The 56143-nt window shown below is 58.4% G+C and carries 49 protein-coding genes and 8 pseudogenes (1 of these 57 cut by a window edge); 35 read left to right on the top strand and 22 right to left on the bottom strand.

Annotated elements, in window-relative coordinates; genetic code table 11:
- Nucleotides 1-600, top strand: partial view of a glucose 1-dehydrogenase gene (locus QQL28_RS39340; protein WP_284274319.1) — the 3' portion only. 159 nt of this gene lie to the left of the window's left edge; 600 of the gene's 759 nt are visible here — the last part of the coding sequence; its start codon lies off the left edge, out of view; the stop codon is at nucleotides 598-600.
- A 45-nt stretch (nucleotides 601-645) separates the two neighbouring features.
- The gene (locus QQL28_RS39335) at nucleotides 646-2406 is read left to right on the top strand and encodes an oleate hydratase (protein ID WP_284274317.1); all 1761 of its coding nucleotides are present in this window, start codon (nucleotides 646-648) and stop codon (nucleotides 2404-2406) included.
- A gap of 220 nt (nucleotides 2407-2626) precedes the next feature.
- Here QQL28_RS39335 and QQL28_RS39330 read toward each other — a convergent pair.
- Nucleotides 2627-3786: pseudogene (locus tag QQL28_RS39330) on the bottom strand (IS630 family transposase).
- A gap of 46 nt (nucleotides 3787-3832) precedes the next feature.
- Here QQL28_RS39330 and QQL28_RS39325 point away from each other — a divergent pair.
- Nucleotides 3833-4123, top strand: a complete 291-nt coding sequence (locus tag QQL28_RS39325; protein WP_488798574.1) for a LexA family protein — start codon at nucleotides 3833-3835, stop codon at nucleotides 4121-4123.
- 446 nt (nucleotides 4124-4569) lie between these two features.
- On the opposite strand, the gene QQL28_RS39320 is transcribed toward QQL28_RS39325, so the two are convergent.
- From QQL28_RS39320 to QQL28_RS39300, 4 genes and pseudogenes are all read right to left on the bottom strand, one after another.
- On the bottom strand, nucleotides 4570-6132 hold the full coding sequence (locus QQL28_RS39320) for a S10 family peptidase (protein ID WP_284274316.1): 1563 nt from the start codon (nucleotides 6130-6132) through the stop codon (nucleotides 4570-4572).
- A 1688-nt stretch (nucleotides 6133-7820) separates the two neighbouring features.
- Nucleotides 7821-8237 carry a hypothetical protein gene (locus QQL28_RS39310; protein WP_284274314.1) on the bottom strand — a complete coding sequence of 139 codons (417 nt, stop codon included), beginning with the start codon at nucleotides 8235-8237 and terminating at the stop codon, nucleotides 7821-7823.
- A gap of 509 nt (nucleotides 8238-8746) precedes the next feature.
- On the bottom strand, nucleotides 8747-9253 hold the full coding sequence (locus QQL28_RS39305; protein ID WP_284274312.1) for a hypothetical protein: 507 nt from the start codon (nucleotides 9251-9253) through the stop codon (nucleotides 8747-8749).
- 408 nt (nucleotides 9254-9661) lie between these two features.
- Nucleotides 9662-10135 (bottom strand): annotated as a pseudogene (locus QQL28_RS39300) (IS110 family RNA-guided transposase); the annotation flags it as partial.
- Between QQL28_RS39300 and QQL28_RS39295 the strand changes: the two are divergent.
- Nucleotides 10088-10246 carry a hypothetical protein gene (locus tag QQL28_RS39295; protein ID WP_284274345.1) on the top strand — a complete coding sequence of 53 codons (159 nt, stop codon included), beginning with the start codon at nucleotides 10088-10090 and terminating at the stop codon, nucleotides 10244-10246. The pseudogene QQL28_RS39300 and the gene QQL28_RS39295 overlap by 48 nt on opposite strands.
- A gap of 269 nt (nucleotides 10247-10515) precedes the next feature.
- Here QQL28_RS39295 and QQL28_RS39290 read toward each other — a convergent pair.
- From QQL28_RS39290 to QQL28_RS46385, 3 genes and pseudogenes are all read right to left on the bottom strand, one after another.
- A pseudogene (locus tag QQL28_RS39290) lies at nucleotides 10516-11265 on the bottom strand (IS110 family RNA-guided transposase); the annotation flags it as partial.
- A 115-nt stretch (nucleotides 11266-11380) separates the two neighbouring features.
- Nucleotides 11381-12274: a DMT family transporter gene (locus QQL28_RS39285; protein WP_284274308.1), complete on the bottom strand. Its 894-nt coding sequence runs from the start codon at nucleotides 12272-12274 to the stop codon at nucleotides 11381-11383.
- 151 nt (nucleotides 12275-12425) lie between these two features.
- A pseudogene (locus QQL28_RS46385) lies at nucleotides 12426-12752 on the bottom strand (IS66 family transposase); the annotation flags it as partial.
- Between the two features lie 231 nt (nucleotides 12753-12983).
- Here QQL28_RS46385 and QQL28_RS39275 point away from each other — a divergent pair.
- Both QQL28_RS39275 and QQL28_RS39270 read left to right on the top strand, forming a co-directional pair.
- A complete protein-coding gene (locus QQL28_RS39275; protein WP_284274304.1) occupies nucleotides 12984-13337 on the top strand; it encodes a hypothetical protein in 354 nt (117 codons plus the stop codon).
- 658 nt (nucleotides 13338-13995) lie between these two features.
- The gene (locus tag QQL28_RS39270) at nucleotides 13996-14490 is read left to right on the top strand and encodes a VOC family protein (protein WP_284274302.1); all 495 of its coding nucleotides are present in this window, start codon (nucleotides 13996-13998) and stop codon (nucleotides 14488-14490) included.
- A 519-nt stretch (nucleotides 14491-15009) separates the two neighbouring features.
- Here QQL28_RS39270 and QQL28_RS39265 read toward each other — a convergent pair.
- Nucleotides 15010-15414: a hypothetical protein gene (locus tag QQL28_RS39265; protein ID WP_284274300.1), complete on the bottom strand. Its 405-nt coding sequence runs from the start codon at nucleotides 15412-15414 to the stop codon at nucleotides 15010-15012.
- Nucleotides 15415-15447: 33 nt separating this feature from the next.
- Nucleotides 15448-15669: a hypothetical protein gene (locus QQL28_RS39260; protein ID WP_284274298.1), complete on the bottom strand. Its 222-nt coding sequence runs from the start codon at nucleotides 15667-15669 to the stop codon at nucleotides 15448-15450.
- Between the two features lie 1209 nt (nucleotides 15670-16878).
- Here QQL28_RS39260 and QQL28_RS39255 point away from each other — a divergent pair.
- The 3 genes from QQL28_RS39255 to QQL28_RS39245 all read left to right on the top strand — a co-directional run bounded on the left by QQL28_RS39255 (nucleotide 16879) and on the right by QQL28_RS39245 (nucleotide 18723).
- Nucleotides 16879-17133 carry a hypothetical protein gene (locus QQL28_RS39255; protein WP_284274297.1) on the top strand — a complete coding sequence of 85 codons (255 nt, stop codon included), beginning with the start codon at nucleotides 16879-16881 and terminating at the stop codon, nucleotides 17131-17133.
- A gap of 1 nt (nucleotide 17134) precedes the next feature.
- Nucleotides 17135-18382, top strand: a complete 1248-nt coding sequence (locus tag QQL28_RS39250) for a sedoheptulose 7-phosphate cyclase (RefSeq protein ID WP_284274295.1) — start codon at nucleotides 17135-17137, stop codon at nucleotides 18380-18382.
- Between the two features lie 182 nt (nucleotides 18383-18564).
- A complete protein-coding gene (locus QQL28_RS39245) occupies nucleotides 18565-18723 on the top strand; it encodes a hypothetical protein (RefSeq protein WP_284274343.1) in 159 nt (52 codons plus the stop codon).
- A gap of 743 nt (nucleotides 18724-19466) precedes the next feature.
- Here the strand turns inward: QQL28_RS39245 and QQL28_RS39240 are convergent.
- Nucleotides 19467-19655, bottom strand: coding sequence for a hypothetical protein (locus tag QQL28_RS39240; RefSeq protein ID WP_284274293.1), 189 nt, complete (start codon nucleotides 19653-19655; stop codon nucleotides 19467-19469).
- A gap of 226 nt (nucleotides 19656-19881) precedes the next feature.
- On the opposite strand from QQL28_RS39240, the gene QQL28_RS39235 reads away from it, so the two are divergent.
- Together QQL28_RS39235 and QQL28_RS39230 are read left to right on the top strand one after the other, a co-directional pair.
- Entirely contained in the window at nucleotides 19882-20151 is a 270-nt protein-coding gene (locus QQL28_RS39235; protein WP_284274292.1) for a hypothetical protein, read from the top strand.
- A 36-nt stretch (nucleotides 20152-20187) separates the two neighbouring features.
- Complete coding sequence (locus tag QQL28_RS39230) at nucleotides 20188-20592, top strand: hypothetical protein (protein ID WP_348522554.1); 405 nt, start codon at nucleotides 20188-20190, stop codon at nucleotides 20590-20592.
- Nucleotides 20593-20801: 209 nt separating this feature from the next.
- On the opposite strand, the gene QQL28_RS39225 is transcribed toward QQL28_RS39230, so the two are convergent.
- A complete protein-coding gene (locus QQL28_RS39225; RefSeq protein ID WP_284274289.1) occupies nucleotides 20802-21053 on the bottom strand; it encodes a hypothetical protein in 252 nt (83 codons plus the stop codon).
- Between the two features lie 418 nt (nucleotides 21054-21471).
- On the opposite strand from QQL28_RS39225, the gene QQL28_RS39220 reads away from it, so the two are divergent.
- Nucleotides 21472-21753 carry a hypothetical protein gene (locus QQL28_RS39220; protein ID WP_284274287.1) on the top strand — a complete coding sequence of 94 codons (282 nt, stop codon included), beginning with the start codon at nucleotides 21472-21474 and terminating at the stop codon, nucleotides 21751-21753.
- 39 nt (nucleotides 21754-21792) lie between these two features.
- On the opposite strand, the gene QQL28_RS39215 is transcribed toward QQL28_RS39220, so the two are convergent.
- Nucleotides 21793-22614 (bottom strand): nodulate formation efficiency C protein, encoded by an 822-nt coding sequence (locus tag QQL28_RS39215; RefSeq protein WP_284274285.1) that lies wholly within the window; start codon nucleotides 22612-22614, stop codon nucleotides 21793-21795.
- A gap of 557 nt (nucleotides 22615-23171) precedes the next feature.
- Between QQL28_RS39215 and QQL28_RS39210 the strand changes: the two are divergent.
- Nucleotides 23172-23261: pseudogene (locus tag QQL28_RS39210) on the top strand (HNH endonuclease); the annotation flags it as partial.
- 866 nt (nucleotides 23262-24127) lie between these two features.
- Here QQL28_RS39210 and QQL28_RS39205 read toward each other — a convergent pair.
- Nucleotides 24128-24298 (bottom strand): hypothetical protein, encoded by a 171-nt coding sequence (locus tag QQL28_RS39205; RefSeq protein ID WP_284274341.1) that lies wholly within the window; start codon nucleotides 24296-24298, stop codon nucleotides 24128-24130.
- Here QQL28_RS39205 and QQL28_RS39200 point away from each other — a divergent pair.
- The 3 genes and pseudogenes from QQL28_RS39200 (at nucleotide 24245) to QQL28_RS39190 (ending at nucleotide 28598) form a co-directional block, all read left to right on the top strand.
- Nucleotides 24245-25262 (top strand): annotated as a pseudogene (locus QQL28_RS39200) (patatin-like phospholipase family protein). The gene QQL28_RS39205 and the pseudogene QQL28_RS39200 sit on opposite strands and share 54 nt — an antisense overlap.
- Before the next feature lie 3 nt (nucleotides 25263-25265).
- Complete coding sequence (locus tag QQL28_RS39195) at nucleotides 25266-26720, top strand: GntP family permease (protein ID WP_284274334.1); 1455 nt, start codon at nucleotides 25266-25268, stop codon at nucleotides 26718-26720.
- Between the two features lie 1110 nt (nucleotides 26721-27830).
- Nucleotides 27831-28598 (top strand): outer membrane protein, encoded by a 768-nt coding sequence (locus QQL28_RS39190; protein WP_284274283.1) that lies wholly within the window; start codon nucleotides 27831-27833, stop codon nucleotides 28596-28598.
- 321 nt (nucleotides 28599-28919) lie between these two features.
- Here the strand turns inward: QQL28_RS39190 and QQL28_RS39185 are convergent, their stop codons facing one another.
- The 3 genes from QQL28_RS39185 to QQL28_RS39175 all read right to left on the bottom strand — a co-directional run bounded on the left by QQL28_RS39185 (nucleotide 28920) and on the right by QQL28_RS39175 (nucleotide 31041).
- Nucleotides 28920-29555 (bottom strand): response regulator transcription factor, encoded by a 636-nt coding sequence (locus QQL28_RS39185; protein WP_284274281.1) that lies wholly within the window; start codon nucleotides 29553-29555, stop codon nucleotides 28920-28922.
- Between the two features lie 151 nt (nucleotides 29556-29706).
- Nucleotides 29707-30336, bottom strand: coding sequence for a response regulator (locus QQL28_RS39180; protein ID WP_284274279.1), 630 nt, complete (start codon nucleotides 30334-30336; stop codon nucleotides 29707-29709).
- A 96-nt stretch (nucleotides 30337-30432) separates the two neighbouring features.
- Nucleotides 30433-31041: a sensor histidine kinase gene (locus QQL28_RS39175; protein ID WP_284274277.1), complete on the bottom strand. Its 609-nt coding sequence runs from the start codon at nucleotides 31039-31041 to the stop codon at nucleotides 30433-30435.
- 461 nt (nucleotides 31042-31502) lie between these two features.
- On the opposite strand from QQL28_RS39175, the gene QQL28_RS39170 reads away from it, so the two are divergent.
- A complete protein-coding gene (locus QQL28_RS39170; RefSeq protein ID WP_284274275.1) occupies nucleotides 31503-31709 on the top strand; it encodes a hypothetical protein in 207 nt (68 codons plus the stop codon).
- A 475-nt stretch (nucleotides 31710-32184) separates the two neighbouring features.
- Here the strand turns inward: QQL28_RS39170 and QQL28_RS39165 are convergent, their stop codons facing one another.
- Nucleotides 32185-32880 carry a nodulation protein NolW gene (locus QQL28_RS39165; RefSeq protein WP_284274273.1) on the bottom strand — a complete coding sequence of 232 codons (696 nt, stop codon included), beginning with the start codon at nucleotides 32878-32880 and terminating at the stop codon, nucleotides 32185-32187.
- A gap of 190 nt (nucleotides 32881-33070) precedes the next feature.
- Between QQL28_RS39165 and QQL28_RS39160 the strand changes: the two genes are divergently transcribed.
- The 11 genes from QQL28_RS39160 to QQL28_RS39110 all read left to right on the top strand — a co-directional run bounded on the left by QQL28_RS39160 (nucleotide 33071) and on the right by QQL28_RS39110 (nucleotide 41497).
- Nucleotides 33071-33586 carry a nodulation protein NolB gene (locus tag QQL28_RS39160; protein WP_284274271.1) on the top strand — a complete coding sequence of 172 codons (516 nt, stop codon included), beginning with the start codon at nucleotides 33071-33073 and terminating at the stop codon, nucleotides 33584-33586.
- A 9-nt stretch (nucleotides 33587-33595) separates the two neighbouring features.
- On the top strand, nucleotides 33596-34462 hold the full coding sequence (sctJ, locus tag QQL28_RS39155; protein WP_284274270.1) for a type III secretion system inner membrane ring lipoprotein SctJ: 867 nt from the start codon (nucleotides 33596-33598) through the stop codon (nucleotides 34460-34462).
- A 181-nt stretch (nucleotides 34463-34643) separates the two neighbouring features.
- The gene (locus tag QQL28_RS39150; protein ID WP_348522553.1) at nucleotides 34644-35093 is read left to right on the top strand and encodes a nodulation protein NolU; all 450 of its coding nucleotides are present in this window, start codon (nucleotides 34644-34646) and stop codon (nucleotides 35091-35093) included.
- 5 nt (nucleotides 35094-35098) lie between these two features.
- Complete coding sequence (gene sctL / locus QQL28_RS39145) at nucleotides 35099-35722, top strand: type III secretion system stator protein SctL (RefSeq protein ID WP_284274266.1); 624 nt, start codon at nucleotides 35099-35101, stop codon at nucleotides 35720-35722.
- Nucleotides 35719-37077, top strand: coding sequence for a type III secretion system ATPase SctN (sctN, locus tag QQL28_RS39140; protein WP_284274264.1), 1359 nt, complete (start codon nucleotides 35719-35721; stop codon nucleotides 37075-37077). Before sctL ends, sctN begins: the two co-directional genes overlap by 4 nt.
- Nucleotides 37053-37592: an efflux RND transporter periplasmic adaptor subunit gene (locus QQL28_RS39135; protein ID WP_284274261.1), complete on the top strand. Its 540-nt coding sequence runs from the start codon at nucleotides 37053-37055 to the stop codon at nucleotides 37590-37592. The genes sctN and QQL28_RS39135 overlap by 25 nt, the downstream gene beginning before the upstream one ends.
- Nucleotides 37582-38694, top strand: coding sequence for a type III secretion system cytoplasmic ring protein SctQ (gene sctQ / locus QQL28_RS39130; protein ID WP_284274259.1), 1113 nt, complete (start codon nucleotides 37582-37584; stop codon nucleotides 38692-38694). Before QQL28_RS39135 ends, sctQ begins: the two co-directional genes overlap by 11 nt.
- Nucleotides 38687-39352 carry a type III secretion system export apparatus subunit SctR gene (sctR, locus tag QQL28_RS39125; RefSeq protein ID WP_284274257.1) on the top strand — a complete coding sequence of 222 codons (666 nt, stop codon included), beginning with the start codon at nucleotides 38687-38689 and terminating at the stop codon, nucleotides 39350-39352. The genes sctQ and sctR overlap by 8 nt, the downstream gene beginning before the upstream one ends.
- Before the next feature lie 2 nt (nucleotides 39353-39354).
- Nucleotides 39355-39630, top strand: coding sequence for an EscS/YscS/HrcS family type III secretion system export apparatus protein (locus QQL28_RS39120; protein ID WP_258768918.1), 276 nt, complete (start codon nucleotides 39355-39357; stop codon nucleotides 39628-39630).
- 11 nt (nucleotides 39631-39641) lie between these two features.
- Nucleotides 39642-40463 carry a type III secretion system export apparatus subunit SctT gene (sctT, locus tag QQL28_RS39115; protein ID WP_284274253.1) on the top strand — a complete coding sequence of 274 codons (822 nt, stop codon included), beginning with the start codon at nucleotides 39642-39644 and terminating at the stop codon, nucleotides 40461-40463.
- On the top strand, nucleotides 40460-41497 hold the full coding sequence (locus QQL28_RS39110) for an EscU/YscU/HrcU family type III secretion system export apparatus switch protein (protein ID WP_284274251.1): 1038 nt from the start codon (nucleotides 40460-40462) through the stop codon (nucleotides 41495-41497). Before sctT ends, QQL28_RS39110 begins: the two co-directional genes overlap by 4 nt.
- Before the next feature lie 42 nt (nucleotides 41498-41539).
- Here the strand turns inward: QQL28_RS39110 and QQL28_RS39105 are convergent, their stop codons facing one another.
- The 4 genes from QQL28_RS39105 to QQL28_RS39090 all read right to left on the bottom strand — a co-directional run bounded on the left by QQL28_RS39105 (nucleotide 41540) and on the right by QQL28_RS39090 (nucleotide 48163).
- The gene (locus tag QQL28_RS39105) at nucleotides 41540-42205 is read right to left on the bottom strand and encodes a CpaD family pilus assembly lipoprotein (protein WP_284274249.1); all 666 of its coding nucleotides are present in this window, start codon (nucleotides 42203-42205) and stop codon (nucleotides 41540-41542) included.
- Nucleotides 42206-42215: 10 nt separating this feature from the next.
- The gene (locus QQL28_RS39100) at nucleotides 42216-43682 is read right to left on the bottom strand and encodes a type II and III secretion system protein family protein (protein WP_431309719.1); all 1467 of its coding nucleotides are present in this window, start codon (nucleotides 43680-43682) and stop codon (nucleotides 42216-42218) included.
- Between the two features lie 28 nt (nucleotides 43683-43710).
- Nucleotides 43711-44400: a response regulator gene (locus QQL28_RS39095; RefSeq protein ID WP_284274248.1), complete on the bottom strand. Its 690-nt coding sequence runs from the start codon at nucleotides 44398-44400 to the stop codon at nucleotides 43711-43713.
- Nucleotides 44401-47596: 3196 nt separating this feature from the next.
- On the bottom strand, nucleotides 47597-48163 hold the full coding sequence (locus QQL28_RS39090) for a peroxiredoxin (protein WP_284274332.1): 567 nt from the start codon (nucleotides 48161-48163) through the stop codon (nucleotides 47597-47599).
- A 1019-nt stretch (nucleotides 48164-49182) separates the two neighbouring features.
- Between QQL28_RS39090 and QQL28_RS39085 the strand changes: the two genes are divergently transcribed.
- The 7 genes and pseudogenes from QQL28_RS39085 to QQL28_RS39055 form a co-directional block, all read left to right on the top strand.
- Nucleotides 49183-50667 carry a coproporphyrinogen-III oxidase family protein gene (locus QQL28_RS39085; protein ID WP_284274247.1) on the top strand — a complete coding sequence of 495 codons (1485 nt, stop codon included), beginning with the start codon at nucleotides 49183-49185 and terminating at the stop codon, nucleotides 50665-50667.
- A gap of 9 nt (nucleotides 50668-50676) precedes the next feature.
- Nucleotides 50677-51867, top strand: a complete 1191-nt coding sequence (locus QQL28_RS39080; RefSeq protein ID WP_284274246.1) for a hypothetical protein — start codon at nucleotides 50677-50679, stop codon at nucleotides 51865-51867.
- A gap of 31 nt (nucleotides 51868-51898) precedes the next feature.
- A complete protein-coding gene (locus QQL28_RS39075) occupies nucleotides 51899-52453 on the top strand; it encodes a GNAT family N-acetyltransferase (protein ID WP_284274245.1) in 555 nt (184 codons plus the stop codon).
- A gap of 142 nt (nucleotides 52454-52595) precedes the next feature.
- Nucleotides 52596-52820 (top strand): hypothetical protein, encoded by a 225-nt coding sequence (locus QQL28_RS46380; protein ID WP_431309718.1) that lies wholly within the window; start codon nucleotides 52596-52598, stop codon nucleotides 52818-52820.
- 991 nt (nucleotides 52821-53811) lie between these two features.
- The gene (locus tag QQL28_RS39065) at nucleotides 53812-54399 is read left to right on the top strand and encodes a hypothetical protein (RefSeq protein WP_284274244.1); all 588 of its coding nucleotides are present in this window, start codon (nucleotides 53812-53814) and stop codon (nucleotides 54397-54399) included.
- Between the two features lie 183 nt (nucleotides 54400-54582).
- Nucleotides 54583-54964, top strand: a pseudogene (locus QQL28_RS39060) (IS6 family transposase); the annotation flags it as partial.
- A gap of 689 nt (nucleotides 54965-55653) precedes the next feature.
- Nucleotides 55654-56143: pseudogene (locus QQL28_RS39055) on the top strand (anthranilate synthase component I); the annotation flags it as partial.

Below are 56143 nucleotides of genomic sequence, written 5' to 3'. Positions count from 1 at the left end.
GCGATCTATGTCCGTCAAGACGTCGCTCAGCCAGAGGAATGGTGCCAGGCGATCGCGGCTGCGGAGAGCAAGTTCGGCGCGCTGCACGGTCTCGTCAACAATGCAGGCATAGCCAGCATGGCTCCCATCGAGCGGTTCCCGCTGGACCAGTGGGAGAAGACCCTGGCTGTCAATCTCACCGGCGTATTCTTGGGAATGCAGACTGCCCTACCTGCCATGCGCCGCGCGGGCGGAGGCTCGATCGTCAACATCTCGTCGGTCGAGGGGCTGAGGGGTAGTCCCGGGCTTCACGCTTATGTTGCTTCCAAGTTCGGCGTGCGGGGCATTACGAAATCCGCCGCCTTGGAGGCCGCCGCGTCCGGCGTTCGCATAAACTCTATCCATCCGGGCCTCATCAATACTCGGATGACAGAGAACTTCGATTTTTCCAGTTTTCCAATTCCGCTCGGGCGGCCAGCCGAGCCGCAGGAGGTGTCACAGGCAGTCTTGTTCCTGCTCAGCGACGAGTCCTCCTATCTCACCGGCTCCGAAATCGTCGTCGATGGCGGTCTGACGATCGGCGTCCCACAAAAGTGTCAGGCGGTCGAAAACATCTTCTGACTATCAGCAGACGGATTGTCACAACAAACGAGATGGAATGGCGCGATGTATTACAGCAGTGGAAATTACGAAGCTTTTGCTCGGCCCCGCAAACCCGCCGGCGTGGATAGCAAGACGGCTTGGTTCGTTGGTTCGGGGTTGGCTGCGCTCTCCGGCGCGGCCTTCTTGATCCGCGACGGGCAAATGCGTGGCGACCGTATCAACATCCTCGAACGACAGAAGGTTCCGGGGGGCGCGTTGGACGGTAGTCAGGATCCGGAAAGGGGATTCGTGATTCGAGGTGGTAGAGAGATGGAGGATCATTTCGAGTGCCTCTGGGATCTGTTTCGCTCGATCCCATCGCTCGAACTTGAAGGCGCCAGCGTGCTCGACGAGTTTTACTGGCTGAACAAGGATGATCCGAACTACACACTACAGCGGGCGACGGTGAACCAAGGGCAGGACGCCCATACCGATGGCCTCTTCACTCTGACCGAAGAGGCCCAGAAAGAGCTGATTGCCCTTTTTCTTGCCACTCGTAAGCAGATGGAGACCAAGCGCATCGACGAAGTGTTCGGGAGGGATTTCTTCAACAGCAATTTCTGGCTCTATTGGCGGACCATGTTCGCCTTTGAAGAATGGCATTCGGCCCTTGAGATGAAGCTTTATCTGCATCGATTCATCCACCATATCGGCGGCCTGCCGGATTTCAGCACTCTGAAGTTTACCAAGTACAATCAGTATGAATCGCTTGTTCTGCCGTTATGCAAATGGCTGCAGGAGCAGGGCGTCAACTTTCGCTACGGAGTCGAAGTCACCGATATCGATTTCGATATAAAGCGCGGACGTAAGCAAGCCACAACCATCCGCTGGCTGGAGGATGGCATTGAGGGCAGCCTCGTTGTTGGCGCCGACGACCTAGTTTTCATGACGATCGGGTCGCTGACCGAAAACTCGGACATGGGGGACCATCACACGGCCGCCAGGCTCAACGAAGGACCGGCGCCCGCCTGGGATCTGTGGCGGCGTATTGCGGCCAAGGATGCCGCCTTTGGACGCCCAAATGTCTTTTGCGGCAATATCTCTGCAAGCAAATGGGAATCGGCGACGATCACGACCCTGGATGGACGCATTCCGCCATACATCCACAAGATCGCCAAACGCGATCCGTTCAGCGGCAAGGTTGTCACAGGAGGCATCGTTACGGTGAAAGATTCGAGCTGGTTGCTCAGTTGGACCACAAACCGCCAGCCGCATTTCAAGCACCAGCCCAGCGATCAAGTCGTCGTCTGGGTCTATTCACTATTCGTCGATAGAGCCGGCGACTACGTGAGGAAACCGATGCAAGATTGTACCGGCGAGGAAATCACGCAAGAATGGATTTATCACCTCGGTGTGCCGGTCGCGAGCATACCGGAGCTCGCCGCTGGGGCCGCCAAGGCGGTGCCGGTGATGATGCCCTACGTCACGTCCTTCTTCATGCCGCGGCAGGCGGGCGACCGGCCAGATGTTGTGCCGAAAGAGGCGGTTAATTTCGCCTTCATCGGCCAGTTCGCGGAGTCGGGTGAACGGGATTGTATCTTCACGACGGAATACTCCGTTCGGACGGCGATGGAAGCCGTTTATATCCTCCTCAAGATTGAACGTGGCGTGCCCGAGGTATTCAACTCGACCTATGATATTCGCAAGTTGCTTGCAGCGATGGGTAGACTGCGTGACGGCACTGAAATTGAGATCCCGGGACCTGCGTTCCTGCGCAAACTTATTCTGAAAAAGATCAAGGCTACTGAGCTTGGCGAACTCATCAACAAATATCACCTGAGTTGACGACTGAGGCGGGGACGCTGCGGGCAACCGTTCGCTCGGATAGAGAAGCGCTGTCCTGGGCCGGTGACGGCTCGGACTCGCCAAGGCGCGGATCAAAAACACCCGCGCCGATCTCTCGAGGCAACCTTTAGGCGTCCTCTCGAGTTTCCGTGCTCTTTCGGCGTGGTGTATTCTCGCCATGCGCATCCGATTAACCTCTTGCGATAGGGTGAGAGCGAAACTAGTACCTCGGCACAAAGAGTTTGACTTTTGTTTTCGTTGGCTTCACGGGGATCTTTGGATAGGCGCGGCGCAGTTTGGCCCGCGCGTTCTCGGTTGTGAACATCCAATTGATGCGAGCGCGCTCGGCATTGCGGCGTTTTTCCCAGGCTGCGGTCTCGCGGACGAGATGGGCATAGCTGTCGATGCGCCGATCGAGGCACTGCTGTGAGAGGACGCCGATTTCGATCTCGACCATGTTGAGCCAACTGGCGTGTTTTGGCGTGTGGTGGAACTCCAGGCGCCGCAGCACGCGGCGGGCCTCGTCGGGCGGGAAAGGCGTGATAGAGCGCGCCCCTCTTATGAGTGGACAGATTGTCGAGAACCACGCGGATGCGATCGGCCTTGGGATAGTGCACGTCGACGAGTTCGCGCATGCATTCTGCAAAAGTCCTTTGCGGTGCGTTGCTCCGTCACCTTCACCTTGCGCCAGGGCCTGTTCACGTCGATGAGCACGAACAGATTTCCCGTGCCATTGCGTCGGTACTCGTAATCATAATGCTCGATCCGGCCCGGCTTGGCGGGGATCGGCTGGCGGACCTCGCCGATGAGCTGGACCGGGCTCTCGTCGAAGCAGACCGCCGGCTGCCGCGGATCGGCCGCTTCGGCGTACAGATCGAGTACTTCCTCCCTGTGCGCGACATACTCTGCGTCGACCTTTGGGATGCACCACATGCTTTTGCGCCACGGCTTGATATGGTTCTCGGCCAGGCGCCGCCGCACCGTCTCTCGCGACAGATTCTCGTGAGAGGTCAATCTGACCATCTCGTCGGCCAGAAGCTCCAGCGTCCAGCCTGCGCGGCCGGTCGGCGGGCTCGCGCAGGCGGTGGCGACCAGCAGCGCCTCTTCTTTCTCCGTGAGCTTGCGTTCCGCCCCGCAACGAGGCCCTTCGCTCAAGGCCGCAGGCAGATTGCCTTCGACGAAGTGCCGCCGGGTCCGATACACCGTCGAGCCGCCGACACCCACGTGCGCGGCAATGTCGTCGTCGCTCATCCCTGCATCCGCCGCCAGCAGGATCTGCGCGCGCTTAAGCTTACGCACCGCCTGCGTGCCTCCCTGCAGCAGCAACCCGAGTTCCGCCCGCTCATCCCGGGTCAGCTTGACGTGATATCGTACATTCATCGCAGCCTCCGTCGTGGAGGCAGAGGTGAATCGACTGATGAATCAAATGTCTGGCAGAGCCGCGCCCCGCTTCACCGCCAAGCAGGGCCAATATCTGGCGTTCATCGACGCCTATATCCGCCTCAACCGGCAGCCGCCGGCTGAACGCGACATTCAACGGTTTTTCGGCGTCACGCCGCCGACCGTGCACCAGATGAGTCTCGCCCTTGAGCGCAACGGTCTCATCCGCAGAACGCCAGGCGCCTCACGCAGCATCCAGGTCCTCGTATCGCCCGAAGACCTCCCCGTCTTGCAAGCCCCGGATCAAACCGTCGAAACCTCTGTGCCGAGGCACTAGCTAATTGGCTTGTAATGGTTGTTTTTTGACCGATGCACGGGCTCATTCCGGCCTTCGAATTCCGCTCGCTTGCAGATTGCCTGCCAGCCGCCATGTCCTCAACGGACCAACGCTAGTCTCGCGCTCAATGATTGTTGTCTTCACCGGTAAGCGCGAGGGCGAGAATGCGGACCTGCTCATGCAGGACCTTTCGCCCGCGCATGATTCGTGCGCCTGAGATCAGTACGGATGGTTTTCACCCCGAGCCCATCGTCCTTACTTGTCGGCGCTGCCATCACAACGATCATGGAGGCGATACCACAATTGAGAATGCCTGATCTCCGGCGTGCCCCCTCGCTAGGATTGCTCGCTCACGAGAGCCTAGGATTTCATCTGCGTCTCGCTGAGAAATTATAGCTATGCGAGTGCGAACGCGAGCCCGCTTGTGACCGAGTTCGCCATCCGCGTTACTTCATTATCGCTTCGACCTCTGCACGAAACGCTTGGCGCGAGGCGTCTCGTGAATAGAACATGTGGCCGCCCGGAAAGACTACAAGTTTGACGCGGGGTGCCGAGGCAAATGGCGGCAATTGGTCGAGCACGATCTGTGATCCGAGATAGGGCGTGACGAGGTCAAACAGGCCGTGCCCGACCAGCAATTTCATCTTCGGGTCCGTTGCGAGGATATGGCGTAGCTCAGATAGCGACTCCGGAGGCCTGCGGCCGAAATCCCAAGCCTGCACGACCGTGCCGTTGGCCAGCTCATAGGAGCCGTCTGGCCGCCAGTTTAGCTTGCGCGCAAGGAGATCGACAGTGGCGCTGGTTAGAGGTGCCAACAGGGTATCGCTCGAGGGATCGCCGGAAAGGTGGAAATCGGAGTCCGGATAGGGATCAAGGCCACGCACCGAGGCGTCATAGTTACCGATTAACTTGCCATTCTTACGATCGAACTCACGGCGAAACTCGGCGAGATCGAATCTGCCCGCGAGCCTGCGACTCACCGCCTGGTCGATGCCGGTCAGCGCCGCAGTCTTATCGGCCAGACGCATGGTCGCTTCCTTGTCCGCCTGGCCTTTGATGAGGTCGACCAGAAACTCGCCGCGTGCATAAGCTTCCACGTCAGCGAGATCGGATCGCTTTACCGAATTCTTGACCGAACTCTTGGCTTCACGCAGCGTCGCGACATAGCTTGGCAGCCTTGCAACGTATTGCAGAAGGCTCGTGCTAGCGTACTGGCTGTAGTCGAACGCCGGCGAGACCATGATTAGGCCCTTGACGCCTATGCCCTGTCGCATCTGCAGCTGGCGGACAAGCTTTGGTCCACGAATGCCGCCATAGCTTTCACCCGCGAGATATTTCGGCGACAACAGCCGGTCATGCTTTTCAAGCCAGCGGCGGACTACCAGCGCGAGCGCGTTGACGTCGCCGTCAAGGGAATAGAGCCGCTTGCGCACATCCTCGCCGGTCGCCACGAAACGGCTATAGCCGGTGCCAACGGGGTCGATAAACACAAGATCGGTGAAATCGAGCCAAGTCTCCGCGTTTGGCATCACCTCCGGAAATGTCGATGGCGTCACCTCGTCAGCATTGATCGGCAGCCGCCAGGGTCCGGCATTGCCAAGCTGTAGCCAGGCCGATGATGAGCCCGGTCCGCCGTTGAAGAAGAATGTTACCGGGCGCGTGCTGCGATTGGTGCCGTCAAGCTGATACGAGGTATAGACGATGTCGGCCTGCGGCTCGCCCTTGTCGTCAAACAGGCGGATAGAGCCGGCGGTCGCGACGAAAGAGAGCGTCCGCCCAGGGAGCTCAAGCGTTTGCCCAGTGCTAGAGTCCGGCGGCAGGCGATGCTGCTCGGCCGCTGACGGCGTACTCGGCGCTTGGCCGGCGCGTTCGCCGGAGCCGCCCTTCTGGCCGGCCGGCGTCGTGGCCTCTGGGCGCGGCGGCGGATCGTCGGCCTGCGCGCTCCCCGTCACTCCGCAGGCAAACAGGATCAGCGCTAGAGAGGTGCGGCGCAGCGCGGTCAACTGCATCAAGTTTCTCCTATCCGGGCCCGCACTTTCGGTGCGCGAGGCATGTCTGTGAAAAAGGATCTACTCACTAGCTCATGCCGGGGAACAACAGACCTACCAGATACAGTAGTCGTCACCGTCGCCGGCCTACCATCGCGACAATTGCCGATTTGGGGCATTGCAGTGCGTCCGCCCGATGGATCCACGTTTGAAGTGCAACGGTTGCGAAGAATGCCTCTGCGGCCGTCGCGAAGTTCGGACATTTGCGTGGGGTGTGTTGAGGCGTTGGTCTTCCGCCTTGAGGCTGGCTGGTGTGATCGCCGGAAACGTACTAAAGCGCAGGAGCACTACCCGCTTCCAGTTCGCCCGCTCCTGGCAGCGCTAACCGCGCAACAGGAGCGCATCTATGCTGCCGCCCTACAGCCCGACCTCAATCCGATCGAGCAGGGCTTCGTCAAGCTCAAACACCTGATGCGAGCCGCGCAGACACGCGATGTCGACCAACGTGGCGCAAGGTCGGCGAACTCCTCGATATCTTCTCCAAAGAGGAATGTGCCAACTATCTCAAAAATTCAGGCTATGTTTCCGAATAAAAACCTCACGCCTAGAACACTTTTGTCCCGCCAAGCAGACGCTCACGGAGAGGTAACCTCAGCTACAAATCGCGGAAGTCCCGAGTAGCCCACCACCAGCCGACGACAACTGCAAGGAGAAGGGCCGAGGCAATTCCCAAGGTTACTAATTCCAACGCGCTTATGGAGCCAATGTCCATTGTGTTGCTCTCGCCGCTTCATGCAAGCCCAACCCGAGCGTGTCTGCTAAGCCCATCTCTCTTGAACAGTTAAAGATTCGATCGCGATCTTCCAAAGGTTCAAAAGCAACGATGAGGTTCTTGGTATCGAATCCGATTTACAGGTCATCTATCGCGGCTCCGCTGCCAATGCGGCCCGAAAAGATAACCTATGTGCGGCCGCACACCGCTGATGGAGCTTCGGATCATATCCCTTTGCTCTATGCCCGCTAACGGAAACGCGAATCCTACCGAATCCACCGTCGTTCATATACGCCGAAAACGTCGCGCCCGCTGCTTGTAAGCAAATGCTACTGCCAGCAGAGGCAGCTCGAATCTGCTGTTCCATTGCGCCTCACCGAAGATCGGTGGGAGCCGACAGGGGACAAGGTTCGCTCCCTAACATCGCCGTCCCGCCTCATCGGAGATGCCGCCGCAACCGAAGCAGGCGGCGTGCCGGACCACGAAGAATTGATTGATGCTCGCACGAACTTCGGTACATGCGTCGCCTTTCGACATTGGCCCGAAGCCGACAATCTTCGCGAGCTACCAGGCCGCCTGTGGCGGTACGAGCGTTTCACTCTCGCTGAGCGCCACCGGAAGGCCTTGACGATGCTCGACCTGTGAAACTCATCGACGGCACGTACTAACGGCCTAGCTAGCCCCATTGAGATCTGGGTACCTAAGTCGACCGGCTTGAACTCACCCAGCAATAATCCCGAGATTTCGCTGTGGGCGTGCTCATGGCGCACAGCCAGGATGAGGCCCTCATTGGGTGCGGTATTGGTTCCCAGCTGAGCTGCAAAGGCGAGGGCGAGGGGGATGACTTCAACCGTCAGCGAACACGCTCGTGAACTGGCGCTGATCGCGGGGAGGTGACCCCAGCGTACCCACAGGAAGACCGTACTCGAAACGACCTTCAGGCCCTACGCGTCTCGGCGGCGGTCCAGCTTGTAAGAGCCTCGTGGGTTAGGTAAGTCGCAGTCAAGGCGTTCCAGGATTTCAAGACATGGTTCCAGCACTCCTTTCGAGCGGGCAGAAGATCTAACATCCTTTGCGCTTTGCGCGCAGCCGCGAACTTCCGGTCGCGCTTAGCCTCGTTCAAATTTTTACGCATCAGGTCTTCGGTTCGCTTCCATCCGTCGTCCGACATTCTATCCTCGACAAACCAATCGAAGTGCATTTGGAAGGTCAAAGCACGCCCTCCGGGTGATACCAAGTCCGGCTCGTTTAACCATCGATGAAGGAATTCGAGCCGGCCCGATTCGCCGAGCGAGAGAACGTCATCATCACCGAACATCAAGAAGGTCGCGAAGCCCGCGATCTCGAGCTGCATGTCCAGATCCTGTGACTCCAACCAACGGGTGATTGCTACGAGTGGAGACAAAGCTTTGGCTCTCCTTCCTTGCAGTCGTGATTGCGCGACTGGTGCAGGGTGGGCTTGAAAGCAATTCGGCCTAGAGAACACCGCGCTGGTCAACCACCAGAATTTGCAGGGTGACTGAAAGTCAATTTGATCCGGGGAGCCGTCCTACGAAATGGGCGTGTAGCACTCAACATGCCCTCATTCGCTCGCCAGACAGCCAAAAGCGCCGCTATATCCGCTTCAGAGCTAATGCTGCCGCTCCTCAGCTCATTCGGCATGTGCCGCATAATCGCTGCGGCGTCCCTGTGAGGCAAAGCACAAAGGGCGCGACGCAATCTTGAGAGCTATGCCGTTTTGTCCGCGGAACGACAGTTAGAAAATGTTTCATCAAGAACGTGGCTGAACAGCTAGGAGCGGGGTAGCTTTGCCGTACGCCATGTCCCCGATGCCCAAGTCGCTTAACAAATCCGCTGCCCCGCTCAATCATTGTCAGCGTCGCCCATTTGCGAGGTGACCCATTTCCTGAGAGCGCTAGGTGTTAGACTTCCGTCGGCCAATTCTCTCCAAGACTGCCTGACTTCGATCCATCTACTTTTTCGAGCGGGCATATCGTCAAGGAGTCTCTGTGCAGTTGGAGCAAAACGGGCAGCATCTGAATGAGGGTTACCTTTAGTCTCTTCGAGAGCTTCACGAAATAGTTCTTCGGATTGCTTCCACCAAACCTCCGTGAACCTGAACTCCGCGAAATACTCAAAACAAGCTCGGAACGTCAAAGCACGCCCGACGACCGCATAGGTAGGCAATCCCACCTCGCTTAGCCATTGCCGGATAAACTCACCTTGCTCTTCGTTGTCGAGTGCGAGAAAGTCCGCATCGTCGAAGTCCAAAAGCAAGGCTATGCCGGCAGTGATCTCGCCTTGTATTTGTGCGTGCTGCTTTTCGAACCAGTCGCTGATTGTCTGCAGCGGCGTCATCGGTTCAGTCACATCGACCTCTGTGCCAAATACGGATCCGTCCGGACGGAACGGCTTTGCCCAGGGAGTATGGGCGCCTATCATACCCAGTCGGCGAATGGTGTTTCGCCAAATCGGAGGCAGCGCGGACGTGACTCGGCCCCCGCCCGGTGAGTAGAGCGAAAGCTGTCCCTACCACGCCCGCGCTGCCGGTGAAGCTAGTAGCGACGTGACTCGGCGCTTTTTGCGTACGACAAGCGCTGTCCCTACCACGCGCCGCTAACTTGAGCGGCCAGCCTTACCGCCTGAGCTAGTAAAGCTGACTAGCGCACCCTGGTGTCGGCCCAAGGGTGCCGACAAGTTGTACCCGTGGAGAGTTCCGCAGGCACCTACCAGGACTGGTTGGGGATCGGACGTGTGAAATCCGTAGCCCGGACTGCCTGGCGACTCGGACCGCAGAGAATGCAGGCCTTGCCGCACGGCGATGCCCCGCTCCAGCAGGAACGCACGGATCTGATTGATGACGCCGGTACGCTGACCGACCAATCGATTGCGGACGCGGTGCAGCGCCTGAAGGTCGAGCTGATCGGCGGTCTTGGTCGCGACGAACTTCATGGCCGGGCGTTGGACAGCCTCGGCGATGACTTTCGCATCCCGGAAGTCATTCTTCTGTCCCTTCGAATAGGGGCGCACTTATTTCGCCGGCATCAGGCGGGCGTCGTGGCTAAGCCTTTGGAGCCTGCGACTGAGATGATGCGCGCCGACCCAGGCCTCCATCCCGATCAAGCACGGCGGCAGGTTGGCGAGCCGCGTTTCCACCTGGCCGCGTGACCAATTCTGCCGCAGCACGATGGCACCGCGGGGATCATGACCCACGAGGTGGAACGAGTTCTTGCCGATATCGATGCCGATCACGGCAATCGCTGCCTTGAGTTTCTGGGACATGGCATGCTCCTTGTCTTGAGCGCCCCTTGCCAGCTTCGCGTGCTGGCAGGGCCGGAGCACGGCCGGACCATTCCATTCTGATGTCCCCAGTCAAGCACACAGCGCACGGTTTCTCATCTCCACGAGGACTCATCGTGAAGTTCTTGTGCTGATGGATCGTGCAGAGGAGAAGGCGGGACTCAAAGACGTCGGTGAACAGGCTCTGATGCGCGGGTTGGATACCGCATTTCCGTTTTTTCGTCTGGGGCTGTCCCTGGTCTAGCGTCGGGCGTCGATCGGATGATCGGCCACATAATGGATTTCAGGATTTCCCCTGCCGTGGTCCCACCTTCACCTCTGCACGATTAATGTCTGCACTGCTCCCTGATCTTGATTGCAACAAAGGGGGCTGTAATGAGATCAATCCCACGCACCGCCTGCAGGGCCGACACAACCGCGGCGAGCGACCACTCGGGTACTACCTCGCGGATGGCATCTTCCAAACGCTCCATCCGTTCACTTTCCTGGCGTATCCCCTCCAGTAACTCTTCGAATACGATGCGCTGCTCGCGATGCTCGAGCTTCTGCGACATGAGCCATCTCATGTGGGCTGGTCCCCACGTTGTCTTGCCCGGATAGATGCGTCCCAGCCGCAGCATCAATGACGAGATCTGTTGACGCTTGCCCTGGAGGTCTTTCTTCACTGCCTGACGGGCGCGCGAGAGATCGCGCATAGCCTCATGGCGCTCGTCCGGCACCCACACCGCCGTGAGCTCGTCCGCGCGCAACAGCTTGGCGAGGCTTACCGCATCGCGCCGGTTCGTCTTCACTCGATCGCCGGCCTTCTTCGGAACGAGCGAGGGGGCCACCACCAGGCAGTCATGGCCAAGGCTCTTGAGCAGTCTGTAGAGACCATATCCTGTTGGCCCTGCTTCGTAGCAAAACGTCAACCGACAGCATTTCGCTGCAAGCTTTGCCACCAGCTTTCGGATCGCTGCCTCCGTGGCAGGAAACTCCCCGAGATATCGTACCTCGCCGCCACGGCCGCCATCGGCAATGGCTATAGCATTGCGCGATTTTGACGTATCGATTCCGACAAAGACCTCGGTATGATGACCCACGACTCGCCCTCCTTGTTTGAGGCTCTGCCCGGTCCATCCGGGCAACCCTCGTCGCAACATCGAGGGTGAGTCGCCTCATTTTGTGGGGGGACATACAGTCTAGGCGACATCCCAATCATAGCGCATCCGATAATTCGACCTCACGGCCTTTGCGCTGGTCGAGTAGGACGATGGCGATGCCGCTGGTGACGATCAGGGCGATCCCAGTAAAGGCCAAAACGTTCGGCAATTGCCCCCAGATCATCAGGCCAGACATGACACCCCAAAGCGCGAAGCTGGAAAAAAAGGGCGCGATTGTCGCGGTCCGGCCAAGCCGATAAGCGAGGAGAAGTCCGACATGCCCTAGGGCGAGGAACGGTCCGGCTAGACCCAGAAAGACGAGATGGCGAGCAGTGGGCGATACCCAGGTCTCCAAGCCCAGCGTCATCGCTCCCGCCACAATCATCACCATGAGCATGGTCGCAAAGATCACGACTGTCACCGGAATACGAGTGGGTACGCCACGCCCGATTAGATCACGCGCTGCGATGAACAGCGCCGCTCCAAACGCGAGCAGAGCCGCAGGCGCGACCCCATTGGCGCCGGGCTGAGCCACCATCAGAGCACCCGCGAACCCGACAAGCGCCAGAGCAACGCGCGTCGGGCCGATCTTCTCGCGAAGGAGAAGGGCCGCGCCAAGAATCAGGATCAACGGTGCCGTCTGAAGGATGGCGATCACATCAGCAATCGGCATTCGAGCTAGTGCCACAACGTAGCAGAGGGTACTGAGCGTCTCTCCGGCCGCCCGCAGCAGCGCTCGGAAGTCGAGGGCTCCGGAGACAACGGCCCATTCCCCGCGCAGCACGACCAGGACCGCACAGGCGAGGCTTGCCGCTATGCCGCGCAGAAAGAGCACCTCGAAGGGTGGAAGATCCTCGGTGACCAGCTTCATGAAGCTGTCGCCCACCACGAAGACGGCGGTCGCGGCGAGCATTGCGGTTATGCCGCTCAGATCGGAGGTCCTGCGCATCGCATCGGTCTAGGCTAATTTGGGTTCTTCCGGCGCAGCCCTGGAAGCCACCTCCGACAAGTGCCTTCGAGACCTTTAGTTAAAGGCTGTGTAGGCCAAAGTATACCTGTGCGAGTCCTCAAGCGCCTACTAAAGTTAGTGGTTCATCACCGGTGTTCTCGAAGCGATACGCCACCATCGGCGGACCACTGCTTCCAAAGGTTCGGTCGGCATAGGCCCCGTAAGTAGGCCTTCTTCGTCGATCCGGAGCCGGGAGCCAGGGTGGCAAGGTGGTTTCGTCGGCAAAGATCCGATCCGCCTTCTTGACCTCGCTGAAGATGTGGTCGGCCATGATCTGCAGCTCGAAGCCGAGCTTGGCGATCGCGTCACGCTGCTCAGCTGATCGGCACCGACCAATCCTGGTAGGTGCTTGCAGTGCTTCTCCGCGATACAAGTAGGCAGCACCCCGTGGATTACGCACCACCGCCAGCCTGGCGAGCGAGGTGGTCAGCTTTGCTATGCAGGGATAAGGCTGGCCATCGAAGTTTGCGGCGCGTGGCAGGGACAGCGCTTAATTAAAGAGGCAATACGCAAGCGCCGAGCTATTGCCGCCAACTTCGCTGGCAGCGCGGGCGCGTGGCAGGGACAGGCGTCGGTTCTGACGGCCGGCGCCGAGTTGCGCACGCGCTGCCTCCAGTCCGCGCGTGCGCCACATAGCGGAGCAACTACGATGCCGCAATTTATTGCGTCCTACGATCTAAAAGTGGCCAAGCCAGACCCACACGATAACTTTCTTACAAATGCTATGGAGCACGGCTGGTATCCTTGGATTTTGGACGATGACGACACTCTGTTTACTCTTCCGAACACCACGCTGGAGGGGTCGTTTGTCGATCAAATGCAAGCGCTCGCAGCTCTCAACGCAGCAAGGGCGCAGACGGAAAAAGAGCTCGGGATCAGGATCACAATGGAAAAATGGATCGTCGCCCAATACGTCGTCGATCCAGCCTTCGACTCCAACGAGAAAGAGAAAGCTCGAAACAGCCCAGGCGACACCTCGCTCTCGATACAAGCCGGCGATTGAAGCCGCCGCCGTTCCAGCGGTCCCGGATAAGGCAAGCGGCCAAGGCGCGACAGTTGGTGTCCGCCGTCACAGCAACAGGCTCAAAGCGCACGATGGCCGCGCCCTTTTCGTTGGTGAGAGCGAGAAACCCACCCTGAACAACGTAGTGACTTCTGCCAATTTGCCCGGATCAGTCGCGCTCCGACCTCTCGCGCTCACCTGGAGCCATTGCACAGCCCGCACCGGCGGAGGGGTAGAAGATGCCGTCAGCGGCAAGCTGGGCGAGGAACCCACATCGGGAGGGCTGAAGTCGACGCGATCGGCCGGCCGCCGGGGCTTCACCGGTCGCCTTCGCGCTGGCGCCTTGGAGATATCCAGCCAGTTCAATGCAGAATCTCCTAGAGCACCATGTTATCGACGGCGGACATCTTCATGGCCGCCTGATCGCGGGCATTGAACTCGGAGAGCGCCTCATCGAACGTCCAGCCGAAATGGTCTGCGATATGCCGCACAAGCTGATGCTCCTTCCTCGATCGCAGCTTCGATCGCGTTCTTCAGTTCAGGATTGCTTCCGATTGCCTACTACCTCTACAAACGGAAGGCACAGTTGGACTTCCTCACACACGCCCGCCACGTCAGATGAGCCTACAGTGCAGACGGAAACGTGAGAGGAATCTCGATGACGACAGCGCTTCCGCGTCCACTTAATCACATCGGTATCGGTGTTCCAGATATCGAGGCTGCAATCCGGTGGTACGAGGAAGTGCTGGGCTATTGCGTTTTTGCTGGGCCGGTCGAACTCTCGCTGGAGACAGACTCGCACGGTCAATTGCGTGACGTTCTCGGACCGCCGTTCAGGCGATTAAAGATTGCTCATCTTTCGAGCGGATCCGGCTGCGGCATTGAACTGTTTGAATCCATTCATCCTCCACACCAGCGGCGCGAGGAGGACGTGGAGTTCTACAGGAGTGGTACCTTCCATTTTTGTGTTACTGACCCCGACATTGAGGGTCTTGTTGCCAAGATCACCGCGACGGGCGGTCGCCAGCTTTCGCAAATTTGGGACGACCGACCGCCGCTCGGCGTGTTTCGCATGGCCTACTGCCAGGACCCTTGGGGTACCCTGATCGAGGTGCATACGCACAGCTACGAAATCGTTCAAGGCTGGCGCTAAGGCAGTCAGCGTTCGTCAGATAGACCCCCTAGTTAGAGGAGACAACTTACATGGTGGGAGCAGCTTCCATCGTTGGAGCCACGGGCATGATCGGCGGCAATCTGGCGAACGAACTGCTCGCAGATGGTTGGACGGTTTATCGCCATTCGCCCGCCCCGAAAGGACGCTGCCAACGGCATGAAGCCGTCGCAGCTGATCTTCCCACTGCCGACAGCGGTCTTCCGCCCAGCCGATTGGCGTCCGAACCCCACGCCGTTTCACATTAGTGGTCGAGCGCCGGCGGCGCGCAAAGTGTCGCAAGGGGGAGTTGGCAGCCAAGCGCTTTTGAGTCCACTGTGATCACGCCAATGCCGCAAGACCATCACATGCTGCACACGATCAGGTGATGATTGCTATCCGGTCGGATCGTTGGGCGATCTACCTGTCCAAAGGATCCGGGAAGAATCCGGCAGGCTACGGCTCGCGAGGGCTTCCTTGCCTGTTTGGAGCTGGCGTTCTTACGAGATGCCGCCCGCGCGGTCAGCCGAGAGGTCGGGTTGACCTGAAATGAAAACCGCTCGGAGTGAACCGCCTGGCCACGGCACGCACGTCACGTTCGCCTGTTTCGAGCGCGATCTTCTGGGCGAGCATGACGTCTCCGATCGGCAGAGCGCCGGCCGGCGAGAAACATAACCCCTCCCTCAGGCGGCCTCTTTCGTCGATCTCGCACACGTTCACCGAGGCCCCCGCGTGGATCCTGTAGCGCTGTCCGCTGTCACTTCCGACGACCTCGAAGTAGCCCTTTTGGACGAACTGCTCCCGCTGCGCCGGCGACAGCCATTGCTGCAAGAGGCGCAGCGACCGGCCCTCCGGCGTCCGCTCGGCGCCGTGCCTGATGATAAGGGCCCGCATCGCGCGCATCCGCGAGCGGCCGCCCGGCGGCATCAATCGGAAGCCAAACATGGCACGAACGCCGACTTAGCCGCCGACCAGCCTGGGGAAGAAAACGGTTTCTTCCGCGTTTGGGTCGAACGATCGGATCTGCGAGACCTGACCTGGATCGGTCCGGACCGCTGCGGTGAAACCGATATTCGTCAGCTCGTAGAACCGCTGCTTCGCCTTCGCCAGTTCTTGTGCGTCGTCGGCGTTGAAAGGATGACGGTTGTCGCCGGTGTGGTCCATCACGATCTGGATTGCCATAAACGCCCTCCTCGGATTGCTGATAGCCATAGGACCTCGATCCAGTATCCGGCCAAAGTCGGGGATTTTCAAGGGATGAGCATTCCATCGCAGTTGCCGATGGTCTGCTGATCGCAGGCCGGGACGCGCGCATGCATCGTAAACAGCGGCAGCACGGAAATGGAAGAAGGGGTGCGCTTTCCCACTTGAGAACGAGCGCACATTCACGGACGGCATTGGGCTTAGTCTGCGCCGCACAAATATCACTTCACAGCCAGTGGCGGTGGTGATCCCTTCAGCCGTCGCGCGCCCCTTCGTTTCATCTCGACCACATATCACAATGCCCCTCGCTCAGCGATGGGTTTCGCGATGGCGACTCCCAGTCCTTTTGTTCCACCCGTTGTGATCTTTTCATGCATCTAAGTCTTCAGTTCCTCTGTGCGTCGATCGAAGCCGATGTCCCACCGGGCGCTTCGGTGTTCACTGCAAGCACAATTCTGTTGTACCACAATGATGCAGGCGACTAGCGTGCCGCGGATCTTATAGCGGAAGCTGATGATGACATTGCGAGCGCAGCAAGTACCGTGCCAACGCTTCAATTGCGGTTTTGTGCGAGAGGAGCATTGAAGTCTGTTCCGGCTCTTGTGCAAGTCATTGAGGTCGTTCTTCGGCGACTATACTCCGCTATCGCGAGATCCGTGCAGCTCGTCGACACCAGTCGACAACACACGCTCAGGTCATTGAGTACCATCCCTCTCTGCATCGCGAATGGGTAACCCCAGACAGATCAGGTGCAACAGACGCTCGGAGCGAAGCTGTGTTCCGTCCGCATCCACCATCAGAATATTGCACCTAAGACAGAGCTATAGGGCCTGATCGTCACATTCCGCTGTCAACACCTTATCTATGACGGCCCGACCATTCGCTGCTCCTACCAATACAGGGAGGTGCGGACGCTCCCTAGAGGTGATCTTCTGACGTCGGTTCTATGCAACGCCTTACACAGAGCCCCCGATTATTCCGTGGAGAAGCCGCATGCTAACGTAATATTGAGATGGGTTGAGTCTAACTGCGTCTCTATCAATGGATAGCTTACCGACCAGGCTCCGATCGACGCGACGGCAGCAAACCGCGGCGGTTGACGTGTTAGAGAAGGCACGGAGAGTGAAGCAACGACTCCATCGTCTCCAATCCTTCTTTGCCGTAAGAGCCATCGAGGGAATGCGCGGAATGTCGGATGTTGCCCCGATCTATGCGGGGATGGAGTGCGTTCAGTACGCCGGTTACCTGACGCTGCGACTTCTCAGGATCGCAGCTGTTTGGCCGAAAGAAGGCGCTGGCCGATTTGTGCCGATCAGCATCCGCACGCCTTCGATCGCAGACTGTCCGGGTCAGGTTACATGTAAAGACAACGTTCGACACCAATCTCCTCTCGATGACTTTCAAGAAAACACGTCAGATTTGAACGACGCCCAGGACATTTGACATGAAAGCCACGCAGAGCGTTTCGTCAACTAACCCCTTTTCTGTCGCGGCACAGGAATCTGAGTTGTCGCTGGAAGCGAGCCGCTCTAGCCGCTATGCGGTCGAGATTATCGACGATATTTGCTCAGCCTCCTTTGAGCGATGGATCCACGCTCATCTGAACGGCCATCGCGTCCTCGTCGTTATGACACCGACCGTCTATCGCCTGTATTCAGAACGATTAAGCGCCTGTTGGTCGGCGCTAGACGTCGAGCCACGTTTGTTCGTGCTGGCCTGTACAGAAACAACAAAAACCATTGACGCAGTCATGGATGTTTGCCGTCAGGCCAGTATGGCAGATATCGATCGTCGCGGGATCCTTGTCTCAGTCGGTGGTGGCGTGTGTTCCGACATCGTTAGCCTCGCCGCGTCTCTTCTGCGCCGGGGTGTATCTCATGTTCGGATTCCGACAACCTTGATCGGGCAGGTGGACGCAGGAATCGGGCTTAAAGGCGGCGTCAATCTTGGCGCCCTCAAGAGCTACATTGGTTGCTTTTATCCGCCGAAAGCGGTCGCTGTTATTCCGACCTTTCTTCAAACACTCGGCGAAGATGGCATCCTGCAGGGTATCGCCGAAATCGTAAAGCTCGCTAGCGTCTGTGATAAGGAGTTGTTCGAAGATGTTGAGGCCGCGATAGCCACTCTGACGCGATCGCGATTTCAGGAACCGCAACGTGTAGCCAGGACGGTTATCGCGCGGTCTATTTCGGGGATGCTTGCTCAACTTGGTGAAAACCCGTTTGAGACCTCGACCTTGGAGCGCGCGGTAGATTTTGGTCACACCTTAAGCCATCCATTGGAAGCAGCGACCAATTATCGACTTCATCACGGCTTCGCGGTCGCAATTGATGTGGCGTTCAGTGCCATTCTGGCATCTCGGTTGTCGCTGATTTCAGAGCAGGACGCACTGCGCATTGTGCGCCTGCTAGTTAACGCGGGTTTGCCGATCTATCATGGAAGATTGGACGGATCTCTGGTTGAGCACGCGTTTGACGCTGCAATGGCCCATAGAGGCGGTGCTATCAATCTAGTGGTGCCCACAAGTATTGGTCAGCATACCTTTATAAGGCACACTAACCATCTATCGATGACTCTCATCAGAGACACTATTGGATGGCTGGAAAACGAATCTCGGCGCAAGGGAGGGAGCTGTCAGTGGACGGCGGATTCTGTTAAAAAGGCTGCTATTGCGGCGCAGAGCGATCAATGAGTTAATTTGTCTAATTGCGGGACTGAAGATCATGATAGGACATAGGCATGTCGAATAGGCTGCGTTGCTCTATAAGTTCTCGCTCAAAAGGGATATCCCTGCTGCCCGTGCGCCCTAGACTTAACCCCGTTGGGAAGTCGCTGTTGCCCATATGAGGACCAGAGCATGAAGCGCGGGCCTTTTTGCGGAAGAAGCAGATCATCGCGAGTTTAAAGGAGGATCAGTTCGGCGTGTCGGTTGCCGATCTGTGCCGTAAGCGCGGCGTCAGCGACGCCAGTACCGACAAACCGAAGGCCGATGCCTATAGTAAGGCTGCGGCGCGCAGAGAACAGGGCGCGTGAGCGCGTCATCCAATTGCTCGAAGCGGAGGAACTTCTCGACGTCGACGCCGAGACGCTCCGCATCGATGATCGGCTTGGCGTTGCCAAAGCCGTAGAGTGTCAAGCACGGCTTGCCGAGGCGGCCCAACGGTCTTACGATCCTGTCCGACCCGCGCCCGGTCCATCGACTTGCTCGAGCGTGCCGCACGCATACTCAGCTTTGAGCGTCGCTGGGCTAAGCTCACAATGTGTTTGAGAGTACTTCACAAGCCTGCTTGAGCGAGAGCCTTGATTCAGGAAGGTCGATTGCGTGCCTAACATCAGACGATCAGGTGAAGTTAGCGGCGACGTGACTCGGCGCTCCGGGGGGCCCACACGCGATGGGGAGCGCTGTCCCTACCACGCGCCACTAGCTTCAAACTGAATTGTACGCAGGTTAGCTGTCGAGAAGCTGACGAGCCTCACCCCCGCCTTACGCGACAAGCGGCCTGTGTGGGCGCTTGCGATCCGATATCGCGAGCGGCTCGTGCGGCGGCCTCCGGCGTCTGCCCGCTCTGCACCAGCCGAACAATGCACTCTCGACCTCGCGGCGTAAGCCGGGCATTCTGATGGATGTCCATTCGGTTTCTCTCGCGGGTTGCTAAAGTTGCGACACCTTCAGCTTCCCCGACCGGGACCGAATGGATGAAACATTTATGTCGACAAGCGCCGCACAGTGGCTAGCGGTCAATCAACGTCGGACGAATGCCTTCGAACCACCAATCTCATTCGGTCGCGCTTACTCCGGCGCGGTCGATGACCCAGGCCACCATGTGGCCCTTGGCCCGCTCGGCCTGCACGTGCCGGAGGGCCTCAGAGTAGGTCAGTAAGGGCTCCTGCGCCGGATAGACAACGCGGTCGGTCGGCGTGACGAAGTGGTGGCAACACACGCGGTAGTCTTTAGCCTCGAACATCGAAATCCTCCTCTCGCCTCTGGTTGCGCTGCCATACGCTCACGCGTTCAAGTCCTGCTTATCACAGAGAATGCGGCCGCTTAGAGGCCGCGTGCTTCTATAAATGCGCTCCCAATGGCGATTTAGGCTCCGCGCGTCAAGACCGTTCGACCCACCATTTCCCGTAGCTGGGGAAGCGGCCCTTCGTGTGCATGATGATGCCCCCGGATCGAGGAAAGTGCTGCCAATGCCGAAGCACAATTTGAAGCGGATTGCCCTGCAAGTCCCTCTGGACAATACCGACACCGTGATCACGGTCGATGCTGACGAACTGAGGGTCGAGTACCTCAAGGGCGGCTACGAAGGGCGAACGAACTTCGTGTCTGAGATCCCCGCCGACTGGACCGATCAGGACTTGGCCAAAATCATCTGGCTTCCGATTGCGCCGCGAGCGACCCGCAATCGGCAATTCCGCGCTCGAGGCTCCTTGCTAAGCGAGATGATCCCGGTTGCATGACTATGCGATGCGCTGGGTTATCACGGTTCGACTTCCATGCTGGCTGAACGGCTTTCCCAGCGCCAGATCCCGCTACGAGAACTCGACGGCAGGCACCTCAAGTTAAAACTTGGAGCGGTGGAGGGGGAGACGACCGCCCGATCGTCTGGCGAACGGATCCTGATGCGCCTGCAATTCCATCGTGCCGTCGATGACATGGAGATATGGAGCGCAAATGGCGACGGCTATTCGTTCGTGATCAGTTTTGAGACTCCCACCGGTGCCGGCTTTCGCGGAAGGCTCGGCTACGTCGCGTCATGGCGCGCGTTTGACCAGCGCCGTTGCGCGATCAGGGTTCTCGGCTCGCCCTTCCAAAGCCTCGCTGAAGCCGAGCACGCGTGCAATATCATGCTGAAATATCTCAACGATCAAACGGATTGCGTGCGCCCCTGGAAAACTTGAAGCACGCGCTAAAATGCAGCAGCCGTTCGCGTGTCGACCAGTATATCCGTGGCGACCGACTAAACCAGGCTTCGGTCAATGTGCAATTCTAGAGCGTCAATACCGACCAAGATTTGATCCCAACCCTATTCCGCGTGATCAATCCCTGTAGCCCGATTACGTGGGTCGCTGCTACCCAACATTGTGAAAGTATTGCTCATTCTCCGATCTTAAATCGCCGCGCGCGCCGATTCAAACGCTCCGAGGAGACCGGCCAGCGCGATCACGGCGACAACACCCAGAAGCTCGGTGACGTGCCGACCAGGACGAGATCCAGATAGCTCTGCTGCGGGCCATCCCTCAGATTGAAAGCAGGCTTGCCACCGCGCCGTTGTGCGCAGGACGTCGAGCGTGCCCAAGCCGATCACCGCGACGCGATGCATGAGAGTGGGGTCGATGCGCATCCGCGACTCGATGACCATACAGGTGGCTCAGCGCGTCGAGCGCGATCGTCAAGCCGCCGGAGGCTGAGCCAGTCAGTGCGACAAGAATGTTCGTGGTGAGAGCGAGCGAAACCAGGGCCGCCTTCGATCGCCAGCACCCGGTCTCGCATTGTTTCGAAGGCCGGCAGCGCGGCAATGACCGCTTCAAATTGGAACGAGGCTCGCGACATCAAACGCCGGCTAAACGGACGCATTGGCTCCCGCGTCCATGGTCTGCCGCAGCGCCGTCAGCCGCGCGCGGTTGAAGAGGATGGCGGTCGTAATCGCCGCGCTGAGTGCACCCGCCACTGATCACACACGGTCTCGGCCGAAAGCGACGTGTTGCCCCAGCGTGCTTTCCTAAGAAAGAGAAAACAAGCCGCGGCAGCACAAGGAGTGACATCGCGAGGCGACGACCATGATCAGCGGCAGAATGGTGCTGAAGATAGGGGCGGGAGCTTCGATTTGGTGGCCATGCCGGAACGCGGCCGAATCCAATCTGCGGGCCGTCGCTTCCGCCCGGCGAAGCCACCACAATCCAATGCTGATCATGAAGATCGAGGCGACGACACCCAGCCCGCGCGCCGCAAACGGCATCGTGCCCAAAAATGGCATCGGCATTGCGTTCTGTATCGATTGCGTCTCTCTGCGCATGCGATGGCACCCATCAGCCTATCGCGAGTCTATTCGTCTTCGCTAATCATGATTGGGCCCCGCACCGCGAGTTTGCTTTCTGCGTTCATCTTGCCAACGCTTTCCGAGCCGCCTCGAGCGCTTCCTGATCTTTCGGGTCTGCAAGATCAAACCAGGAGCCCGGGGCATAGGTATCGATACGCTTTGCCAAGAACGATTGCGGCTCCCAATCTTGGCCTTCGCGCTTCTCGAAAATGATGACGTCGCGGGTAAAATAACTTGGCCCTGAAACGTTGCAGTCGACCGAAAGCTCCACGCGCCACAGGCTGCCCTTCGCGGCAGGTTGATCGTCTAGCTTCGGCAAGTAGTGCACTCCAACAGGATCGCCGATACTGCAACGGCCACGCCGCAGAAGATCGCCCAGCTTGCCTTGCGCTGTCGTCACGAAGTTGAAATTAGTGGGATCATGTAAAAAGCGGCGGTTCACGCCCTTTTCGTTGTTTGCTTTTTCGTCAGCAATAAGCGAGAGTGCGAACGCCCGCCAGCCTAGTTCAATCGGTTTTGCATCCGGCGTCACAACCGTCACTGTGCCATCGGGTGCCACCTCCCAGGTGATCGTATTGTCGTCCTCTGTTTTATCAGCCCGGTGTTTGGCCCATGAAAAGACAACCGGCTCACCTGTGTCGGTCTTTCGGCCAAGCTCCCATCCCCTGGGAACGAAGTGGGCTACCGTCGAGACTTTGGCGAAGATTTGCTCCGCTGTATCACCATCCTGCGCCCGCCAAGTTGATTTAACTTTGTCGATCACGGCGCTGTCATCGGCACGAACGTCATCGTTGCTGCCGGCCAGCCTACCCGCCAAAACGAGCCATAGACCAAAGCAGAGGACGAGACCGAGACCGAACCAAAGCACGCGCCTTTCAGTCATTTTCTCTTACCCCACGCAGTCAGTCATTTTCTCTTACCCCACGCAGCTGGATCGTTACATGGGCGGATCGTATCCTCCAAGAGACCCTCGGGGTACCTACCAGGAAAAGGCACCTACCAGGATTGGTTGGCCAGAAGAACCTCGCAACCCTGACTCTGCATTTGTAACGTGTGAAGACGATGCTCTTCCTGCCGAGCCCCGGCTATCATTCGTTTGAATCTGCACAACTACAGCGAAATTTGCGGCGACGTGATTCGGCGCGCGCGCATTCGCACGAAGCAAGCGACGACCAGCGCTCAACATGCGGGGCTCCTCCCGTGGAAGGGTACGGGGTATGCCGGGAGCGCATGCTTTGTGCCAGGTAATAGGCCGACAAGTCACTCGTGTTGACGTCCGGCATCCCGACTTGCTCCGGTCTGATATTTTCACGGAGATGCGAAATCCCTGACATCTGTCTGGAGACAATATAGTTCTTCTTAAGCAAAATAGTTCTTCCTGCACAATAATGTTCTTTCGGGCCAGTTTAGGTTGGGTCCGCATTGAGGGAGCAGGCACCGGTGCACCGTAACGGCTGGCTGCTACTGCCCGATTATCTCGACGACAGTTGGCTCGACTACTTGTACTGGGACAGCGCACTTGATCCGTGATCCTGTTGTGCTGCTTCTTGTTGTTGTCTTCTGCTGCTGTCGTGGGACTCATAGGAGTGTCAAAGGACCCATTCAGAGTGTCACGTTTTTCGGCCTTCGCCGGGCTGAATTTGACAACCTAAGATCATTGAGAACACGGAATCCTGCGGAAATTGCCGGAATTTTCGCGATTTCGGCTTGAATGGCTCCATCATAATCTTCTCCGTGCCAAAACGGAGACACCAATGACGGCCGGCGGCCTATTTCGGCGAGAAAATCGCTAAGCCTATTCCGTTCGGTGTCTGCGTGGAGACGCCGCACGGTTGTGTGTTGACGACGCACGCCGGAGTTGACAACCCGCCGTACACGGCGTTGAAACTCGCTTATTCCCAGCTCGTAATTACCGAGATGCAACAATTTTCGTCGACCACCAACGTTAGTAGTTGATCCGATCAAAGACGCAGGTCACTGACTAGTCGATGAACCTCACATTGATCAAGCCTCGCCTGCGGGTGTTCGGAATGGAGCATCAACCACAATCCGTTATTGGCAGCGGCCCCTCTCATCGTCGGCAACGCCGACGATCCCACGGGTTTCTGCGACTCTGGTCTAGAGAGATCAAGGGTGCCAGAGAGAATGGCTCCCTAATATGGGGCGAGCTCGAAGAGCCGTCCTGTGAGAGGCCATTGCCGCGGGGAGAGGAAGCGGGCCCGCTCCCAAAGATGGCCCCCGATCGTCGGGCAACTACCTGGTCAAGAACGGATATTCGTTGCTATTACGCATGCAGGTATCACGCTTGCACCATATGTAGCGCCACTGCTCGCCGGGACAATTGCAAGGGGCGGATCATGTGAGGTGCTTGGCGCCTTTCGACCCGCGCGCTTCAATCAGCCGATAGATCGAAACAGACCGCCAAGATTCCAGTAGTTCCTGCTCACCGTCGATTTTTCGGAGCCGACGATATTTCTGGTCCAACTCTGGCTAACTTCGAGAGCGTGAACGCCATGGACCGAGATGCCGTATTGATCGATCTTGCGCTGCAGGGCGGGGGCTCGCATGGCGCGTTCGCTTGGGGCGTCCTTGACCGTCTCCTCGAAGAGAGGTGGCTTGAGATCGCAGCGATCTCGGGACCTCCGCAGGCGCTATGAATGCCGCAGTTCTGGCCGACGGATGGGCGGCGGGCGGAGCTCAAGGTGCCCGTGAGGCGCTCGACCGATACTGGCGACGCGTAGCGCGCGCCGCGGCGTTTAGTCCCCTGCAGCGCTCGCCACTCGACAGGTTGTTGGGCCGTTGGACGCTCGACACATCGCCCGCCTACGTCTTTACGGACCTGATGTCACGCCTGCTCTCGCCCTATAATCTCAATCCGCTCGGCTATAATCCGCTGAGCAAAATTCTGACGGAGAGCGTCGATTTCGAGCGCCTTGTCCGTTCGCCGATCAAATTGTTCATAACCGCAACGCGGGTACGAACCGGCCGTGGACGCATCTTTCGCAACGCGGAGATCACTGCCGACGTTCTGCTCGCCTCGGCTTGCCTCCCCACCATGTTCCCGGCGATCGAGATCGACGGTGAGCCCTATTGGACGGTGGCTTCGCCGGCAACCCGACCATTACGCCGCTCGTTCGCGAAAGCGACGCGCACGATACCATCCTGGTGCAGATCAATCCGACGGAGCGGCTTGACGCGCCGCGCTCGGCACCAGACATTCTCAATCGGCTCAACGAAATTTCCTTCAACTCGCCGCTCATGAAGGAATTACGCATGATCGCGCTGTTGCGCCAGGCGGTCGATCCAGGACATGGCGAGGGGGCGCGTTGGGCGCGGATGCGCACCCACCGGATCGAGAGCGACATGCTGGCTCAGCTCGGTGCGTCGTCCAAGCTCAATGCGGAATGGAAGTTCGTGTCGATGCTGCGAGAGGAAGGACGGCGCGCGGCGAGTGAATTCCTCGAGAATCACGGAGCAAGTCTGGGCGAGCGCTCCACCGCCGACCTCGATGTCTTGCTGGGCGAGTGCTGAATGATGGGATTCCTTGGCATTCTCGTAGGACTCGGCCTGCTTGTTCTGTTCGCTTTCCGCGGCTGGAGTGTTCTGTTGCTGGCGCCGACCGCCGCGCTGGTTGCGGCGCTGTTCGGTGGAGAGCCGCTGTTGGCCAACTGGACGCAGGTCTTTATGGCCAGCGCCGCCGGATTCCTGGCGCAGTTTTTTCCGATTTTCCTGCTCGGCGCTGTCTTCGGCAAGTTAATGGACGATAGCGGCGCAGTCTCGGCCGTGGCCGTCTTCATCGCCCGATGCCTGGGCAAGCACCGCGTAATGACGGCGGTCGTGCTGGCGGGCGCGCTGGTCACCTATGGTGGCGTGAGCTTATTCGTGGCGTTTTTTGTCATCGTCCCCATGGCGCAATCGCTGTTCCGTGCGGCGTCGATCCCCCGCCGCTTGATACCTGCGGCGATCGTTCTGGGTACATCGACTTTCACCATGTCGGCCATGCCCGGGACACCATCCATACAGAATGCGATCCCAATGCCGTTTTTCGGCACGACGCCGTTCGCAGCGCCCGGGCTCGGTATCATTGCATCCATCATCATGCTGGGCATAGGATTGTGGTGGCTTCAAAGGGCAGAGGCAGCGGCAAGGCGGGCCGGCGAGGGATTTGGTGAGGCGCCGCACGACGCGGCTGAACACGCCGCGGTCGATGAACTATTGCGCGAACGCGCCACAACGGCTCGCGAATTCGATCCCGCCGAGATTCGGCATGGACAGCTTAGCAAGGGCCCGGCGCCAGCCCTCAATGCCATCCTGCCGTTGATCGTCGTCGTTGCCGTCAATCTCGTGATGTCGCTCGTCGTGCTGCCGCGGCTTGATCTCGCGTTCCTGGGGGAGGAACGCTGGGGCGGCACATCGATTTCGAAGGTGGCCGGTGTGTGGTCGGTAACGGTCGCGCTCGCTGCGGCGATCGCGACAGCCATCCTGTGCAATCATAGGCGGCTGCCGGCGTTGCGGCAGACCATGGACGCCGGCGCCAACGCATCGGTCCTGCCGGTGCTGAGTGTCGCAAGCCTCGTCGGCTTTGGTGCGGTGATCGCCTCTCTGCCCTCCTTCGCGACGGTGCGAGACTGGGTGCTTTCGATTGGAGGCGGTCCGCTGGTGTCGCTCGCTGTTGCCACCAATATACTAGCCGCTTTGACTGGTTCAGCCTCCGGCGGCCTGACCATCGCGCTCGATGCGCTCGCTCAGACCTATATGGAAATCGCTTCGCGAACAGGCGTGGACCCTGCTCTCATGCATCGCGTTGCGGTGATTGGCTCGGGCTCGCTCGACCTCCTGCCGCATAATGGGGCGGTGGTGAGCCTGCTCTCGATCTGCGGATTGTCCCACCGCGAGAGTTATATGGGAATCGTCATGGTCGGCGTCGTCAGTTCGCTCTTGGCGCTGGCTGCCGTGATCGTTCTCAGCGGCGTCTTGGGATCGTTTTGAATGGGCTCGCATCGATGACCTGGCCGCCCCGCCAGATGAGTGCTGCTTCAAGACCTACAATTCGAGGATCCAGCCGCGCGGAACGGCTGCACGTCTGTCGGCCGATTTGAGGGCCTCGGCGTTCGCCTGCGGCGCATGGCCGAGAAGGCGCCTTGGACGTAGGCCTCCTGTACCACCGCGGCGAGCGTCTCGGCCTGTCACGATCGAAATCCTGCCAAGTCGGGTCCAAATGTTTGAGCAAGCTAGCCCAAGCGCTTAGGCGGGCTTGCTTTTGGTCCCGCAGGAGAATCATGAATGACCGCGCCGGGGCCGTAGAGGGAATGATCCGCGGGGGACTTCATAATGCCGGATACCGGCCAAAGTAGATCCCTCCAAACCTCACGCACCGCCGGCACTCCCAAAAGTCTCTGAACGGCGCTGGCGGAGTTCGAACGGCCGGAGCAAAGGGCCTACTCGATTAACTATCTCCGACCGAGAACTCGGACAGAATTGCGCGAGTTTGAGGCTGGTCGCGAAATTTGCAATGCAAGTTTTGAGGCACTTGTGGCTGGTGTACCTCAGCCTCATTTGGGCGAACGTGCAGCACCTCATTCTAAGGAGACGGATTGGTAGTCGCCACGTTGAAGCGGTGTCAAGCTGAGCTACTTGGCGCTATTACCCGCCTCTGGAGGCTTGAAGGAGCAACTCCGCCCGATAGCGGGCCTCCGGTCTCTCGCTAACTGCATAGGGCGATAAACACGATCGGTATGCGCGCGATTGCTAGGCCGCCTTTTTTTCAGCACGTCGCTTGCAATAATGGATATCAGCCCGCCTCGGAGAGAGCTTCGAAGCTTTGAAGCGAGCATTTTCGCGCAAAGAAGCTACGCCTTCGGGAAGTGCATTGCACTCGGCAACGGTATCCAATCAGCCCTTTTGGCCACTTAATCGGCAGTCGGCAGACAGCATCGCTACCGGCCAGCAGCTATCGGCTCGGGATGCACTTTCGTCCTTCGACACGATCTCTCAGGGAAGGTCCAGTCAACTACCAACGTTAGCACTTGATGGAGGCGATGGACGCATGGCACTCGTGCGCGACAAAGCCGTTAGGGAATTCGAAACTAGGTAAAAAGAATGAGAAAAGTTCTGCTGGGCATGGTCGTCATTGCTCTGACCGCTCCTGCCACTGCCGCTGATCTGGCCCCACGGCCCTACACCAAAGCGCCCCCTGCAGTCATTCCGATCTACGATTGGGCTGGCTTCTACGTCGGCCTCAATGGCGGCGGCGGCTCGGCCCATCAGTGCTGGGACGTGGTCAATGCCGGCGGTGTCGTCATCGCTCCGCCCCTCGCAATGGGGTGCCAGAACGCGACCGGAGGGACGGTCGGCGGTCAGATCGGCTACCGCTGGCAGATAGCGAACTCGGTGTTCGGCCTGGAGGCGCAGGGCAACTGGGCTAATTTCAAGGGCTCCAACGCGAATCTCGCTTTCGCAGGCGTCCAAGACGAAACCAAACTCGATGCATTCGGCCTGATGACGGGCCAAGTTGGCTACGCTTGGAATAATGTGCTTGTCTATGTAAAAGGCGGCGCTGCGGTTGTCCGGGACAAATACCGTGTCTACGATTTTGCGACCGGGCTCACCCTCAACAACGGTAGCGAAACCCGCTGGGGCGGAGCGGTCGGTGCGGGCCTTGAATTTGGCTTCGCTTCGAACTGGTCTGTCGGCGTGGAGTACGATCACTTGTTCCTGGGCCATCGGGACGTGGACTTCTTTTCAACCGGAATAGTGGGTGTTCCGGTTGGAGCTTTTGCAGGAACGGCCCGTATTGGTCAGGACGTCGACATCGGTATGGTCCGCGTGAACTATCGCTGGGGTGCCCCTGTTGCCGCGACATATTGATCTGCAAGAACAGATGCTGGAGCTGCGTGTATCGCCCTCCATCTCGCTTGACTTGGTGAATGGCGGGGAGATTGCCAATGGCCCGCGCTCGGGCGCACCCTCGAGCTCGCCGCCGCTGTAGTTGCAATTGCCTTCTGCTGGGTCTGCTTGGCGGGGAAGACCTCATCATGGCGCGCCCGAGCGAGGATCCGTCTCTCGCGAGCGACCTTGGGCCCACACGCGAAGAGACGACCTCGACAGCAAGCTGGCGATCTGTCGAGGCTGCTGATCGCGCTGGCAGAGGCACCATCACCGAGATGCGGCCTCTCCGCAGGTCGCCCTTCACGGCGCCACCAGTCGCTTGCGAATTGCATAGCGAACCAGCTCAGCCGTCGACGACGTCCCGAGCTTGCGCATCGCCGATGCGCGATGTGTCTCGACCGTCTTCATGCTCAGCTTCAGGATGGTGCTGATGGACCTGTTGGTATGTCCTTCGGCAATGAGCTGAACCACGCTCTGCTCGCGTGACGTCAGCAGCATGCCCGACTTGTTCTGCTTGTTGAGCTGGTAGTCGTGGAGCAGTTTCTCCAGCAGCAGGCTGGTGAAGTAAGGCCTGCCGTCGAGCAGCGCCTCGATGGCGGAAATCAGGTGGTTCCTGGCATCCGACTTGAACAGGAACCCGCGGACTCCCGCCAGGATGGCTTCGGTCAGCAGCTCCTCATTCTCGTGCATCGTCAGGATCAGCACCTCCGTGCGCACATGCAGCGCCTTCAGACGACGGCTGACCTCCAGTCCGTTCATGAGCGGCATCGAATAGTCGACGATCACGACATCGGGCCGCGTCTCCAACGCCAATGCGACCGCCTGCTCGCCATTGGTCGCCTCTCCGCTGACGATCCAGTTGGAGCGGGTTTCGACGATCGCCCGCAGCCCGGAGCGCACGACTTCATGATCATCCGCAATCACGATGCGCTTCACGACGTCGTTCCCGTATGCGGGCCCATCGGGCGATCGATGGAGGCGACCGGCAGGAAGATCGAGCGATCATACCGGTCGCAGTCCAGCGGGTTATCCCACAAAACCCTGAAATCCCTCGGCGATTGTACTCAAGGGCCTCATATCTCGGGCCTCATACCTCGATCAACCCGGCCCGCACCGCGTAGCGGACCAGTCCGGCCGTCGAATTCACGTCGAGCTTGCGCATCGCAGCGGCCCGGTGCGCCTCCGTCGTCTTGACGCTGAGGTCCAGGATGGAGCTGATGCCCTTGTTGCTGTACCCCTCCGCAACCAGCTTGACGACGAGTTGCTCCCGCGGGGTGAGCGCCTGCCGGCTGTCCATGCCGCGGCTCAGCCCGCGATCCAGTTCGTTCTGACAGCTCCTGGTACAGAACGGCTTGTGCGCCAGAAGCGCCTCGACCGCCGCCAGCAGCAGCTTTTTGGCGTCGGATTTCAGCAGGAAGGCGCGCGCCCCTGCCTGGAACGCCTCCTGCGCGAGCAGGCTGGAATTGTGCACCGTGAAGATCAGCACCTCGGTCTGGAGCGGGTATTCCCTGATCCGCCGTGCGACTTCCACCCCGGTCATACGCGGCATGGAAAAATCGACGATGGCGACGTGGGGCTGGTTGGCGATTGCAGCGGCAACGGCCTTGCTGCCGTCATTGGCTTCAGCGACCACCTCCCAATCCGCCCGTTGTTCAAGCACGGCGCGCAGGCCCGATCGCACTGCCTCGTGATCGTCCGCGATCAGAAACCATTTCATGGCAGAGCACTCCAAGTTCCTAGACACGGTGGCAGCCCGAAACGCCAAGCGCGACAGGGCGACGTTCCCCTGCCACCGGTGATCAGTCTTTTTCTCTCACGATGTGCTTGGGCGGGCTCTTACGGCTGTCGTGGCCTTCCTGTTGCGTTTGTTCTCGACGACATCGCGCGGGAACACCGCCAGCACTGTGGTGCCGGCATGTCGCGCCGCCACGTCGGAGTGGATATGAAGCGTGCCTCCGATCTGCTGCAATCTGGCCCGCATGGCCGGGATCCCAACGCCCATCACGGCTTTCGTGCCGGATTTCGCGCGATCAGTCGGAAAGCCCCGCCCGTTGTCGCTGACCGTCAATTGAAAATGGCGGCCGCTCGAGGCGACGGCGATCTTCACCTCCGTCGCCTTCGCATGACGGAAGACGTTCGTGAGGGCCTCCTGGATGACCCGGAGCAACGCATGCTGCTTGTCACGCGACAAGCGATCGATATCCGACGACATCCTGGTCGTGACGTGCAGGGATGTCCGCGCGGCAAATCCCCGCGAATAACGTTCGATCGTTGCTTTCAGACCGTCAACCGTCAGATTCTGCGGGTGCAGCAGATAAGCAAACGCCCGGATCTCCTGCAGCGCTTCGTCGATCGAGGCGTCGATCTCGCCACATAACCGCGCAGCACTGGCCTGGTCGTTTAGGCAGGTGCGCAGGCGCATCGAAGGAGATTCAGTTGGCTGACGAGGTCTGCAAATCCAAATCGCATCATCCGGTCAATCGTACTTTTCAAGCGACGCTACAATATGACCTTACGTCCGCCTCAAGCCAGAGTTGCCTACCAATCTTGTGAGTCTCGGCGGTTCGTACCAGTGTACGATTTAGTTCGCAAAAGTCGCCGCCTGACAGAGGTTGCGGACACCTGCAATCGCCAACTCGGTGACGCACGGCTTTTTTCCAGTCTTCTGGCACGGCGATTGTTACGGACATACGACGAAAAGATAGCGGACGGACGCCCATGGACGCGCGCACCGATCTTCAGGTGCTTTGACTGCGACATGGTAGATCCTCTCAATCCACCTAGCTTGGATTGAGAGTAATTCTTTGAGGCCGCTGAGCAAAATAACGCAGGGCGTCATCCGAGGTGGCTCCGGCGCGCCCATAGACATCAGGTTATCCGACCATGCTGACAGCCGACGAATGCCGTGATTTCTCAAGTCACTATAAGGCTCTGGCAGGAGCAGGTGACATTTCGCCAAAGCGATTGAGCACTCTGATTAGCATCTCGAACAGCTTTGCAGAGTTGGCCAAGAAGCTTGAGCTACTTACAGACATCGTCAGAGAAGAAGATCGCAAGGTTCTGCCGTTTTTTAGGCATGATGGCGGCTAGGAACGGCAGGTCGGACCTATTGCCGCAACGTACTGGTCTTCAGCGGGGACTCACATAAGAGAGCCTCTAATGTCCCGAGTCACTAGTTCGCAATCACAGAGCGTTGCTATGCCAAGGATGGAGGCAAACAGCGACCTTGTGTCCAATGGCGGTCCAACTTGCCCCCTGAGCGATGCGAGCGGGCCGAACTGACGTCGCTGACGATGCGGTGGAAGACCGGCGCAGGCGTGGGCTCTGAGAGCCCGGATCGTTCTGACCCGAGCGCAAGGTGGTCAGAAGCGGAAGTGGCGGCGGCGTTTTATGGAGCAGCGTGTGGCCGGGCTGCACGACGAGCCGCGTTCCGGCGCGCCACGCACGATTGACGTTGCCAGCATCGAAGCCGTGATTGTGAGGACGTTGGAGAGTTGCCCTGAGCCACTCATTGACGTCCTCTCCTTATGGAGCGCGCTGTAGGAATTTGACAACTAGGTCTTAATCATCTCTGGCCTAGCGCATGCGCGGGCATGACGCCGTCCTGGCGCGGGGTGTCGAAAGAATAGGGACCTTCCGGTCTTCCATCCCGAATGATCATCTCCGAGGAACCGCGAAATAACATCAGCACAGAGTCCCGCGGCGGCGCCTCGACAGCGCGTGGTCGCGCTTGCGCCTGCGCCACCAGCCCATTGAGCGTCTCATCCACGAGCGCGATGAAGCGTGGTGGACCGGACGCCAACACCAGGCCATTTCCGGGCGCCGGTCTCATGATATAGCGCTCGTCGGAGATGCTGAGCGCATCAAGGGCCGCCGTGAACGCCTCGAAGCTGACCGGGCCCAGTAGAAGCAGACGAGTTTGCGCTTCCTTTGCGGCAGACACGTAAAGCACGAGTCCATCGTAGTACCACTGAAGATTGTACAGGTTCGTCAGATGGTCGAGGAATTCGCGCGGTGCCAGATCCGGCAAGCGCCCGCGAATCCGTCCCTTCACCTCGCCGCTGATGCTGACTCTGATATTGAGGTTGTTGCCGAATTCTTGCAGCGCGGAAGGAAGCTCCTGATCCACAACTAAATAGTGATAAGGCGTCGAGGGCAGCGACAGGGAAGCGCCGAGCGCCATCTGTGTTCCGGTCGTAATGAAAACACCGACACACAGAACGGCGTTCAAAACGCACAGGATCATGGATCGGATGAGCATTCACGCTTTCTTTGACTTAGCCAACGGGAGTGAAGTCACGCCAACTTGGAGACCAAACGTGATCTTTAGATGACGCTGGACGGGGCGAACTCGTCAGCTTGTCGTCAGCTCGCCTCTCTAGGACAGTTGGGCTGTTAATGGGTCTTGAACGGCCGGTCTCATCACGTCTCGAAGAGAGCAAGGTTTCTCCATGATGGTGTTAGGCGCTGCGCCGATTTCACCCACTCTGACCGAAGGTCTGTCCAAGACCTGCACGCCAACAGCGGTCGGCGAGCAGGTCCAGTTCCAGCAGAGCCTTTTGCAGGTGGCTTCGTCTCAAGACGTTACGCCTCCAGTGACAGAAGTAGCGCCTGTTGCCCCGACATCAGAAGTTTGGCGAACAACAACACAGGCCAGTCCCCTGGGCGAGCGCATCCTCCAAAATCTTTCCTCGCTGTATCGGGTCAATGCAGTTCCTCACGTCGCGGCCGGCGGTGGGGCCGCTCTTCCGAAGGCTGCGGAGCCTGGGCCGGCGTCGCAGCCCCTTTTGCGGCAACCGGGCGCGGCGGAAACACGTCTGTCGAGCGCCCCTCACAGCGTAGATAACTTCGAGGCGATGATGACGAATCTGAAGGATGTTTCTGACAGCGTCATCCAGGTTACGCTGATTTCGAACGGCATTGGCAGTATCAGTTCATCACTGAACAAACTAATATCGGCGGGCTGAGTGGGGCGAATGATTGGTTCAATCCGTCGCGAAAGCGGCCATGGTCGCCCATTTAACAAGTGGTTTCGCGGCCTGGCTCTGCTGCCGCTCCTTCTCCCCCTTATTGGTTGCAAAGCTGATCTCTACACCAAGGTGCAGGAGCGTGAGGCGAATGAGATGCTTGCGGTGCTCCTTAAGAATGGGGTCGATTCGGTTCGTGTTGCGGCCAAGGATGGGACCAGCACGATCCAGGTCGAGCAGAATCAGATTGCCTTTTCGATCGACCTGCTGAATGCCGAAGGCCTGCCGCGCCACTCCTTCAAGAGTCTCGGCGAAGTGTTCAACGCGGCGGGCCTGATTGCTTCGCCGACTGAGGAGCGCGCCCGTTACGTCTATGCCCTGAGCGAGGAATTGTCGCGCACGATCAGCGATATCGACGGCGTCCTGTCAGCGCGCGTCCATGTTGTTCTGCCGAAGAACGACCTGTTGCGACGGGACGCTACGCCATCTTCGGCGTCGGTTTTCATCCGGCATGACTCCAAGGCCGATCTCTCAATCCTGCTGCCGCAGATTAAGATGCTCGTTGCCAACAGCATCGAGGGCTTATCCTACGACAAGGTGGCTGTGGTGTTTGTGTCGGTCGAGCGGCCTGCACTCGAGCAGCGGCCCGCGCCGGCGGCTGCATTCACCCAAGCGCCTGGATTGATTTCAACGCCCTTGCTTGCAGTTGGAACGGGTCTCGGCGGGTCGGTATTCGGCGTGCTGTCCTACGTCTTGCTGAGCGCTCGTATACGTCAGCGAAGGCAATCGTCTCCCAAAGTAGCCGCGGTTGGCGGACGTTCGGCGGCGTCCGCTATCGAGGTCGTTCGCAAAGCGATTAACCCTAATGCGACCTAGGGTAGCGTTCGACATGGAGCCATCGAAGTCGTCCGCCGAGCGGCGTCGTCTACCGCTATCGGTAAGTGCTCGCGGGCTCGCTGCCTCGATTCATCCGACCCGTCTTGCCGCACGTCTTGACGCGAACCTATCGGCTGCGACGCTGGTGCAGCTGCAGAAGAGCCCCAGGCTGCAGATAAGGATGGCAGAGTTGCTGCTTGACAATGAAATGGACTTGAACGGAGGGGTCTCGGGCCCGGACCTTCTGCTCGGGCATGATCCGCAACGGGCCGCTCTGCTCGCCGGCAGTATTTGGCATGCCCGTTCGCTGATAAAGCTGATCTCAAAGCAGGATGTCGCCGTGCTGATCGGGCGTGTCGGTGCCGAAGTGCAGGCTTTCGGTATCCGACATGCATCGCACGCGGTTTCAACCAGTGTCATTGCCGATCCACAACAACTCGCGCAAGAGATTGATGACGATGGGCATGCCTGTCTCGGCGCCTGGCTCGACGAAGGGTCAGCGCTTGATCGCAGCCGCGTGCTTCTACGCTTAGCAGTCGGAACTGCCGCCGACCATCCAGCAAACGAACATCGCGAAGCCGCAGGCCGATTATTTTCCTTGGTTTTGGCCCATTTGGCGACGGAAGGCTAAGTGCTATGACAGCCGACGAATCCGCGCCGCCCTTAGCTCCGCACATGCGCCCGCTTGGCCCGCTCATAGAAGCGAGGGATCTCGAAATCTGGCAGAAAGCCGTCGAGGCGCGAGCCGCAGCAGAGCGGCATCTGCAGCGCGTTCGCGGTTGGGCGCGCAGAGCCTATCAGCTGGAGCGAGCGCGCGGCCGTACCGAGGGGGTGACGGCGGGCGCCGAGGAAATGGCGCAACTGGTCGCGCAGGCGACCTCGGAAGTGGCACGGAGAAACGCCACTCTAGAGGAGGAGTTGCCGCAGCTCGTGATGGAGATCGTAACCGATCTGCTCGGCGCCTTCGACCCGGGCGAGATGTTGGTGAGAACGGTTCGTCACGCGATCCTGCGAAAATATGGTGGGGCGGAACTTTCTCTTCATGTGTCGCCCATGAATGCCGATACGCTTGCACGCGAATTTGCAGCGTGCGACGGACGGGAGGGCCGGCCGGCTGTCCGAATTGTTCCGGATCCGGCGCTCGCCCCGCACGAATGCGTATTGCGGAGCGAGTTCGGCAATGTCGATCTCGGACTTGCCGCACAGCTCCGCGCGCTGCGTCTTGGACTTGGGTTACCTCCTCAGGCAGGCGAACTGTGACAGCGCGGGGAGCAAACCATAGCAGTCCCCATGGCGAGGGGAGTGCGCACGTGGCGCTATCGCGTCTGCGATCGATAGCAAGGCATGTCGACACGCGTCCCGTACGCGGACGGATCACGCGCGCGATCGGCACGCTCCTCCATGCAGTCTTGCCGGATGCTCGCGTCGGAGAGCTTTGTGTCGTGCAGGATCCGCGCACCGGCTTCTCGCTTGAGGCCGAGGTGATAGGTCTATTGCCGGATGGCGTGTTGCTGACGCCGATCGGTGACTTGCTGGGCGTGTCCAGCCGCGCAGAAGTCGTCGCGACCGGACGAATGCATGAAGTGCCGGTCGGGCCCGATCTGCTTGGCCGGGTGATCGACAGCTTCGGCCGTCCTCTCGATGGCAAGGGCGCAGTCAAGGCCACAGAAACTCGCCCCCTGCGCGGCCAAGCTCCAAATCCAATGACGAGACGCATCATCGAGCGGCCCTTGCCACTCGGTGTCCGTGTCTTGGACGGTCTTCTGACATGCGGCGAGGGCCAGCGCATCGGCATATATGGAGAGCCTGGTTGCGGCAAGTCGACCTTATTGGCACAGATCGTAAAGGGCGCGATCGCCGACGTGACCGTGGTTGCTCTGATAGGTGAGCGTGGACGAGAAGTGCGTGAATTCATCGAGCGGCATCTAGGGGAGGCAGCCCTTCGCCGTACGGTCGTCGTCGTCGAGACCTCCGATCGCTCGGCGATGGAACGGGCGCAATGTGCCTATATGGCAACCGCGCTCGCCGAATATTTTCGCGAACAAGGCCTGCGCGTCGTTCTGATGATGGATTCACTGACGCGTTTTAGCCGCGCGATGCGCGAAATCGGGCTTGCTGCGGGTGAGCCACCGACCCGGCGGGGCTTTCCTCCCTCTGTCTTTGCCATGCTGCCGGGCTTGCTGGAGCGTGCGGGCATGGATGAGCACGGCTCAATTACAGCCTTCTATACCGTGCTTGTAGAAGGTGAGGGTACGGGCGATCCAATCGCCGAGGAAACGCGCGGCATTCTCGATGGCCATATCGTTCTCTCACCTTCTATCGCGGCGCGAGCGCATTTCCCCGCTATCGATGTGCTGTCGAGCCGCAGCCGCGTCATGGATGCCGTCGTGTCGGCGCCGCACCGCAAGGCAGCTTCCTTCTTCCGCGATCTGCTCTCACGCCACGCAGAGGCCGAGTTTTTGGTCAAGGTCGGCGAATACAAGCAAGGCAGCGATCCGCTGACGGACCGGGCTATCGCCTCTATCGATGACCTGCGCAAGTTCTTGCGCCAGGGCGAAAACGATGCGTCCAGTTTCGAGGAAACCGTCACATGGATGTGCCGTCTGACCGCATGAGTTGCATTCACGCTTCGAGATTGCGGCACGTAAAGGAAATACGTGAGCGCGGTGCTCGAACTGAGTTGTCCAATATGGAGGCTAGATGCCGCATCGAGGCCTTGGCCGCGGAGCGCGCCGGGCGAGAACTTGCAATTGCAGAAGAACGTCGCGCGCAGGCGCAGGCGGAGGTTTACGAGCAGCTGACATCGCTCGGTACCGTGTCCGTCGTTGAACTCGATCGTCGCGAGCTCATTCTTGAGAGGCTCGCAACTGAGGTCACGTCGAAACGTCAGACGCTTGAGGACGCGCGTAGCGCTCAAAAGCAGGCCGAGACAGCGGCCTCCGAAGGGCGGGCGCACTGGGCCAAATGTTCCGCGGCAACTGACAAATGGCGGCAAATCGAGACCGATGTCCATCGGGCGGCCGACACCCATGCAGAGGTTACAGCCGAGATAGAGGCCGATGATGAGGTCTCGCTTCGTTACGGGCGGGCTTTGCCCCACAAAGTGGCAGACGGTTCTGATGAGCGCTAGTTCTTTTGCGTCGCAAACGTGCTGTCTTGTAGACCCGCCTGCTGCAAATCCTGCGGACGAATACGCGACCTACGAGCCGTCACTCATTCTGACCCATGCGTTTGTCGCGTGGCTCAATAGCATCGCCACCCCCCGCACGCCTTTGCAGACGAGCCTTGGCGATAAGCTGCTATCGGTGCGATTGGAACGACTCGTCTGGCAGGTTGAACCTTCGGCGATATCGATGCTCGACTGCGTTTGGGGCGTCGGAGATGAAACGATCGTTTTGTCGATACCCCATGCACTTGCCGAGGCGTTAATCTCGGCAGTACAGAGCGGCCTAACGTTGCCTTCCGAGCCAAGTCGTTCGCTCGTTCTCGAACTTGCACTCGAACCGTTGCTGGCACCTCTGGAGAATCAGATTCAGCAGCGGCTGCAACTTCTCCGTGTTGGAAAGGCGGAGACGATCGGGCCTTACATCGAATTCGGCATCATCTACGGTCCGGTCAGGACCAAAGGTCGCCTGTTTCTTTTCTCGCCTCTTGATGGACCGATACCGCCGGCGTTCCACGCTTTAGGCGAGCTCTTCGGCCAATTGCCGCGCGAAACGCGCAAGCTTTCCAAAGAGCTTCCCATCATCGTTGCAGGAGAACTGGGTGCGCTCCGCGCTACGGCCTCGCTGCTTCGCAAAACGAGTGCAGGCGACGCACTATTGCCAGACGTAATGCCATTTGCCCGTGGTGAGATCACTCTCACTGCGGGCCGGTTATGGACCGTGGCAGATGTCGCCGGCAACCGCCTGATCCTACGGAGACCATTTCGGTTGGTGCCGCGACCTCTGGAGTACGCACATATGACAACACCGCCCCGACCGCAGCATCCGCCCTCGGAAGCTGACCTCGACGACATCGAGGTCACCCTTGTCTTCGAATGCGGCCGCTGGCCGATCACGCTGGGAGCATTGAGGGGCATCGGCGAAGGACATGTGTTCGAACTTGGCCGGCCGGTCGACGGCCCGGTCGATATCCTTGCAAACGGCCGACGGATCGGCAGTGGCGACATCGTACGTATTGGGGACGAGCTCGGCATCAGGCTTCGTGGCAGGTTAGCCGGCCATGACTGACGTTCAACCGGCAATCCTGGCGCTTCTTGCGGTCACGGCCGGGCTCGGCTTATTGCTGTTTGCGGTTGTCACGACCACGGCGTTCATAAAGGTGTCTGTCGTTCTTTTCCTCGTCCGCAATGCTCTTGGGACCCAGTCGATACCGCCGAACATCGTTTTATACGGCGCTGCATTGATCCTCACCGCCTTCACCAGCGCCCCGGTCTTTGAACAGAGCTACAATCGAGTAGCCGATCTGCAGCTCCGCTATCAAACGCTCGAGGATTGGGTAAGCGCTGCGAAAGAAGGGCAGGAGCCGCTGCGAGGCTATCTCAAGAAGTTCACCAATGAAGATCAGCGAGGCTTTTTCCTGTCCTCGACCGAACGTGTCTGGCCAGAGGAGATGCGCGGCAAAGCCACAGCTGATGATTTTGTCATTCTCGTCCCGTCTTTTCTTATCTCAGAACTCAAGCGCGCCTTCGAAATTGGGTTTTTGCTCTATCTGCCTTTTATCACGATCGATCTGATCGTAACGACAATCCTGATGGCAATGGGCATGTCAATGGTCTCTCCGACGGTGATATCCGTGCCTTTCAAGCTCTTTCTATTCGTGGCGATCGATGGCTGGTCGCGTCTCATGCACGGGCTGGTGCTGAGCTACACAACACCGGGAGGTTGAGCATGGACGACACAACTATTCTCGCTCACATGAGCCGATCGCTCGTGCTTTTCATGATCTGGGTGCTGCCTCCACTCATTGCAGCGGCGGTCGCCGAAACCATTATCGGTATCCTCCAGGCTGCAACGCAGCTCCAGGACCAGACGTTGCCACTGACTGTCAAGCTTCTGGTCGTTGTTGCGGTTATCGCTCTGTTTTCTCCGGTGCTGAGCGCCCCGCTCATCGAACAAGCCAAGCAGATATTCACTGAGTTTCCCGGACTGACGGCAAGTTACTAGCAATCGTCGCGATGTCTGACTTGTCAAGCGCCGAGACGCAAAGCCTGATCCGGGCGGCCATCGAACTCGTCGTTGCTGCCGGCCTTGGTGCGGCCCGTCCCGCGGGCATTATGCTGGTCCTTCCTGTATTTACGCGTTCGCAGATTGGCGGACTGATCCGCGGCTGCCTGGCCGTTGGCATCGAACTACCGTACTTGGCGCAAATCGGCGATGGCTTGAAGGCGCTAGATCCGGATACACGTCTGATCAAGATCACGCTACTGGGCTTGAAGGAGGCGTGCGTCGGCCTCGTGATCGGTGCGCTGCTCAGCATCCCGCTATGGAGCCTCCAGGCTGTCGGGGAAATCATCGACACCCAACGAGGCATCACCAGCGTGGTCGCGCCCGCCGATCCGGCGACACGCAGTCAGGCTTCGGCGACAGGACTGTTTCTCGGTATCACGGCGATCACAATCTTCGTCGTAACGGGAGGCCTGCAGACTATGATCAGCGTACTTTATGGCAGCTATCTGATCTTGCCTGTGTATCAGTTCCAGCCCACGGTGAGCGTGCAAGGAACCATTGAATTGTTCGGCGTGATCGACGGCATCATACGTACCACAATTTTGGTCTCTGGGCCTGTGGTGGCGTTCCTGTTGCTCGTCGATATATCAGCGATGTTACTCCAGCGCTTTGCGCCGCAATTCAACCCGAAGGACCTGTCCTTGACGATCAAGAATATCGGTTTTGCGATCGTCATGGTCACCTACACCGTCTATCTCATCGAATACATGCAATCGGAGATCAGCCAGTCGAGCCGCGAGTTGGAGAGGATCGAAAGGCAACTTAAATGAGCGATACGAGCGAAGAGAAAACGCTCCCCCCCTCTGACAAGAAGCTAAAGGATGCGCGCAAGAGAGGACAGGTTGCGCACAGCACCGATTTAGTGAGAGCCGTCAGCGTCTGCGCAGGTCTCGGCTATCTCTGGTTTGAAGCCAGTTCCATCCAGGACAAGTGCCATCAAGCGCTCATGCTAACTGACAAACTGCTGGATAAGCCGTTCGATGTTGCGGTCCAGCTGGCGCTGGGCGTCTTGCCGGAACTTGCTCTGGGAATTATTGGCCCGTTCCTCGCCACTATTGTCGTCGGGGCAATTCTGACGACAGTCTTGGCCAATGGTGGAATGATCTTCTCCTTCGAGCCGGTAAAGCTGAAATTCGAGAACGTTGATCCCATACAGGGATTGAAGCGCATCGCATCCATGCGCTCCCTCGTCGAGCTTGGGAAGACCCTGCTCAAAGCCATCGGCCTCGGTGCGATCTTCTTCTTCGTCGTTGTCGGCGCGTGGAGGACACTGGTCTATCTGCCGGCTTGCGGCATGGGCTGCTTCGGCTTTGTCTTCATGGAAGTCAAACTGTTGATCGGGATTGCCTGCGGTGCCTTTCTCATCGGCGGATTGATCGATCTTCTCATCCAACGCTGGTTGTTCTTGCGCAGCATGCGCATGACCGAGAGCGAGGCAAAGCGGGAGTCCAAGGAGCAACAAGGTAACCCGGAGGTGAAACGAGAACACCGTCGTCTCCGTCGGGAGCAGGCGCGCGAGGCTCCGCTCGGGGTGAATAGGGCAACCTTGATCTTGACCGGGCAGGAGATGCTGGTCGGGGTACGCTACGTTCGCGGCGAAACCGGCGTGCCTGTCGTGGTTTGCCGCGGCGAGGGCGAAGCCGCTTTACGGCTATGTGACGAGGCGCGGGCCCTTCGTCTCACTATTGTCGATGACCACGCCGTGGTCCGTGAGCTGATCCGCAGCGTCAAGCTTGGTAACCCCATTCCTACCCAGTATTTCGAGTCTGTCGCAAGAGCTCTCCTTGCCGCCGGTCAAGTCTAGGTCATACTGTGAATGACATCGCATGACAGAAGGACGTCCTCGCTATTGAGACGGCTGTCCGGCCGTAGTGCCGGCTGACGAGAGATCTGATGGCGACTTGTTGTTAGCTGCCTGTCCCAAGTTGCTGTTATTGCCCGTCGCGAAGCTCTTGTATGTGGCAACGGGGATGGCCGCACGATTGCCGTCGCTCGGCCTAACGGCCGAATTGCCAATCAAGTCACTGGGATCGTTGACCATGATAGCAAGGTTGTTGCGGATCGAGCAGCCAAGTGTCGGGTCGAAAGAATTGTCGTTCACGGACGGACCGACGATCGACATCGACGGACAGACGGGAGGGTGCGCCTCATACGTAATCGCCTCGATTCGCGCCGCAAAGCGATCGCGCCGGGTAATGAGTGGGCCGTACAGGCGGATATTGTGAGCGTCAACGCCCATTGCGCGGGCCTCACTGGCTATCTGCACTCCGAGCTGAGGTGGGCCGGCAATATTGAGATGGAGCGCGTCACGCCGACCGCGACTGGTACTCGCTATGAACTCCCGTAGACGCAACCGTTCGGCCCCTCGAAGGCTCTGCAACAGTAAAACGTTCTTCTCCTCTTGAACCAGGATAGCTTGTGAAGCCGGATCAACGGAGGTCGGTGCAGTGCTTGCGCAGGCGGCCAGACCCGCCGCCAGAGCGATCAGGGGGCATACGATGCGAAAGGTCATTGGCTGATCCTCATTCAGTGTTGTCGCCGGCGCCCCTCGTCGCGCTCGGTGCGTTGGTGGCGGGAGCACCGCGAGCGGGCGGCCGAGTTGCCAGATGGTTCGTCAGACTGCGCGCGAGATCTGAGGGCGGTGCGATGCGGTCAGTGGGGGCACTCATCGGCCGCGTGTTCGATCTTGGCCGCACGACGTAAGGCGTCACGATGATCACGAGTTCCGTCTCCTCCCGTTGAAACTGGGACGAGCGAAACAGCGCACCAAGAATCGGTATGTCGCCGAGCCAAGGGAAAGTCGTGATATCAGTGTTGAAGTTACGCCGGATTAGCCCACCGATTGCAAAGCTTTGGCCGCTTGCGAGTTCGACGACCGTATTGGCACGTCGGGTGGAGAGAGCCGGCACGGAGATGCCGTTGACGGTGACTGCGCCTTGCGACGATAGTTCACTGACTTCAGGCTTCACGCGGATATTGATCTGATTATTGCTAAGAACGGTCGGCACGAACTCCAGGCTAACGCCGAAGTGGCGGAACTCGACGGAAACCTGCCGATTGTCCTGCAAGACCGGAATAGGAAATTCGCCGCCGGCCAAAAAGCTTGCCGATTCACCGGACATTGCGGTCAGGCTCGGTTCAGCAAGGACGGAAGCAAGGTGCTCGCTTGCCAGTGCATCGAGTACAGCGCTGACGTTGACACCGCCAGCGTTGAACCCGATCCTTGCCGTACCGCCGCCCTGTGCGGCGCCGTTACCGCCACCACTGCCACTGACCAAGCCGAGGGTGAAAGGACCAGCTTGACCGAATGCGGAGAGGTTGACTCCGAGCTCCTTCATAGCGCTTCGGGAGACCTCAGCCACGCGCACGCTCAAATTGACCTGCAATGATCCAGCCACCTGGATCTTATTAAGGACGAGTGCACCCGAGCCGAGAAACTGCTCGGTGACTTTCACCGCGCTTTCGACGATCTCAGCATTGGGCGCCGTGCCGCTAAGGATGGCGCCGCGCGGGGTATAGCTGACTTGGATCGCATAGTCGCCGACCTGTGCTTTCAGCGTGGCACGCAGATCCTCGATCGGCTGCGAGACGACAACGCGTAGCTCAGCAAGAGCCTCCCCATTTTCGTTCAGTGCGAACAGGCTGGTCCGTCCCGATTTCTTGCCAAAGACGAAGATGGTCTTGTTCGACGGCGCCTGATAATCCGCGATCGCAGGATCGGCGACGAAGATGCTCGCGGCTGGCGCGGGCAGATGAATTGTCTTACCAAGCGAAGAGGAAAGGTTCAGCGTTCCGGTTATGGCATCAGGGACCGGACGCGGCGTTCCTCCTCCATTATCGCCCTTGATCTGAGCCACGGCAGTAAGTGGGGATAGCAGAACGACCGCGCACAAAAGATGCGATAGACAAGGCAGAAAGCTCGACGAGAAGGCGTTGGCAACGATCGGTCCACCCTTGGCGCCAGCATGCTTTTCAAGAATGACGTTCAAGATGGTCTTTTCTTTCAAGTTCGATTGACTACGCGGCCGACGCCGCGGATTTCAATTCAAGGACGTAGCCGATCCCGCGCGCGGTCTTGATCCGTAACGTTGCACCGGACTGGCTCAAATGACCGCGTAAACGATAGATTCCGACCTCAAGCGCGTTGGTCGAGACTTCGTTGTCAAATGCATAGAGGCCATCCTCCAACGCCGCGCGCGCCACGGTGCGCCCTGCGCGGCTAAGCAAATGTTCAAGAATGCACACTTCGCGGCGCGCAATCTTCAGCGGCCGACCATTGACGGATGCTTGCCGACCGATCGGATCGAATCTTAAGTTTCCAAAGGTAACGACGGGCGACGTCATTTGCGTTGCTCGGCGCAGAGTGGCGCGCATCCGGGCGATGAGTTCATCAGGAGACACCGGCTTGGGCAAGAAGTCGTCCGCACCGCCGTTGAAAATCGCGATCCGCCTACCGAGCTCGTTAAAGCGGCTCATCATCACCGCGGGCATCGAATACCCGTCGCGCCTCAACTGCTTCAGCCACTCCAAGCCGTCTCCATCCGGTAGAATCAACTCGAGTATGAGAATGTCATAGCGGGCACAACCAAAGGCGGCGGCTGCCTCGTCGAGCGTGCACGCCAAGTCAACGGCAAAACCACAATCCGAGAGCGCTTGGTGTACAACGCGCGCTTGATCCGTCTCATGATCGACCAGTAGCGTTCGCATTTCATCGCCTCTTCTCAAGTCATGCCAAAACCACTGAGCACGTCATCCCGAACGTGACCCGAGCGAAATTGAAAAGTCCGGCTTGCACGTAAACCGTGGCAGCCGGAATAGACGAAGAAGAGCAGTGCCGGCCAATCGAACACCTGATCCGATCCATTGTCAGTTCGATTCGCATTTTCGATCTCCCGGTGCGGCTCACATGCATCTTGGTGACGTCCAATCTGGTCTTGCCACGGGGGCATAGGCGGCAATCAATCAAATGCATCGACAGGCGTGGCAGCACCCTCGTTTTTCGCTGCGACGACCTGAGCGGTTCCCGACATCGTGAGGTCAATATGATTGCGAGAACACGTGAATCGGTGAAATCGATTGTTTGGATGAAATGCATTCACATCGCGGATCGGTGATAATGCGTTTTGCGAAAGCTTGATCTAAATCTCCTCATGCGGTTGATGCCCCTGATGACCGAGCGCAGCTTTACTGCCGCAAGTGTGATGGTTGACGAGCGATGATGTAGGTGATGTGCATCGCCGCCCGCCCAATTTGCCAACCTCACGCGTCTGATAGATGTTCCGTGCTGAGCCAGCGGACTTACCCATTCGGCCTCGAGCCGAGACCGCGAGTGGCTAGATCCTGCCAAAAGTCTCGATAGCCGCGTAGACGATCTGTCGTCACGTCTGCGGGGCGCAAATTTGCTCGGTCCTTATCGCGCTGCTACCCAATGACTCTGGCTGCGAAGCACAAGCCGCTCGGTAGGCGCCGAACGCCGGCAGGCCCGTCCGATGGGATGGCGACGGTGCACCCGCCGGGCGAGCCGAACCACTTGCGGGGACATCCCGCATCGGCGTTGTGAAGCATGCGCCTTAGGCGGTTTAGTCGCCCGCATTGCGCCAATTCTGACGAACGGCCGCGAAAAGATTGGATATCGAGCTTTGATTGTGCTGCTTGCCCATCAGGGAGCGCCGACGCGAAGAGAACGGGCCCTGGCGTCGAACCACTACGCCTGCTCCAGCCGCAAGTGGGTCGAAGCTGACACACCGTCAGGGGTGCATAGACCCCACTAGCAACGGGGGGTGGAGCGGAGTTGTCGAGGAGCGTGACGGGATGAAGGTAGGTGAGCTTGGGATTTTGAGACATTCTGTCTGGCTTGAAGTTTTGATGCGACCGGAGAGGGCGCGACCTTTCTGGAAACGTACGACGCTTGTTCGGAATCCTACAATCTGACGCAATGTACGATTCAAGCCCCTTTGAGCGCTCATTGCCTAGAATAGATCAAACGAGCTGGTCTTGGAGCGACGGTGCAGGATACGGCAAGAGAGCCACTATTTCGAAGAGCATCTTGTGCGAGTCGGAGGGCCGTCCCACGCCGCTAGGCATCACAGTCCCCTCTCGTCTCGATGGAAGACAGACGACGGTCGTGATGTGGAACCGCTTCAGCCACGGTCAGCAAGCTCTCGAACGGCGTCAATCTTGACATGCTGGATCGATGCGTTTGCAGCCGCAAATCCGGTGACCACCATCCGCGCTGCGCGACACAATTAGTGACCTCGTGTTCGGTAACGAGCGGTGGGCTTACGTCGGCAGCCTGTGTCAGTTCGCGCGCGGTATTGACATTTTGCCAAGCCCAAGCAGTTGGGCACGAATTATCTAATCACAAGCCGGAATCTAGCGCTGCGTTAGAGGGTGAGCCTCGATGGTCGAGCCGGCTGATGTACAGCTGAACACAGATGTAACCGCTATTTTGGCTCGCGAGCAGCGTTCTCTTGGAACAGGTCGCGCCGAATCGGATGCGGCGCTTTCCGGGCGACGCGAGCACTTCAGGCAAATGCTTCTATTTTTTACCCGATCAATGAGTACCTGGCCGGCACAAGACGTCAATCTCGGCTGCTCTATTCGATGCTTCCGCATCGGTAAATCCGGAGAACGCCGTCCGTGCGCTGCCAGGCAACCAGTGACCTCGTTTAAGCGTCGCCAGACCCGCCGACTAACCAAGTGATCTTCTTCTCGACAACATTGGGCTTGAGAGGGCGGGTAAAGACTTCTTAGTTTCTCGTACCGGCAATACATGGCATGTTCCATCCGAGCGGCTTGCACGTCAGTTGACGTCACGAAAACATGTCTCCAGCGCGGCGCATAGACGCGGGGTGTGCCGGTCGATGAATCGCCATAAGGAAGGATGTTCAGAGCCGGTCGCGTAACTGCGCTCATCGCTGAGCAGGAACAAAATGTCTTGAGAGACTTCCTTTCGGCTTGGTCTTGCCGACAGACTGGTAGTGTGGTGCCACGGAGCGAGTTCGTCAGCATCAGCTCGCTCCTTTGGCTGTGCCCCGCCTTGGAGCTAACGCGTTACTTTGTAGGTTAGATCGGCGAATGCCTGTGGTAAATCTGGTCTGCGAGTGTCGGGCGCGCAGTTTGGTCCGAAGCGGCCGCCCTGTAATCTGGCTGGCAAATTGACGCGGACTGTCGGATTCGAACGACAGGTCCCTTCAACACCAAGCATGTTTGACCTGCGCGATGGCTAAGCTCCAGAAACTGTGTGCCCTACCCAGTAGCGGGCTGGAAACGCTAACGGCGAAGCGGCCACTACCCAAATTGGTTGGCCCTGGCCGTCGGACACGACTGCACAGTTGCGGCGCGTATGGTCTTCGTCTTTATGGCTAAAGCTCAACAAGGCTTACTCAAGAGTGCCTTTGAAAGATCCAGCTGCTGTAGCGGCAATCGTCTCCATGTTGCGGCGCGTTCATGGCGACGACACTGCGCGTGCACTACTGGCAGACGGCGTAAGGTTGGCGGCACTGATTGATGCGGCATTCTCGTTGCCAATCAACAACAGTGACGCTGTCCGTATGATCGCGAGAGCGCTGGAATCCGGTGATTTCAGGTTCACACCCGACATCGGGCCACTTTGGCACGTACGGTACATTTATGAAAATCGGCGCGCATCGATGCGGGTCGTCGACATGGAGATGTTAACGCCGGATAGGGCCCTCGCAAGCACCGATATCTCGTTGCGATTATTGGTATAATGCGAAGCGCAAGCTGACTTTCATTCAAATTGTTTGTCAATAGCCCTACAATTCGAATGGTGCGACGCCTGATTTGCGAGTGGGACTGAAGTCTTGGAAAGCCGAAACATAGGCCCATCGACATGTGGGCGGCTGATGCGAAGCGCCCGCTGGACATTCACCTCCTCAGTTCATGGTATGACGCAGCCGGCCTTCAGCGTTTCCCCGCCAATCTCGCGATTGCACGGACAGAGCTCGTCGGTCTGCAGCGCATCCAGCACACGCAGGGTGTCCTTTGGGCTGCGGCCAACATTCGGGGTGGTAGCATAGACATGCTGTATGCTGTTGTCGGGGGCGACGATGAAAGTATAGCGGTTGGCGACCCCCTCGGGCGCCCGAACGCCAAGTCCATCAACCAGCGCGCCCTTGGTGTCCGCGAACTGCCATATGGGCAGATGATGCAGGTCCTTGTGCTCGCGCCGCCAGGCTAGCTTGCAGAACTCGTTGTCGGTCGAGCCGCCCAGCACGACCGCATCACGCTCGGTGAAATCCTTGGACAAGCGGCCAAACTCGGCGATTTCTGTCGGACAGACGAAGGTGAAATCCTTAGGGTAAAAGAAGATGATCTTCCATTGCCCAGGAAAGCTCCTTTCAGTCAGCGTCTCAAACGCGCTCTGACCGTTCTCTTCCTGCGCGTGAAAGCCGGGTTTGACGCCGGTAATTTCGAACGACGGTAACTTACTTCCAATTCCAAGCATTCTGTTCTCACATACTTTATCCGGGAAGGGCACGATTCGGGCATCAGCGAAGCAAGCCATATGCCATTCGTTCTCAAGACTGCTGAGCGTGTACCCAGGACCGTTATTGGCTGAATCTGCCCGCCCTTTCATTGCCTTGCCGAGGCTGGAGACTGACAAGACGTGCAAGAAATGAGTCACGTTCATCAAGCGCAGCTATTCTACCAAGTTTCTGCAAATCGTCTTTTGTCGACGCCGCATTCCCGAGCGCGATCGCGGTATCGCGGCAGGAGGTGATCTTGCGCAGCGCACACACAGCGCTAGGACAAGTGTCAATGGGTGGCGCTGGCGGTTCTCCACTAGCCAACGCCGGATGAAACGTAACTTCAGCTTCCTGCCATAGAGCGGAGCGGAGAAAATCGCCTACAAAAGGAGAGTGCTCAGGGTCGTAAGCTCCGCCGTTGCAGAACATTCTCGAGCAGACGCCCAAGTCCGGGTTGGGAGAGACCATCATCGGTCAACACTTTTCGTGTCGTCGTGTTCAGCCATGTTCGGTTCTAGACGCTTGTGTCCAGAACCGAACGCTTACACGCAAGTCGGCCCCGGTGCTGCAGAGCGTAGGCAGATAGTATTTGCTCATCTTCTAGCAAGACACGCGGGCCGTCTTTGATGGCACGCCAATTGCTGGATACGAATAGGAAGTTTCGCAACATGTGGTGGTCTCGGTGTCCAGGTTTTGAAATGCGTGTGCTCGATTGGTCGCAAATCAATGCGATGGATGCTGCCCCGTGAGCGTGATCCGTCTGGGAGGCGCTGCGGCATGGGGGTGCTGCTGTCGTTAGTCGTGCCGAAGTATGACCGTCACCTAGATGCCCGCCGAGAAGATGGCAACGCAGGATGTGATCAGCGTGGAGCGGGGCCGAGAATCCGCGCTGCTCGAATTGCGCAGATTCTCATCGACCCCAAACAGAAAGTCGCCTCTCTGACATTTATGTGTCGTCGCGCCCTGCCTTCACACGGAAGCAAAAGGAGTCCAAAGAATGCTCGCGCCTAGCTACTCCGAGGCCCTGGAGTTCGCGATCGACCGCTCGTACGACATTAACCTCGACATGCTGAGGTCGCGAAAACTGCACCTTGACACCTACAACGATTATCTTGTCGGCACATATCCACCTCTCAAAGCGATGGGCGAGCTGAAGGCCGAAAAATTGCTGGGTGAGATTACGTCGTCGATTGATCTCTACTTTCACATACCCTTCTGCAATCAGTATTGCACATTCTGTCACTTCGCCAAGGAAATCAATCCGCGTTCCGGACGTGTGGAGCGTTACCTGGCGGCTCTAGACAAAGAGATGAGTTGGTCGGACGCTGCGCTTGCCGGCAGGTCTATTGAGACGGCGTTCTTTGGAGGTGGCACCCCCTCAATCTTGACCAATCCACAACTCGAAACGCTATTTGACATGATCAAGCAGCGCTTTGATCTATCGAAGTCCGAAGTGAGTTTCGAATTGCATCCCTCTCTTGGAAAGCAGGTGGACGCAGCAGATCGCATAACCACCCTACTCAAAAACGGCGTAAACCGCTTCGTGCTGGGGGTTCAAAGTCTTGATCAGAATATTTTGCGAATATTGAACCGCGGGCACGGTGTGGACGAGGTGAGACAGCTGGTTGAATTGCTGAATAGGATGGACGTTCAAAATCTGTCGCTGGACCTTATCTACGGTTTGCCGCAGCAAACGCTTCGAAGTTGGTATGATTCGCTCATCGGTCTTTTGGATATGGGAGTGGAGAAGTTCAATATCTTCCCATTGTTGTTCAAATCCACGGACCCCGTAGCTCGCCATTTGAGCAGAGGACGATACCAATTCGCTGGGGCGAAGGAGCGCATCATCATGCATTTCATGGCTGAGCACATCCTCACGAGACTTGGCTATCGCCATGGGCCAATCTTCTATTGGACCAAGAAGTCGCAGCCGCACTCTGTTCAGCAGCGCCGCAAATACGATTCCTGGAACGACAATAATCTGATCCCGTTTGGGGTTGGCGGGTTTGGCTACATGAGTCAGTGCCAATTCTACAACGAGGCAGATTTAGATCGCTACTTACACAGGGTTGAGTCTGGCGCGAAGCCAGTGTGGAAGGGTGTCGTCCTGACGCAAGACGATCTGATGCGCAGAACGGTGATGCTCGCGTTGCGAAGTAGTGGAGTGACGCTCGCCCGCTTCGAGAGGGAATTTGGAGTGTCCATGCAACAATACTTTCGTCGCGAGATCAAAAAACTGACTGAGGCGGGACTCGTCAGTATTTCAAGCGAAGGCGTGCTGACGTTAACCACCGCTGGCATTATCAATTCCGGAGCGGTATCGCTGCAATTTTTCTCCAACGAGGTGCTTGAGCGGGTCGCGCGGACCGATAGCAGGATCTTAGATAAACGAACTGATCTCATCGAGAAGCACGACTACTCACCGGCCGCCCGATACGGGGCGACTGCGGAAATGCAAGCTATTTTCGGCCAGGGCCGGTGAGTGCTCGCTATGGCCGCCAGTATTTCGCCTTCTGCCCAAGAATCGCCGCGCAACTGCGCGCAGGACATATTTTCTCGTGTGACCGATCGCATTGATCGTCGCCAACGAAAACGACCGCTTGGGCGATTCAGCGACTTTGTCGTCGATGAGCTGCCACACGAGATCGCGCAGATCAAATGCAGCGAGCGGCGGGATGAAGCGGTTAGAGCCCTCGGTCGCAGTATCAGGGCGATTGTGGCGGACACGGACTATGAAGCGCTGTTACGGGGGCTGCCGCACGCCGAGTTCGAGGTTGCCAAGACAGACATCCAATATCTCACCAATTGTGCTTATCACATGTCCGCGTTTGCGGGCCTCCATCCCGGGGATGCCGAATTGACGGTAGGGGAGGGCTTAAGTCGTCTTGCCCGCTTATCCCGCCAGCGGCAGCCTGGCATTGAGGTCCTCTCCTATGAGGATATGATACTTACGAATCCGGTGCAGACTGATCCGCGTGTATACTGCCTTGGAGCGGCCGGGGTCGAGGAACGAGATTTTTGCTTAGGCCATCAACTCATCGAAGGCGAATTGCAGTTAGCGATCGATGCTCTACTCGAGTTGCGAGATGTTGCTGACGCTGACGCGCGTCAACGTCTTGCGCTGTGCATGAAGCACCTTGAGACCGCGAATCATGTTCTGACACGCTTTCATGAACATATGTCGCCGGATCTATTTGGTCAGTTCCGCGTGTTTTACGGAAAGAATCCTTACAAGGATAGGCTTGGCCCGAGCGGCAGATTCTCTGGCCGTATTGTGGCTGCCTCAGTGCTGCTGATCGGCGAAGAGCTTTTCCTCCAGAAACCGCAATATTTTTCGGATCTATATCGGCTGTCCGAGTACTACCCGCAAGCGTACATTCATGAGGTGTTCCGCTGGTTGTCGCCGAACAAAGAAGACGCATGGCTCAAGCCGGATTGGCTAGAAGGAAAAGCGGACTTTCCTCGATTTTCAACCATTTCGCCCGTCATAGAGCACGGCAACAGTGAAATCAGGATGCTGCGGGCCTCCTGTGTTCGTGCGCTGGATCGATTTACCCTGATGCACCATAGTACTGCTTTGAAGTATACGGTTGAGCCCGGTCGACCGGTTGTCGGAGTTGAGGCATCGGAAAGTATCGACGCTGTCCTTTTGCAGAGACTGTTGCCGACGGCGCCTCGGTAAGCCCGAGGCGGCTCCTTGCGTAGGAGAAAAGATGATGACGGGAGAGGCGGAGGCCGCCAAGGCCAGTCGGCAGCCGATGTCGATTTCTCAAGACGAGATGATCTTTCGTCGGTTCGAGCTAGGAGATGCCGATGATGTATGGCATCTGCATAGAGCCGCATCGGAGGCTGGTGGCGTGCGCGGCCCGGAAGGGGCGTGGGAAGATGACTTGCGCAATATCTCCGAAGTATACATAAAGCCCGGCGGTGACTTCTTACTTGCCCATATTGGTTCGCGACTCGTCGCTATGGGAGGATTGAAGCCTGTCGATGCTGATGTCGCACAGCTGAAGCGCATGCGCGTCGATCCGGCCTTTCGACGACGAGGGTTTGGAAGGAGACTCCTTCGTGAATTGGAATCGAGGGCGGTCGCCAGGGGGGTCAAGTGGATAGTGCTGGATACGACAAGCATCCAACTAGGTGCGCAAAGGCTTTATGAGACCGCGGACTATGTTCGCTGCAGGGAAGGGACGCTGCACGGATATGCAGTGATCTTCTACGAGAAGCGGCTGGCAGACGAGGCTGGAGCTCTCCACTTGGCCAAGTGAGCTCGTGCGCCTGGGGCAGCTTCATGGCAGGCTAAAACGACGTGAGGTGCTCCTTTTGTCGCGCGTGTCTCACCAAGACAGAGAAAGCCGCGATAGACGAAGGCGAAGCAAGGAGCGAAAGTGCGCGATCGCAGCGCCGGCGATGATCATCATCACCCCAACTAATAGCACACTCGCCACGGTCGCGAGCGCAACGCTACTGAGCGCCACGACGCCAGTGATCAGATACACTACGCCGAGAGCGAACATCCAGCCCCACTTTGGTAGTGACGCAATCTCCGGCCCGGGTCTAAAATGGCGCAAGATATCCGAATTTGTCGTGATGGCCATCCGCTTCGAAAGCCGCCGCTGCATGGCGCTCTTATGAGATTTTCGCCTTGGCTTGTCGCGACCAGCCGCGAGATCACCGGGCCGAGCTTGTGCGTCACCTCAAATAGTCTGCTCAACCCTCGCCAAGCGAGCCGAGCACTCCGTTCTCGCCGTCGACGCCCCCAAGGTAGGTCGCTGACAATCCTGCCGAGACACTCCTAACGCAAAGACGTCGACCGCACTCCCAAACATTCGCCCTTGCTGGACCTTATCCGCGTCGGATCATCCCCGAAAAGACCAGGCAGGGCACCTACCGGGATGGTTGGGTGGCAAGGGTATTGCACAGCTTCAGGCGGGACTACTTCGACTTTGAACATGCTCAAATAGGTTCTCGCGGCCGCGTCGTGCTGAATAAGCGTCCGCCAGGTAATCACGGAATCGTTAAACCAAGATCCCAAACGCAAGAAAGCGCGCCACAGTAACTCACGCTGTTGCCGCGCACCAGCACGCCTCTGCGGCGGCGTCGCGTCGAACTGTGGCACCCGATCTGGCGGCGGATCGCCGGCAAATCAAAACTGGCAGGCGATCCGCCGTCTCGCGCCGCGAGGCGCTTGTGATCTCAGAAAGGACCATCACCCGAGCGTCAGGCAACTGATCGCATTGAGCTAGGCGACAGCTAATTGGCCTACTGGTACGAGCTGACCTCTACCAGCCGCGCTCGCCCCGTCCGCGCCATCCCGCGACGCGCTCCGACGGGCCGAGCGCTATCGCCTTCTCGAATGGCTTCAAGAAGAGAGTTGACAACAACCCGTTATCAAAGGGCCGATTGATACGAAGCCGGTCACTTCGCGCGGTTATCGGGAGCGCTTCAGACGCGTCGTGATTTACGAAGACCTGCCGGCTTTGGTAGTACTCCAATTGCGGATCGGTGCTAATCTTTCGGCCGTGACCATCGGAAAAGCATAGTCAAAAATGACCAGGGGCGTGGATCGAACCTTACTCTGCTTCATATCTGCTTCATCGAACCGGCTAGAGGGATCGTCGACAGCATGCTCACCGCCCAACAGATCACCGAAGCCAAAAAGCACGTCCGCTATCAGCGACAGGTCAATGTGCACGAACATGACGACTGCATCAGGATCGCCTACGAATGGCTTGATGCGCAAACCAAGACGAAGGGACCGCTAAAGAGAACCCACCCGATCAAACACATCATTGAAAAATGGGGTGGCAGATACATCTCATCCTCAGACGTTGAAGTTGCGGCCGAAATTCACCCGAGGATCAAAGGAAAGTATCCTCACTTCAATATCAGCTCTCACCTTACACTACCCCATGATGATCGGTTGGCAGAATTTCCAAAGGCGAGAGGGCAAGGATTCGAGCTTACATCGGACCACGTTAGCCAAACATACTCCCGGATTGAAGCTTCCCGGAACTGTCGCAAGACTGCCATGCTTGCAGGGACTCGCTTTAAGATGAGCGGGCTTGGGGCTCTGCAGTATCCCGATCTCGCTCACAAGGCTGGCACGGTTGTCCAAGTCAGGCTTCGCAGCACCGGCATCACCGTGCTATTCGATGACGCTAGAACACCAACCGTATTGCATCAGATTTACATATCTTCACTGTCCGATTAACTCCAGTGCGAGCTAACTCTGGCGGTCACTTTAATGCCCTGTCCTGCTCTAAGCGGTTGCGCGACGTTCGTTGACCCGACAGGTGTGTGCGGACGCACGCCCCACAAAACAAGGGAATTACGGCCTTCTAGAATCAAGCCTCGCCTCGACGAGGCGGCCCGAACGCAAGGGCATGGTCAGGTGATGCTGGCGGCGCGAGGCATTGGCATGAGCTATGAAAACTGTGCGCTAGCGGGGAAGACAATTCGGCAAGGCGTTCTCCCATCGGATCCGCCGCCGCGCTCCCGCTAGCGGCGCAGCGGCTGATGAAGCAGCTCTTGAAATCCGCCGGCACGCCGCCGCGCATGATGATCACGAACAAGCTCTGTTCGTACCGCGCGGCGAGGGCGAAAGTGGGCTTTCACGTCAAGCATCGGCAGTATAAAGCTCCAACAACGGGCCAGACGCCGGCGGATCATGAAGTAATCTCTTCAAGCTCAGCGGTTTCTTTCAATTCACCATCAGGTGGCGAGACTTTTCACCCCCAAGTCCGAACGGAGACACCTGCGATCGTAGGTCTGGCAGCGGTTGCTCGCTTTAAGCCCGAGATTTGAAGACTGAGGCAGGGTGTTACAGAAAGGGGCTCGGTCGGGGTGGATGGGGCCAGAAACTTTCCTTGGTGGCGGCGGGTCGCCCTTCGAGCCAGTCCGCAGTGAGTTTTCGCCGATGCAGTATGTCATATGCAAAATGAATCTTGCGTCCGCGCCTACCGTTGAGATCACCAAGAAAGAACACGAGCGGTCAGGCCGGCCCATGCGGCCATTACCGAACTGATTGCGGTTGCGGAGAAGTACGACGGCGTGATGGAGAACTACGTCGAGCTCGAGGAGCCCTCCACAACCTTGGCATCAGGACCCCCGCGTTCGTGGAACATCATTACGACTGATTAATAGCTTGAAGGTGACGCAACGTCAGTTTGTAGGATCATCAGCATCCAGATCTACCTTAACAGTTACTCGCGTTGTTCACAGAATTTAGCTGTCCCCTCCCAATCGATAACCTTGCGGCGAGGGCGACCCGGCAGATTGCGACGCTCGATCGCAACTTGGATGGCGCATCTCGTGGGGGCTGCACAACCGAAAACGAAGATCCAGATGCACGCTCTGGATGGAGCGCGAGAAGGCGGCCGCATCACAGACAGAGGCGCGTACCAGGTGCGGCGGCCCGTTCACCTCTCGTGCGGCGTTTCCTGAACAAGTTTTGGTGGAGGATCTCATGAACAGAACAGTCTTCTCCGTGCCGGAGCGCAGTGAATTTAGCACCCATCGCGGGTTGTTCATTGCACGCAGCGCGCAGCATTACTGCGGCCCGGCGGACCGGCTGGATGAGCTGACGGAGCTCTTGGACCGCCGCCGCGGCGTGGTGCTGTCGTCGGGCACCACCGTGCCCGGCCGCTACGAGAGCTTTGACCTCGGCTTCTCCGATCCGCCGCTCAAGCTCGAAACATCAGGCATTAATTTCAAGCTCGAAGCGCTGAACCAGCGCGGGCAGGTGCTGATCGCCTTCCTCGCCGACGTGCTGCGCGAGCCTTGCGTGGTGATCTCCGAGAAGACGGCCTCGCGTCTAGCCGGGCACATCATCCGCGGCGATGCGCCGGTCGAGGAGGACCAGCGCACCCGGCGCGCCAGCGTGATGTCGCTGGTGCGCGATCTCGTCGCCGCCTTTTCCGCCAATGACGACGGGCTGCTCGGCCTGTTCGGGGCCT

Source organism: Bradyrhizobium iriomotense, from assembly GCF_030160715.1.
Lineage (GTDB): Bacteria > Pseudomonadota > Alphaproteobacteria > Rhizobiales > Xanthobacteraceae > Bradyrhizobium > Bradyrhizobium iriomotense.
Note: the sequence above shows the minus strand (reverse complement) of the source record. Positions and strands in the feature narration are given on the sequence as shown.

What these genes read in the sequence shown, in the direction of transcription:
- QQL28_RS39335 (WP_284274317.1), top strand. Translation starts at nt 646, where the DNA reads ATGTATTACAGCAGTGGAAATTACGAAGCTTTTGCTCGGCCCCGCAAA.
- QQL28_RS39325 (WP_488798574.1), top strand. Translation starts at nt 3,833, where the DNA reads ATGTCTGGCAGAGCCGCGCCCCGCTTCACCGCCAAGCAGGGCCAATAT.
- QQL28_RS39320 (WP_284274316.1), bottom strand. Translation starts at nt 6,132, where the DNA reads ATGCAGTTGACCGCGCTGCGCCGCACCTCTCTAGCGCTGATCCTGTTT.
- QQL28_RS39310 (WP_284274314.1), bottom strand. Translation starts at nt 8,237, where the DNA reads ATGCAGCTCGAGATCGCGGGCTTCGCGACCTTCTTGATGTTCGGTGAT.
- QQL28_RS39295 (WP_284274345.1), top strand. Translation starts at nt 10,088, where the DNA reads ATGACCCACGAGGTGGAACGAGTTCTTGCCGATATCGATGCCGATCAC.
- QQL28_RS39285 (WP_284274308.1), bottom strand. Translation starts at nt 12,274, where the DNA reads ATGCGCAGGACCTCCGATCTGAGCGGCATAACCGCAATGCTCGCCGCG.
- QQL28_RS39275 (WP_284274304.1), top strand. Translation starts at nt 12,984, where the DNA reads ATGCCGCAATTTATTGCGTCCTACGATCTAAAAGTGGCCAAGCCAGAC.
- QQL28_RS39270 (WP_284274302.1), top strand. Translation starts at nt 13,996, where the DNA reads ATGACGACAGCGCTTCCGCGTCCACTTAATCACATCGGTATCGGTGTT.
- QQL28_RS39265 (WP_284274300.1), bottom strand. Translation starts at nt 15,414, where the DNA reads ATGCCGCCGGGCGGCCGCTCGCGGATGCGCGCGATGCGGGCCCTTATC.
- QQL28_RS39260 (WP_284274298.1), bottom strand. Translation starts at nt 15,669, where the DNA reads ATGGCAATCCAGATCGTGATGGACCACACCGGCGACAACCGTCATCCT.
- QQL28_RS39255 (WP_284274297.1), top strand. Translation starts at nt 16,879, where the DNA reads ATGTCGGATGTTGCCCCGATCTATGCGGGGATGGAGTGCGTTCAGTAC.
- QQL28_RS39250 (WP_284274295.1), top strand. Translation starts at nt 17,135, where the DNA reads ATGAAAGCCACGCAGAGCGTTTCGTCAACTAACCCCTTTTCTGTCGCG.
- QQL28_RS39240 (WP_284274293.1), bottom strand. Translation starts at nt 19,655, where the DNA reads ATGTTCGAGGCTAAAGACTACCGCGTGTGTTGCCACCACTTCGTCACG.
- QQL28_RS39235 (WP_284274292.1), top strand. Translation starts at nt 19,882, where the DNA reads ATGCCGAAGCACAATTTGAAGCGGATTGCCCTGCAAGTCCCTCTGGAC.
- QQL28_RS39230 (WP_348522554.1), top strand. Translation starts at nt 20,188, where the DNA reads ATGCTGGCTGAACGGCTTTCCCAGCGCCAGATCCCGCTACGAGAACTC.
- QQL28_RS39225 (WP_284274289.1), bottom strand. Translation starts at nt 21,053, where the DNA reads ATGGTCATCGAGTCGCGGATGCGCATCGACCCCACTCTCATGCATCGC.
- QQL28_RS39220 (WP_284274287.1), top strand. Translation starts at nt 21,472, where the DNA reads ATGATCAGCGGCAGAATGGTGCTGAAGATAGGGGCGGGAGCTTCGATT.
- QQL28_RS39215 (WP_284274285.1), bottom strand. Translation starts at nt 22,614, where the DNA reads ATGACTGAAAGGCGCGTGCTTTGGTTCGGTCTCGGTCTCGTCCTCTGC.
- QQL28_RS39205 (WP_284274341.1), bottom strand. Translation starts at nt 24,298, where the DNA reads ATGCGAGCCCCCGCCCTGCAGCGCAAGATCGATCAATACGGCATCTCG.
- QQL28_RS39195 (WP_284274334.1), top strand. Translation starts at nt 25,266, where the DNA reads ATGGGATTCCTTGGCATTCTCGTAGGACTCGGCCTGCTTGTTCTGTTC.
- QQL28_RS39190 (WP_284274283.1), top strand. Translation starts at nt 27,831, where the DNA reads ATGAGAAAAGTTCTGCTGGGCATGGTCGTCATTGCTCTGACCGCTCCT.
- QQL28_RS39180 (WP_284274279.1), bottom strand. Translation starts at nt 30,336, where the DNA reads ATGAAATGGTTTCTGATCGCGGACGATCACGAGGCAGTGCGATCGGGC.
- QQL28_RS39175 (WP_284274277.1), bottom strand. Translation starts at nt 31,041, where the DNA reads ATGCGCCTGCGCACCTGCCTAAACGACCAGGCCAGTGCTGCGCGGTTA.
- QQL28_RS39170 (WP_284274275.1), top strand. Translation starts at nt 31,503, where the DNA reads ATGCTGACAGCCGACGAATGCCGTGATTTCTCAAGTCACTATAAGGCT.
- QQL28_RS39165 (WP_284274273.1), bottom strand. Translation starts at nt 32,880, where the DNA reads ATGCTCATCCGATCCATGATCCTGTGCGTTTTGAACGCCGTTCTGTGT.
- QQL28_RS39160 (WP_284274271.1), top strand. Translation starts at nt 33,071, where the DNA reads ATGATGGTGTTAGGCGCTGCGCCGATTTCACCCACTCTGACCGAAGGT.
- sctJ (WP_284274270.1), top strand. Translation starts at nt 33,596, where the DNA reads ATGATTGGTTCAATCCGTCGCGAAAGCGGCCATGGTCGCCCATTTAAC.
- QQL28_RS39150 (WP_348522553.1), top strand. Translation starts at nt 34,644, where the DNA reads ATGGCAGAGTTGCTGCTTGACAATGAAATGGACTTGAACGGAGGGGTC.
- sctL (WP_284274266.1), top strand. Translation starts at nt 35,099, where the DNA reads ATGACAGCCGACGAATCCGCGCCGCCCTTAGCTCCGCACATGCGCCCG.
- QQL28_RS39135 (WP_284274261.1), top strand. Translation starts at nt 37,053, where the DNA reads ATGGATGTGCCGTCTGACCGCATGAGTTGCATTCACGCTTCGAGATTG.
- sctQ (WP_284274259.1), top strand. Translation starts at nt 37,582, where the DNA reads ATGAGCGCTAGTTCTTTTGCGTCGCAAACGTGCTGTCTTGTAGACCCG.
- sctR (WP_284274257.1), top strand. Translation starts at nt 38,687, where the DNA reads ATGACTGACGTTCAACCGGCAATCCTGGCGCTTCTTGCGGTCACGGCC.
- QQL28_RS39120 (WP_258768918.1), top strand. Translation starts at nt 39,355, where the DNA reads ATGGACGACACAACTATTCTCGCTCACATGAGCCGATCGCTCGTGCTT.
- sctT (WP_284274253.1), top strand. Translation starts at nt 39,642, where the DNA reads ATGTCTGACTTGTCAAGCGCCGAGACGCAAAGCCTGATCCGGGCGGCC.
- QQL28_RS39110 (WP_284274251.1), top strand. Translation starts at nt 40,460, where the DNA reads ATGAGCGATACGAGCGAAGAGAAAACGCTCCCCCCCTCTGACAAGAAG.
- QQL28_RS39105 (WP_284274249.1), bottom strand. Translation starts at nt 42,205, where the DNA reads ATGACCTTTCGCATCGTATGCCCCCTGATCGCTCTGGCGGCGGGTCTG.
- QQL28_RS39095 (WP_284274248.1), bottom strand. Translation starts at nt 44,400, where the DNA reads ATGCGAACGCTACTGGTCGATCATGAGACGGATCAAGCGCGCGTTGTA.
- QQL28_RS39090 (WP_284274332.1), bottom strand. Translation starts at nt 48,163, where the DNA reads ATGCTTGGAATTGGAAGTAAGTTACCGTCGTTCGAAATTACCGGCGTC.
- QQL28_RS39085 (WP_284274247.1), top strand. Translation starts at nt 49,183, where the DNA reads ATGCTCGCGCCTAGCTACTCCGAGGCCCTGGAGTTCGCGATCGACCGC.
- QQL28_RS39080 (WP_284274246.1), top strand. Translation starts at nt 50,677, where the DNA reads ATGGCCGCCAGTATTTCGCCTTCTGCCCAAGAATCGCCGCGCAACTGC.
- QQL28_RS39075 (WP_284274245.1), top strand. Translation starts at nt 51,899, where the DNA reads ATGATGACGGGAGAGGCGGAGGCCGCCAAGGCCAGTCGGCAGCCGATG.
- QQL28_RS46380 (WP_431309718.1), top strand. Translation starts at nt 52,596, where the DNA reads ATGATCATCATCACCCCAACTAATAGCACACTCGCCACGGTCGCGAGC.
- QQL28_RS39065 (WP_284274244.1), top strand. Translation starts at nt 53,812, where the DNA reads ATGCTCACCGCCCAACAGATCACCGAAGCCAAAAAGCACGTCCGCTAT.